This is a genomic window from Lentzea sp. CA-135723 (genome assembly GCF_050936595.1).
Lineage (GTDB): Bacteria > Actinomycetota > Actinomycetes > Mycobacteriales > Pseudonocardiaceae > Lentzea.
Genome location: NZ_JBNJMK010000001.1, coordinates 4,431,037 through 4,485,566, shown reverse-complemented (window position 1 = coordinate 4,485,566; position 54,530 = coordinate 4,431,037). Strand labels below are relative to the sequence as shown.

General features: G+C 68.7%; 64 protein-coding genes (2 of these 64 only partly in view). 34 read left to right on the top strand and 30 right to left on the bottom strand.

Translation table 11 applies throughout. The features are described 5' to 3' along the window. The 8 genes from ACQEU1_RS20105 to ACQEU1_RS20070 all read right to left on the bottom strand — a co-directional run. On the bottom strand, positions 1-235 hold the beginning of the coding sequence (locus ACQEU1_RS20105; protein ID WP_433203719.1) for a response regulator. The gene continues 410 nt to the left of window position 1, outside the view; the window shows 235 of its 645 coding nt (coding positions 1-235); its start codon is at positions 233-235; the stop codon falls past the left edge of the window. Further along, positions 232-2,043 carry a sensor histidine kinase gene (locus ACQEU1_RS20100; protein ID WP_433203716.1) on the bottom strand — a complete coding sequence of 604 codons (1,812 nt, stop codon included), beginning with the start codon at positions 2,041-2,043 and terminating at the stop codon, positions 232-234. The genes ACQEU1_RS20105 and ACQEU1_RS20100 overlap by 4 nt, the downstream gene beginning before the upstream one ends. A 41-nt stretch (positions 2,044-2,084) precedes the next feature. Next, complete coding sequence (locus tag ACQEU1_RS20095; protein ID WP_433203713.1) at positions 2,085-2,309, bottom strand: hypothetical protein; 225 nt, start codon at positions 2,307-2,309, stop codon at positions 2,085-2,087. A 121-nt stretch (positions 2,310-2,430) separates the two neighbouring features. Next, entirely contained in the window at positions 2,431-3,420 is a 990-nt protein-coding gene (locus ACQEU1_RS20090) for a zinc-dependent alcohol dehydrogenase family protein (protein ID WP_433203710.1), read from the bottom strand. Further along, complete coding sequence (locus tag ACQEU1_RS20085) at positions 3,417-4,217, bottom strand: carbohydrate ABC transporter permease (protein ID WP_433203707.1); 801 nt, start codon at positions 4,215-4,217, stop codon at positions 3,417-3,419. Before ACQEU1_RS20085 ends, ACQEU1_RS20090 begins: the two co-directional genes overlap by 4 nt. Beyond that, complete coding sequence (locus tag ACQEU1_RS20080; protein ID WP_433203704.1) at positions 4,214-5,146, bottom strand: carbohydrate ABC transporter permease; 933 nt, start codon at positions 5,144-5,146, stop codon at positions 4,214-4,216. Before ACQEU1_RS20080 ends, ACQEU1_RS20085 begins: the two co-directional genes overlap by 4 nt. 1 nt (position 5,147) lies before the next feature. Then, on the bottom strand, positions 5,148-6,482 hold the full coding sequence (locus ACQEU1_RS20075; RefSeq protein WP_433203701.1) for an ABC transporter substrate-binding protein: 1,335 nt from the start codon (positions 6,480-6,482) through the stop codon (positions 5,148-5,150). Between the two features lie 74 nt (positions 6,483-6,556). Then, a complete protein-coding gene (locus ACQEU1_RS20070) occupies positions 6,557-7,318 on the bottom strand; it encodes a DeoR/GlpR family DNA-binding transcription regulator (RefSeq protein WP_433203698.1) in 762 nt (253 codons plus the stop codon). A gap of 277 nt (positions 7,319-7,595) precedes the next feature. On the opposite strand from ACQEU1_RS20070, the gene ACQEU1_RS20065 reads away from it, so the two are divergent. From ACQEU1_RS20065 to ACQEU1_RS20050, 4 genes are read left to right on the top strand one after another with little or no spacing between them, the layout of a single operon-like run. Further along, positions 7,596-8,081, top strand: a complete 486-nt coding sequence (locus ACQEU1_RS20065) for a DUF6346 domain-containing protein (protein ID WP_433203695.1) — start codon at positions 7,596-7,598, stop codon at positions 8,079-8,081. Continuing rightward, positions 8,082-8,543, top strand: a complete 462-nt coding sequence (locus ACQEU1_RS20060; protein ID WP_433203692.1) for a YbaB/EbfC family nucleoid-associated protein — start codon at positions 8,082-8,084, stop codon at positions 8,541-8,543. Positions 8,544-8,548: 5 nt separating this feature from the next. Beyond that, positions 8,549-8,887: a type VII secretion target gene (locus ACQEU1_RS20055; protein WP_433203689.1), complete on the top strand. Its 339-nt coding sequence runs from the start codon at positions 8,549-8,551 to the stop codon at positions 8,885-8,887. After that, positions 8,884-9,759 carry a WXG100 family type VII secretion target gene (locus tag ACQEU1_RS20050; RefSeq protein WP_433203686.1) on the top strand — a complete coding sequence of 292 codons (876 nt, stop codon included), beginning with the start codon at positions 8,884-8,886 and terminating at the stop codon, positions 9,757-9,759. The genes ACQEU1_RS20055 and ACQEU1_RS20050 overlap by 4 nt, the downstream gene beginning before the upstream one ends. A gap of 74 nt (positions 9,760-9,833) precedes the next feature. On the opposite strand, the gene ACQEU1_RS20045 is transcribed toward ACQEU1_RS20050, so the two are convergent. The 5 genes from ACQEU1_RS20045 to ACQEU1_RS20025 form a co-directional block, all read right to left on the bottom strand. Beyond that, complete coding sequence (locus ACQEU1_RS20045; protein WP_433203683.1) at positions 9,834-11,315, bottom strand: glycoside hydrolase family 13 protein; 1,482 nt, start codon at positions 11,313-11,315, stop codon at positions 9,834-9,836. Between the two features lie 13 nt (positions 11,316-11,328). Next, on the bottom strand, positions 11,329-12,162 hold the full coding sequence (locus ACQEU1_RS20040) for a carbohydrate ABC transporter permease (RefSeq protein WP_433203680.1): 834 nt from the start codon (positions 12,160-12,162) through the stop codon (positions 11,329-11,331). Next, complete coding sequence (locus ACQEU1_RS20035; RefSeq protein ID WP_433203677.1) at positions 12,159-13,016, bottom strand: carbohydrate ABC transporter permease; 858 nt, start codon at positions 13,014-13,016, stop codon at positions 12,159-12,161. Before ACQEU1_RS20035 ends, ACQEU1_RS20040 begins: the two co-directional genes overlap by 4 nt. Further along, positions 13,017-14,354, bottom strand: a complete 1,338-nt coding sequence (locus tag ACQEU1_RS20030) for an ABC transporter substrate-binding protein (protein ID WP_433203674.1) — start codon at positions 14,352-14,354, stop codon at positions 13,017-13,019. A gap of 109 nt (positions 14,355-14,463) precedes the next feature. Further along, positions 14,464-15,447 (bottom strand): LacI family DNA-binding transcriptional regulator, encoded by a 984-nt coding sequence (locus ACQEU1_RS20025; RefSeq protein WP_433203671.1) that lies wholly within the window; start codon positions 15,445-15,447, stop codon positions 14,464-14,466. Between the two features lie 122 nt (positions 15,448-15,569). Between ACQEU1_RS20025 and ACQEU1_RS20020 the strand changes: the two genes are divergently transcribed. Then, complete coding sequence (locus tag ACQEU1_RS20020; RefSeq protein WP_433203668.1) at positions 15,570-15,719, top strand: hypothetical protein; 150 nt, start codon at positions 15,570-15,572, stop codon at positions 15,717-15,719. Here the strand turns inward: ACQEU1_RS20020 and ACQEU1_RS20015 are convergent, their stop codons facing one another. Beyond that, the gene (locus ACQEU1_RS20015; RefSeq protein WP_433203665.1) at positions 15,720-16,829 is read right to left on the bottom strand and encodes a hypothetical protein; all 1,110 of its coding nucleotides are present in this window, start codon (positions 16,827-16,829) and stop codon (positions 15,720-15,722) included. Positions 16,830-16,959: 130 nt separating this feature from the next. Next, positions 16,960-17,760, bottom strand: coding sequence for a FadR/GntR family transcriptional regulator (locus ACQEU1_RS20010; protein ID WP_433203662.1), 801 nt, complete (start codon positions 17,758-17,760; stop codon positions 16,960-16,962). Between the two features lie 160 nt (positions 17,761-17,920). Here ACQEU1_RS20010 and ACQEU1_RS20005 point away from each other — a divergent pair, with 160 nt between their 5' ends. The 4 genes from ACQEU1_RS20005 to ACQEU1_RS19990 all read left to right on the top strand — a co-directional run bounded on the left by ACQEU1_RS20005 (position 17,921) and on the right by ACQEU1_RS19990 (position 20,686). Beyond that, the gene (locus ACQEU1_RS20005) at positions 17,921-18,073 is read left to right on the top strand and encodes a hypothetical protein (protein ID WP_170166570.1); all 153 of its coding nucleotides are present in this window, start codon (positions 17,921-17,923) and stop codon (positions 18,071-18,073) included. Between the two features lie 230 nt (positions 18,074-18,303). After that, on the top strand, positions 18,304-19,566 hold the full coding sequence (locus tag ACQEU1_RS20000) for an aKG-HExxH-type peptide beta-hydroxylase (RefSeq protein ID WP_433203658.1): 1,263 nt from the start codon (positions 18,304-18,306) through the stop codon (positions 19,564-19,566). A gap of 35 nt (positions 19,567-19,601) precedes the next feature. Continuing rightward, positions 19,602-19,787, top strand: a complete 186-nt coding sequence (locus ACQEU1_RS19995) for a hypothetical protein (protein WP_433203655.1) — start codon at positions 19,602-19,604, stop codon at positions 19,785-19,787. 191 nt (positions 19,788-19,978) lie between these two features. Further along, positions 19,979-20,686: a hypothetical protein gene (locus tag ACQEU1_RS19990; protein WP_433203652.1), complete on the top strand. Its 708-nt coding sequence runs from the start codon at positions 19,979-19,981 to the stop codon at positions 20,684-20,686. On the opposite strand, the gene ACQEU1_RS19985 is transcribed toward ACQEU1_RS19990, so the two are convergent. After that, positions 20,683-21,468, bottom strand: coding sequence for a phosphotransferase family protein (locus tag ACQEU1_RS19985; RefSeq protein WP_433203649.1), 786 nt, complete (start codon positions 21,466-21,468; stop codon positions 20,683-20,685). The two genes, ACQEU1_RS19990 and ACQEU1_RS19985, sit on opposite strands and share 4 nt — an antisense overlap. Before the next feature lie 16 nt (positions 21,469-21,484). Then, entirely contained in the window at positions 21,485-21,991 is a 507-nt protein-coding gene (locus ACQEU1_RS19980) for a DUF305 domain-containing protein (protein WP_433211609.1), read from the bottom strand. Positions 21,992-22,134: 143 nt separating this feature from the next. Here ACQEU1_RS19980 and ctaD point away from each other — a divergent pair, with 143 nt between their 5' ends. The 8 genes from ctaD to ACQEU1_RS19940 all read left to right on the top strand — a co-directional run bounded on the left by ctaD (position 22,135) and on the right by ACQEU1_RS19940 (position 29,160). Then, complete coding sequence (gene ctaD / locus ACQEU1_RS19975; protein ID WP_433203646.1) at positions 22,135-23,925, top strand: aa3-type cytochrome oxidase subunit I; 1,791 nt, start codon at positions 22,135-22,137, stop codon at positions 23,923-23,925. A gap of 81 nt (positions 23,926-24,006) precedes the next feature. Next, positions 24,007-25,221 (top strand): phosphoserine phosphatase SerB, encoded by a 1,215-nt coding sequence (serB, locus tag ACQEU1_RS19970; protein WP_433203643.1) that lies wholly within the window; start codon positions 24,007-24,009, stop codon positions 25,219-25,221. Next, on the top strand, positions 25,221-25,898 hold the full coding sequence (locus ACQEU1_RS19965) for a peptidyl-tRNA hydrolase (RefSeq protein WP_433203640.1): 678 nt from the start codon (positions 25,221-25,223) through the stop codon (positions 25,896-25,898). The genes serB and ACQEU1_RS19965 overlap by 1 nt, the downstream gene beginning before the upstream one ends. A 30-nt stretch (positions 25,899-25,928) precedes the next feature. After that, a complete protein-coding gene (locus tag ACQEU1_RS19960) occupies positions 25,929-27,308 on the top strand; it encodes a phospholipase D-like domain-containing protein (RefSeq protein ID WP_433203637.1) in 1,380 nt (459 codons plus the stop codon). Between the two features lie 22 nt (positions 27,309-27,330). Then, positions 27,331-27,903 (top strand): hypothetical protein, encoded by a 573-nt coding sequence (locus ACQEU1_RS19955; RefSeq protein WP_433203634.1) that lies wholly within the window; start codon positions 27,331-27,333, stop codon positions 27,901-27,903. Positions 27,904-27,913: 10 nt separating this feature from the next. Continuing rightward, on the top strand, positions 27,914-28,219 hold the full coding sequence (locus tag ACQEU1_RS19950) for a PadR family transcriptional regulator (RefSeq protein ID WP_433203631.1): 306 nt from the start codon (positions 27,914-27,916) through the stop codon (positions 28,217-28,219). Continuing rightward, the gene (locus tag ACQEU1_RS19945; RefSeq protein WP_433203628.1) at positions 28,216-28,503 is read left to right on the top strand and encodes a hypothetical protein; all 288 of its coding nucleotides are present in this window, start codon (positions 28,216-28,218) and stop codon (positions 28,501-28,503) included. The genes ACQEU1_RS19950 and ACQEU1_RS19945 overlap by 4 nt, the downstream gene beginning before the upstream one ends. 84 nt (positions 28,504-28,587) lie before the next feature. Then, positions 28,588-29,160 carry a hypothetical protein gene (locus ACQEU1_RS19940; protein WP_433203625.1) on the top strand — a complete coding sequence of 191 codons (573 nt, stop codon included), beginning with the start codon at positions 28,588-28,590 and terminating at the stop codon, positions 29,158-29,160. Here ACQEU1_RS19940 and ACQEU1_RS19935 read toward each other — a convergent pair. From ACQEU1_RS19935 to xrtP, 6 genes are all read right to left on the bottom strand, one after another. Next, on the bottom strand, positions 29,114-31,048 hold the full coding sequence (locus tag ACQEU1_RS19935; protein WP_433211606.1) for an ATP-dependent DNA helicase: 1,935 nt from the start codon (positions 31,046-31,048) through the stop codon (positions 29,114-29,116). The genes ACQEU1_RS19940 and ACQEU1_RS19935 overlap by 47 nt on opposite strands. Positions 31,049-31,292: 244 nt before the next feature. Then, positions 31,293-32,102, bottom strand: a complete 810-nt coding sequence (locus tag ACQEU1_RS19930; protein ID WP_433203622.1) for a TIGR04222 domain-containing membrane protein — start codon at positions 32,100-32,102, stop codon at positions 31,293-31,295. A 22-nt stretch (positions 32,103-32,124) separates the two neighbouring features. Continuing rightward, entirely contained in the window at positions 32,125-32,787 is a 663-nt protein-coding gene (locus ACQEU1_RS19925) for a nucleotidyltransferase domain-containing protein (RefSeq protein ID WP_433203619.1), read from the bottom strand. Between the two features lie 10 nt (positions 32,788-32,797). Then, on the bottom strand, positions 32,798-33,370 hold the full coding sequence (locus ACQEU1_RS19920) for a biotin transporter BioY (RefSeq protein ID WP_433203616.1): 573 nt from the start codon (positions 33,368-33,370) through the stop codon (positions 32,798-32,800). An 85-nt stretch (positions 33,371-33,455) separates the two neighbouring features. After that, entirely contained in the window at positions 33,456-34,778 is a 1,323-nt protein-coding gene (locus ACQEU1_RS19915) for a glycosyltransferase (RefSeq protein WP_433211603.1), read from the bottom strand. 44 nt (positions 34,779-34,822) lie between these two features. Then, a complete protein-coding gene (gene xrtP / locus ACQEU1_RS19910) occupies positions 34,823-35,341 on the bottom strand; it encodes an exosortase P (protein WP_433203613.1) in 519 nt (172 codons plus the stop codon). A gap of 298 nt (positions 35,342-35,639) precedes the next feature. Here xrtP and ACQEU1_RS19905 point away from each other — a divergent pair, with 298 nt between their 5' ends. From ACQEU1_RS19905 to ACQEU1_RS19890, 4 genes are all read left to right on the top strand, one after another. After that, positions 35,640-36,404 (top strand): choice-of-anchor P family protein, encoded by a 765-nt coding sequence (locus ACQEU1_RS19905; RefSeq protein WP_433203610.1) that lies wholly within the window; start codon positions 35,640-35,642, stop codon positions 36,402-36,404. 12 nt (positions 36,405-36,416) lie between these two features. Further along, complete coding sequence (locus ACQEU1_RS19900) at positions 36,417-36,608, top strand: LPXTG cell wall anchor domain-containing protein (RefSeq protein ID WP_433203607.1); 192 nt, start codon at positions 36,417-36,419, stop codon at positions 36,606-36,608. Positions 36,609-36,684: 76 nt separating this feature from the next. Beyond that, entirely contained in the window at positions 36,685-37,857 is a 1,173-nt protein-coding gene (gene wecB / locus ACQEU1_RS19895; RefSeq protein WP_433203604.1) for a non-hydrolyzing UDP-N-acetylglucosamine 2-epimerase, read from the top strand. A gap of 118 nt (positions 37,858-37,975) precedes the next feature. Then, a complete protein-coding gene (locus tag ACQEU1_RS19890) occupies positions 37,976-38,644 on the top strand; it encodes a hypothetical protein (protein WP_433203601.1) in 669 nt (222 codons plus the stop codon). Here the strand turns inward: ACQEU1_RS19890 and ACQEU1_RS19885 are convergent. Together ACQEU1_RS19885 and ACQEU1_RS19880 are read right to left on the bottom strand one after the other, a co-directional pair. Next, the gene (locus ACQEU1_RS19885) at positions 38,641-39,180 is read right to left on the bottom strand and encodes an isochorismatase family protein (RefSeq protein WP_433203598.1); all 540 of its coding nucleotides are present in this window, start codon (positions 39,178-39,180) and stop codon (positions 38,641-38,643) included. The genes ACQEU1_RS19890 and ACQEU1_RS19885 overlap by 4 nt on opposite strands. Position 39,181: 1 nt before the next feature. Then, entirely contained in the window at positions 39,182-40,465 is a 1,284-nt protein-coding gene (locus tag ACQEU1_RS19880; RefSeq protein WP_433211600.1) for a nicotinate phosphoribosyltransferase, read from the bottom strand. A gap of 79 nt (positions 40,466-40,544) precedes the next feature. Here ACQEU1_RS19880 and clpS point away from each other — a divergent pair, with 79 nt between their 5' ends. The 7 genes from clpS to ACQEU1_RS19845 all read left to right on the top strand — a co-directional run bounded on the left by clpS (position 40,545) and on the right by ACQEU1_RS19845 (position 44,388). Continuing rightward, positions 40,545-40,844 carry an ATP-dependent Clp protease adapter ClpS gene (gene clpS, locus ACQEU1_RS19875; RefSeq protein WP_030479230.1) on the top strand — a complete coding sequence of 100 codons (300 nt, stop codon included), beginning with the start codon at positions 40,545-40,547 and terminating at the stop codon, positions 40,842-40,844. Beyond that, positions 40,841-41,398 carry a DUF2017 domain-containing protein gene (locus ACQEU1_RS19870; protein WP_382443733.1) on the top strand — a complete coding sequence of 186 codons (558 nt, stop codon included), beginning with the start codon at positions 40,841-40,843 and terminating at the stop codon, positions 41,396-41,398. Before clpS ends, ACQEU1_RS19870 begins: the two co-directional genes overlap by 4 nt. Next, the gene (locus tag ACQEU1_RS19865) at positions 41,395-42,306 is read left to right on the top strand and encodes a P1 family peptidase (RefSeq protein ID WP_433203593.1); all 912 of its coding nucleotides are present in this window, start codon (positions 41,395-41,397) and stop codon (positions 42,304-42,306) included. The genes ACQEU1_RS19870 and ACQEU1_RS19865 overlap by 4 nt, the downstream gene beginning before the upstream one ends. Before the next feature lie 19 nt (positions 42,307-42,325). Beyond that, a complete protein-coding gene (locus ACQEU1_RS19860) occupies positions 42,326-42,622 on the top strand; it encodes a hypothetical protein (protein ID WP_433203590.1) in 297 nt (98 codons plus the stop codon). 92 nt (positions 42,623-42,714) lie between these two features. Beyond that, complete coding sequence (locus ACQEU1_RS19855) at positions 42,715-43,125, top strand: M67 family metallopeptidase (protein WP_352235771.1); 411 nt, start codon at positions 42,715-42,717, stop codon at positions 43,123-43,125. A 31-nt stretch (positions 43,126-43,156) separates the two neighbouring features. Continuing rightward, entirely contained in the window at positions 43,157-43,429 is a 273-nt protein-coding gene (locus ACQEU1_RS19850; protein ID WP_382443730.1) for a MoaD/ThiS family protein, read from the top strand. 8 nt (positions 43,430-43,437) lie between these two features. Beyond that, complete coding sequence (locus ACQEU1_RS19845; RefSeq protein ID WP_382443729.1) at positions 43,438-44,388, top strand: PLP-dependent cysteine synthase family protein; 951 nt, start codon at positions 43,438-43,440, stop codon at positions 44,386-44,388. A gap of 159 nt (positions 44,389-44,547) precedes the next feature. On the opposite strand, the gene ACQEU1_RS19840 is transcribed toward ACQEU1_RS19845, so the two are convergent. Then, positions 44,548-46,620, bottom strand: a complete 2,073-nt coding sequence (locus ACQEU1_RS19840; protein ID WP_433203585.1) for a helix-turn-helix transcriptional regulator — start codon at positions 46,618-46,620, stop codon at positions 44,548-44,550. Further along, on the bottom strand, positions 46,621-47,481 hold the full coding sequence (locus ACQEU1_RS19835) for an SMP-30/gluconolactonase/LRE family protein (protein WP_433203582.1): 861 nt from the start codon (positions 47,479-47,481) through the stop codon (positions 46,621-46,623). It abuts the gene before it with no gap. A 33-nt stretch (positions 47,482-47,514) separates the two neighbouring features. Here ACQEU1_RS19835 and ACQEU1_RS19830 point away from each other — a divergent pair, with 33 nt between their 5' ends. Genes ACQEU1_RS19830 through ACQEU1_RS19815 form a run of 4 tightly spaced genes read left to right on the top strand, consistent with a single transcriptional unit; the run spans position 47,515 to position 50,069 of the window. Further along, positions 47,515-48,126 carry a rhomboid family intramembrane serine protease gene (locus tag ACQEU1_RS19830; RefSeq protein ID WP_433203579.1) on the top strand — a complete coding sequence of 204 codons (612 nt, stop codon included), beginning with the start codon at positions 47,515-47,517 and terminating at the stop codon, positions 48,124-48,126. 11 nt (positions 48,127-48,137) lie between these two features. Further along, positions 48,138-48,887, top strand: a complete 750-nt coding sequence (gene murI / locus ACQEU1_RS19825) for a glutamate racemase (protein ID WP_285638695.1) — start codon at positions 48,138-48,140, stop codon at positions 48,885-48,887. Between the two features lies 1 nt (position 48,888). Beyond that, on the top strand, positions 48,889-49,656 hold the full coding sequence (locus ACQEU1_RS19820; protein WP_433203576.1) for an MBL fold metallo-hydrolase: 768 nt from the start codon (positions 48,889-48,891) through the stop codon (positions 49,654-49,656). Beyond that, a complete protein-coding gene (locus tag ACQEU1_RS19815; RefSeq protein WP_433203573.1) occupies positions 49,653-50,069 on the top strand; it encodes an OsmC family protein in 417 nt (138 codons plus the stop codon). Before ACQEU1_RS19820 ends, ACQEU1_RS19815 begins: the two co-directional genes overlap by 4 nt. Here the strand turns inward: ACQEU1_RS19815 and ACQEU1_RS19810 are convergent. Further along, complete coding sequence (locus ACQEU1_RS19810; RefSeq protein WP_433203570.1) at positions 50,027-50,521, bottom strand: DUF2231 domain-containing protein; 495 nt, start codon at positions 50,519-50,521, stop codon at positions 50,027-50,029. The two genes, ACQEU1_RS19815 and ACQEU1_RS19810, sit on opposite strands and share 43 nt — an antisense overlap. Positions 50,522-50,570: 49 nt before the next feature. Between ACQEU1_RS19810 and rph the strand changes: the two genes are divergently transcribed. Both rph and rdgB read left to right on the top strand, forming a co-directional pair. Continuing rightward, positions 50,571-51,338, top strand: a complete 768-nt coding sequence (gene rph / locus ACQEU1_RS19805; RefSeq protein ID WP_433203567.1) for a ribonuclease PH — start codon at positions 50,571-50,573, stop codon at positions 51,336-51,338. Further along, positions 51,335-51,934 carry an RdgB/HAM1 family non-canonical purine NTP pyrophosphatase gene (rdgB, locus tag ACQEU1_RS19800; RefSeq protein WP_433203564.1) on the top strand — a complete coding sequence of 200 codons (600 nt, stop codon included), beginning with the start codon at positions 51,335-51,337 and terminating at the stop codon, positions 51,932-51,934. Before rph ends, rdgB begins: the two co-directional genes overlap by 4 nt. Here rdgB and ACQEU1_RS19795 read toward each other — a convergent pair. Continuing rightward, complete coding sequence (locus ACQEU1_RS19795) at positions 51,931-53,265, bottom strand: hypothetical protein (protein ID WP_433203561.1); 1,335 nt, start codon at positions 53,263-53,265, stop codon at positions 51,931-51,933. The genes rdgB and ACQEU1_RS19795 overlap by 4 nt on opposite strands. Beyond that, on the bottom strand, positions 53,240-54,530 hold the 3' portion of the coding sequence (locus ACQEU1_RS19790) for an NACHT domain-containing protein (RefSeq protein ID WP_433203558.1). 341 nt of this gene lie beyond the right edge of the window; the window shows 1,291 of its 1,632 coding nt (coding positions 342-1,632); its start codon lies beyond the right edge, outside the window; its stop codon occupies positions 53,240-53,242. The genes ACQEU1_RS19795 and ACQEU1_RS19790 overlap by 26 nt, the downstream gene beginning before the upstream one ends.

Below are 54,530 nucleotides of genomic sequence, written 5' to 3'. Positions count from 1 at the left end.
GGACGCCCACGGAGGGCAGCACCTCCAGGATCTGCTTGGCCGCCTCGACCCCGCCGAGCACCGGCATGTGCAGGTCCATCACGACGACGTCCGGTTCGCGATCGAGCACGACGCGCACGGCCTCGGCGCCGTCGGCCGCTTCGCCGACCACGTCGAGGCCGTCCTCGCCGTCCAGCAACGCCTTCAGCCCGCGGCGGAACACCGGGTGGTCGTCCGCGATCACCACTCGCGTCACTGGGCCTCCAACGGGATCCGCGCCACCACCCGAGTGCCGTGTGGTCGAGCAGGTCCCACTGTGCACGATCCACCCAGTTCGGCGCAGCGTTCACGCATGGAATCCAGCCCCACACCCGGCTTGGAATCCGCCGCGACGCCCGTGCCGTCGTCCACGATCTCCACGACCAGGTCGCCGTCGGCCCGCACGGTGATCACGCACTTCGAAGCACCGGAATGCCTGGCGGTGTTGGTCAAAGCCTCGGCGACGATCCGGTAGGCGGCGACCTCGACGGCGGCGGACAGGCCCTCGATCGGCTCGGCCTCCACCTCGACGCGCAGGTCGCCGTTGAACCGCGCCGCCTCGTCCCGCACGGCCAGGGCCAGGCCCTGGTCGAGGATCGGCGGCCGCAGCCCGTCCACGAGCCTGCGCACCTCGACGGCCGTCGCGTCGACGTCGCCGAGCACCGGGTCCAGCACGTCGCCCAACGACCGGCGCAACGCCTTGAGCTGCAACCGGATGCCGACCAACGCCGGTCCGACGCCGTCGTGCAGGTCACGCCGCAACCGCAGCCGTTCTTCTTCGCGCGCACGCACGAGCCGTTCGCGCGCCAACTGCAGATCAGCCGTCAGCTTGATCGACTGCGCCGCCGGAGCGGTCGAGCGCGCCAGGTCCACCAGCAGGCTCAGCTCGCGGTCGCTCAGCCGTTCGTCCGGCGCCCGCGGCTCCACCACGAGATCACCAACAGACGAACCTCGATACGTCATGGGGAACCGGAGCTGCGGCCACCCGCGACTGCGTCCGTGCTCGGCCAGCACCGACCCGCCGCGAATCGCCACGTACGGCAGCTTCAACGACTCGGCCACGGTCTGCGCCACGGTCGGCAGCACGTCGTGCGAGCTCTCCAGCTTCTCGCTCAGCAACGACAGCGCGGCGTGCGGATCAGAGCGTTGCCCGAACAGCCACAGGTCCAGCCTGCGCTGCACCCACGACCGAATAGGAGCGAACGCGAGCCCCGCCGCCACGACCCCGATGACCTCGGCGTCGTTGGTGAACAACTGGCCGGCCCCGACCATCACGCCGAGGTAGACCAACAGCAGCACGACCGTCAACGAGCCGTAGAGCAACGACCGGTGGATGAGCAGGCTGATGTCGTACAGGCCATAACGGACGATGGCGATCACCGCCGCCGCAGGAAACGCCAGCACGCCAACGATCCATGCGACGTGTCCGTCCGTGGTCTCCACCACGGTCGCCACGCCGGCCAACGTCAGCAACGCGAACGCCCACACGAGCAGCCGGCGTTCGTCCCCTTCAGCCCTCCGCCACCGCAGAGCCAAGGACACCACCGCCGCGATCACCGCGACGCCGGCCGCCAGCACGGACACCAGCGTGATCGTCTTCGCGAGCCCGCCACCGCTCGACTGCCAGAACGACGCGGGATCGCCCCACGACGCCCAGGCGATCCCGATCGTCCCGAAGAGAGCGCTGAACAGCGACGCCCCGATGGCGATCCACCACCGGTTGCTCAACGGCCGGCCGTTCGGGAACACCAACGCCACCGCGGGCAGCAACGCGTACGTGGGCCACCAGACCCACGCCTCGACCCACCGGGCGGGGTGGTCGGCCGGCTGGCCGGCGACCGCGACGGCGATCCCGCCGAACACGCCCATGACCAGCAGCAGCCACCCGACGGGCGACCTGCGGACGTGGCCGATCACGCGCACCCCGAGCAGGGTGCAGGCGAACGCGACCAGCCAGTTCCGCGGATGTGAGACGGTGCCGGTGACCACCGTGTGCACGACGGCGTAGAGCACGCAGATGGCCACCAAAGCACCGATGACGCGGGCGAGGGATACCTCGCGCCGCGTCAGTCGCTGAGCCAGTGCCACAGGTTGTGGAACGGAGAACCGGCGTCCTGCGTGGTGAGACCTCCAGGCCAGCCCTGGAAGGTCATGATCCGCTGGCGGAGCTCCTCCACCGTCATCGGCTTGGACTCCTTGTGGACGTGGTTGAAATCGACGTCCCCAGGCGGCGCGTTCATAGCGCGCGCCTGGAGCTCCGCGTACCAGGCGAGGAGCTCTTCGTCGGACATGTGCGAAAAGTACGGCGGTACTTCTACGTTCTGCCGGGACTTCGACATGCCAGGAAGGAGTCACGGGCACTCGCCCAGATACACGAGTGCCCGCAACTTCCGAGAACTTTCTCGGATCAGCTCACGGCAGGACCTGGATCTTGCGGCCCACACCCGCCTTGAACTGGTCCAACGCCGCCGCGTAGCCGTCCAGCGGCACCCTGTCACTGATGAAGATCTCGGGGTCCAGTACTCCGGTCGCGAACAGGTCCGCCGCCCGTTCGAACGAGTGCAGCACCGCCATCGAGCCGGTGATGGTGATCTCCTGGTTGTAGATCTTGTACGGCTCGATGGTGACCCGCGCGGAGTAGTCCGAGACGCCGAACTGGAGGAACGTGCCTCCCTTCGCGACCCGGTTGATGCCGTCCTGGATGGCCTTCTCGTTGCCCGTGGCGTCGATGACGACGTCCCAGCCCTGCGGCCGGTCCAGTTCGTCCGCCGAGGTGGCCACCGAGGTGACGCCCAGCTGGACGGCGGTCTTCAGGCGTTCCTCGTTGAGGTCCACGACCTCGATCGACGACGCGCCGGTCAGCTTGCCGAGCTGCAGCATCATCAGGCCCATCGTGCCCGAGCCGTAGATCAGCACCCGCTGCGCCATCTTGGACCGCAGCACGTCGTAGCCGCGGACCGCGCACGACAGCGGTTCGATGAGCGCCGCGTCCTCCAGTCGCACGTGGTCGGGCAGCTTCACGCAGTTCGCGACGGGCGCGACCGCGAACTCCGCCGCGCCGCCGGCCGTCGTGACACCGATGGCGGCCCAGCGCTCGCAGAGGTTGTTCATGCCGTTGCGGCACATCCGGCACTCGAAGCAGTAGAGCGACGGGTCGACGGCCACGCGGTCACCGACCTGCAGCTCGTTCACCTGCGAGCCGATCTCGACGATCGTGCCCGCGAACTCGTGACCCGGCACGACCGGCAGGGTGGGAGCGAACTCGCCCTGGAGGATGTGCAGATCGGTACCGCAGAGCCCACAGGCAGCCACGTCCACGACGACTTCGCGCGGACCGCACTTGGGATCGTCCACAGTGGTCACCTCGACGGACCCGACGCCCGTGATCACTGCTGCTTTCACTTGACCGCTCCCAACGAAAGGCCCTGGACGAGCTTGTCCTGGGCGGCGAACCCGGCGATGAGCACCGGCAGAGACACCACGACCGCGGCCGCGCACACCTTGGCCAGGAACAGGCCCTGGGAGGTGACGAACCCGGTGAGGTACACGGGGGCGGTACCGGCGACGACACCGGTCAGCACCCGTGCGAAGAGCAGTTCGTTCCAGCTGAAGATGAAGCAGATCAACGCCGTCGCGGCGATGCCGGGCATGGCGATCGGCGCGACCACCCGGCGCAGGATCGTGATCAGCCCGGCGCCGTCGATCGAGGCCGCTTCCAGGATCTCCTTGGGCACCTCGGACAGGAACGAGCGCATGAGCCACACCGCGATCGGCAGGTTCATCGAGCAGTACAGCAGCGTGAGGAACGAGATGTTGTCGAGCATCCCGGAGAACTGCGCGATCAGGTAGATCGGCAGCAGCGCCGCGACGACCGGCATCATCTTGGTGGAGAGGAAGAAGAACAGGACGTCCGTCCACTTCTCCACCGGCTTGATCGACAACGCGTACGCGGCCGGGATCGCCAGCAGCAGCACGATGATCGTCGACCCGATCGAGGCGCTGAACGAGTTGATCAGCGGCGGCCACGCGCCGGAGTCGAAGAACTCCGCGTAGCCGTCGAACGTGATCGGCGCCAGCACCGACGGCGGGTTCGTGGCCGCGTCCGTCTCGCTGTGCAGCGAGGTCAGGAACATCCACGCCACGGGTGCGAAGAAGACGATGCCGGCGAACCAGGCGAGCACACCCCAAATTCGACTCATCGCTTCTCCTCCTTGAACAACGAGGACACCGTGCGCAGCGCGAACGTCGCGATGATGATCGACCCCGCCACCACGATGACGCCGGCCGCGGAGGCCTCGCCGTACTCGTGGGCCTGGTAGAAGGTCTGGTAGATCATGTACGGCAGGTTCGCCGTGCCCAGACCGCCGGACGTGATGGTGAAGACCGCGTCGAAGTTCTGCACGATGTAGATCGACCCGAGCAGCCCGCCGAGCTCCAGGTACTGGCGCAGGTGCGGGAACGTCAGGTAGCGGAAGATCTGGAACGACGACGCGCCGTCGATCGTCGCCGCCTCGACGGGTTCGATCGGCTTGGACTGCAGGCCCGCCAGCAGGATCAGCATCATGAACGGCGTCCACTGCCACACCAGCGACAGCACCACGGCGCTCATCGGCATGGTCGAGATCCAGTCCGGCTGGGCGTCGAAGCCCAGCCAGTTCAGGATTCCGTTGAACAGGCCGTACTCCGGGTTGTAGAGCACGTGCTTCCAGATCAGCGCCGCCGCCACCGGGACGACCAGGAACGGCGCGATGAGCATGGTGCGCACGAACCCGCGGCCCCGGAACTTCTTGTCCAGCAACAACGCGAGCCCGAGCCCGAGGACCAGGCTGATCAGCACGACCGACGCGGTCAGCACGATCGTGTTGACGACCGACGACCTCAGGTCGGGGTCGGTGAACACGTTGACGTAGTTGTCGAACCCGGCGAACCCGCGGTTGGTGGGATCGAGCGAGTTCCACTTCATGAACGAGATGACGAGCGTCGCGACGAACGGCAGCTGCGTCACGATGATCAGGAAGATGAGCGCGGGCAGCAGGGGAGCCCGCCGCGCCCACTTCGAGTAGCCCTTGCGGGGGACCGGGGGCGGCCGGTTGTCCACCGGCCGCTCCTCACGAGTCAGGACTGCCATGTCACTGTCCCTTGTACTTCGCCGCGACCTTCTCCGCGAGACCCTGACCGTTGTTCAGCGCGTCGTCCACGGACGTCGCCCCCGCGATGGCGGAGCTGATCTGCTGCGACACCTGGGTTCCGAGGTCGGTGAACTCGGGGATGCCGACGAACTGGATGCCGGGCGCCGGACGCGGCTGCACACCGGGGTCGTTCGGCTTCGCACCCTTGATGGCGGCTTCGGCGGCCGCGGCGAACGAACCGGAGGACTGCTTGTACTCGGCGCGCTGGTAGGTCGAGGAACGCTTGCCGTCCGGGACCTTCGACCAGCCCAGCGTCTTGCCCGCGAGCTCCTCGTAGCCCTTGCCGGACGCCCAGGAGATGAACTTCCAGGCGTTCTCCTGCTTCTTCGACGCCTTCTGGATGCCGAACGCCCAGGTGTAGAGCCAGCTCGACGTGTCGGTCTTCACGACCGGCGCCTGGGTGAAGCCCAGCTTGCCCTTGATCGGCGAGTCGTCGGCCTCGAGCAGGCCGGCGGCGACCGTGGCGTCGTACCACATCGCGACCTTGCCCTGCGTCATGTTGTTGAGGCACTCGGCGAAACCGGCCTGCGGGGCGCCCGCCTCACCGTGGTTGCGGACGAGGTCGACGTAGAACTTGGTGGCCTCCTTGAACTCCGGCGCGTTGACCTGCGCCTGCCAGTCCTTGGTGAACCACGTGCCGCCGAAGGTGTTCACGACCGTCGTGAGCGGCGCCATGACCTGACCCCAGCCCGGCTGGCCGCGCAGGCAGATGCCGCGCACCTCGGGCGTCGCGACCTTCGCCGCCGCGTCCGCGACCTGCTGCCAGGTCGGCTTGTCGGGCAGCGTGACGCCCTTCTCGGCGAAGATGTCCTTGCGGTACATGAGGAATGACGACTCGCCGTAGAACGGCTGCGCGTAGACCTTGCCGTCCGCGGCGGTCAGCGACTGCCGGATCGGCTCCAGGATGTCGGCCTGGTCGAACCCGCTGTCCTTGGACACGAAGTCGTCCATCGGCGCGAGCCAGCCGTTCTTGGCGTACATCGGCGTCTCGTAGTTGGAGATCGTGGCGACGTCGTACTGCCCGGCCTGGCTGGAGAAGTCCTGGCTGATCTTGTCTCGGACGTCGTTCTCCGGCAGCACGGTGAAGTTCACCTTGATGCCCGTGTCCTTGGTGAAGTTGTCCGCGGTGAGCTTCTGCAGGTCCTGCATCTGCGGGTTGTTCACCATCAGGACGTTCACCGAGTTCTCACCACCGCCTCCGCCTCCCGCGCCCGAGCAGGCGGATGCGAGCAGCAACACCGCGGTGGCGGCTCCGAGTGTGCGAATCGACGACATCGTCGGTTCCTTTCAAGGGTTTTCGGGCGCGTTGAAGACGGGGGATGTCGCGCCCGAGAGGGGAGGGCAGCAGATCAGGCTCTGACGACCTTGGGGCCAAGCAGCGTGTACCGGTGGGCCTCGTGCGCGGTGAGGCCGCTGTCGGTGACGATCGCCTCCAGATCGGAGACCTCGGCGAACCGGTGGAAGCTGGAGACGCCGAACTTCGTGTGCGTCCCGACGAAGATCTTTCTGCGGGACGCGCCGAGCGCCTTGGCCTTCACCGCGCCGACCGCCGGGTCGGGCGTGGTCAGACCGTGCTCGCGGGAGATGCCGTTCGCGCCGATGTAGGCGAGGTCGATGACCATCTCGCCGAGCATCCTCGTGGTCCAGTGGTCCACAGTGGCCAGTGTGTGGCCCCTGACGCGACCGCCCAGCAGCAGGACGGTGCACGACGGGTGCTCGGACATCGCCGCCGCGGTCGGCAGCGACGCCGTGATGATCGTGAGCGGGTTGGTGGTGGGCAACGCCTCCGCGACGAGCTGCGGCGTGTAGCCCTCGTCGATGAAGACCGTCTCGGCGTCGTCGAGCCGTTCGGCGGCCGCCTTCGCGATCCGCCGCTTCTCCGGGACGTGCGACCCGGCGCGGAACCGGAGTCCTGTCTCGAAGCCGGCGCTCTCGACCGGGACACCACCACCGTGCGTGCGTCGCACCAGACCGTGCTCGTCGAGCACGCGCAGGTCGCGTCTGACCGTTTCGGGCGCGACGCGCAGTTCCTGCGCCATCTCCACCACGTCGACGCGGCCGTCGGCGCGGGCCCTGGCCAGGATGCGGCGCTTGCGTTCCTCGGCTCGCATGTCACCTGCCCATTCGGCTCTCGGGTTGCCCGTTCGGGCCGTGCATAGATGAAACACCCTCGAAACATTGTGGTGGGCACCACAACTGGGTGAGATCCTGCCCGATTTCCGCCCGTCTCGCCGTGTGTGACGGATCGTTCACGCAGGTCGACCAGAATGGGCGCGCCCGAATCACCCGGTTCGCGTGCCCGGATGGCCCCCAGGTCGTTGCTCGAACCGGGGGAACCGGGCGCATCGGATTCCAGTCGAACACCTAGTGGACGAGGGGACAAGGCGCATGAAATGGGTCGCTGGCCTGTTCGCCCTGCTGATCTTGGTCGCGGGTGTCCTCCTGGGACTGACGGGCTTCACGAAGTTCGATCCGGCGGCGGGCACCAACTCCAGGCCACTGGTTGACCGGGGCGTCGCACGTGTGACCGAGTGCACGAGCGAGGGGCCGGTCAGCATCCGCGGCTTCGGCACCTGGTGGAGCTGCCAGGCCGACATCGTCTGGGAGAGCGGGCGGCAGGAACGGATGAGGGCCGAACCCGACCAGCTCACGCCGTCCGACAAGGGTTCCGAGGTGCCAGTGGTGCAGCGGGGCGAGGGAGCCGTCCGCAACGGTTCGGGCAACTCGCCGGTCTACCGGGCCGACTTCGAGCCGAGCGTGTTTCTGGGCATCGGGTCCATGTTCGGCGGCCTGGGGATCGGGGTGATCGGGGCGCTCGCTGTTGTGGGAACGGTGGGCTCCCGTCGTAAGAAGGCACAGGAGAGGGACTTCTAGATGAATCCGGCAGCAGCTGACCCCGACGCGATGATGCGTCAGTGGAACGAGCAGATCCAGGCCAAGCTCAAGCAGGCAGACGAGATGAAGCAGGTCGCGAACGCGGTGTCGGTGACACAGCGCTCTTCTGACGGCTCGGTTTCCGTCACGGTCGACCAGAACGGCATCGTCTCGACCATGGACCTGACCGACGCGGCGTTGCGCAAGCAGCCCGCGCAGCTGTCAGCCGAGATCCTCAACGTCATGCGGACCGCTCAGGCGCAGATCGCGGCCAAGATGCAGGAGGCCATGGCGCCGATCATCGGCGAGGACTCCGCGACCATGGACGCGCTGATGGGCGGTTACCACGAGCGCTTCCCGGAGCCGCCGCCCGTGGACCCGACGCCGCCACGTCCGACCGGTCCTTCCGATGATGACGACTTCGGCGGGCACAACTTCGCCCGCGACAACAAGGGCTGGTGAGGGGCATGACCGCAGGGGGTTTCAACGTCCAGACGCAGGCGATGCGTGACCACGCTCGCCGGCTGGAAGGCATCGTCAAGCAGATCGAGGTGGCGCAGCAGGCCATCGGGCAGGCGCGGATCAACGGTGCCAACGCGTACGGGATTCTTTGCAGCCCGTTGCTGGAGCCGCTCATGGGCACCATCGAGGCGGCCGGCACCGGCGCGGTGAACACCGCGCACGGCGTCGTCGACGCCACTGTGGACGGTGTCAACGGCATGGCGGATGTGTACGACAACGTCGACCAGGCGCTCGGCGGCAACTTCAAGAAGATCGTCGAGAAGCTGGGGGAGCTGACCTCATGACCGCACCGAACCCGTTGGTGGCCAAGGCTCCCGACCCTCCCGGCGCACTCGCCGGCCTCAACCTGGTCGAGCCCGCGGCGGACGCGGTCTCGGCGATCCAGCGCGGTGACTGGGCGGAGGCGGGCATCAACGTCCTCGGCGCGGGCATCGACGCGCTGGGGTTCCTGACCGACCCGTTCGGCACGCTGCTGTCCTCGGCGTTCGCGTGGTTCATCGAGCACGTCGAACCGTTGAAGTCGATGCTCGACTCGCTCGCGGGCAACCCCGGCGTGATCAACCAGAACGCGGCTACCTGGGGCAACGTCGGTGATCACCTCAAGCGGGCAGGCGAGGACATGTCCCGCCTGGTCGATACCGACACCAGCGCGTGGCGGGGTGCGGCGATCGACGCCTACACCGCGGTGGCGAAGGCCGAGGCGACCGGGGTGAAGGCCGCCGGGCTCGCTGCCGAGGGCGTTGGCGCGGCGCTGACCGGCGCGGGTGTGGCCGTCGCGACCGTCCGGACGATCGTGCGTGACCTGATCTCGATGGCGATGAGCGAGCTCGTGCAGGCGCTGATCCGGTGGGCGGCGGCCGCGTTGCTCACGGTCGGGCTCGCGACGCCGGGCATCGTCGCCGACGGCATCCGGCTGGTCATGAAGTGGGCCAAGAAGGTCTCGGACTGGCTCGACAAGGTGATCAAGACGATCCGGAACCTGTCGAAGGTCGTGAACAAGATCTTCGAGGTGCTGGAGAAGTGCAAGACGGGTCTTGCGGCGATCATGCCGAAGGGCGCGGCGGACGCAATCGTGGACACCACGGCGATCGGCATCGCCAAGAACCTGCCGACCGAGGCGGCGAAGGTCGACGACACGCCGTACGCGACGCGCTGAAGCTGGACGATTCTTCGCACGCGGTGAGGGCGGGGGTGGTTTCACGCCACCCCCGCCCACCCCCGGAACTGCCGCTACTTCAGCCAGGCCGCCGCGTCACCGGGCAGCTTGCCGTCCACCAGCGGGATGCTTGACAACGTTGGCACGCCCGGCAGTTCGATGGGCGCGTCCGACAGGTTGACCACGCACGTGGTGTCACCGCGCTTGAACGCCAGCACGTTCTCGCCGAGGTCGAGCCACTCCAGGTCGCCGTCGACGCCGCGGCGGTGCGCGAACACCTGGCGGTACAGGGCGAGCATCGAGTCCGGGTCGTCCTGCTGGGCCGACACCGAGAAGTCCTGCCAGTTCGCCGGTTGCGGCAGCCAGCTCGGACCGTCCTGAGTGGACCAGGGGAGCGGCACGCGGCAGCCGTCCCGGCCCCGGTCGGTGAAGCCGGAGCGGTGCCACACCGGGTCCTCGCGCAGCTCGTCCGGCAGGTCCTCGACCTCCCAGAGGCCCAGCTCCTCGCCCTGGTAGACGTAGACGCCGCCGGGGAGCGCGGCCGTGAGCATGATCGCCGCCCGCGCCCGCCGCGTGCCCAGGTCGAAGTCGGTCGGCGCGCCGTGCTGCCGGTCCGCGAACGAGAACCCCGTCTTCTCGCGGCCGTAGCGGGTCACGTGCCGGGTGACGTCGTGGTTGGAGAGCACCCAGGTCGGTGGCGCGCCGACGGGTTCGTGCGCGGCGAGCGTGCTGTCGACGACCTTGCGCAGCTCGTCGGCGTTCCACGGGCAGCACAGGAAGTCGAAGTTGAACGCGCTGTGCATCTCGTCCTGGCGCAGGTACCTGGCGAACCTCTCCGGGTCAGGCAGCCACATCTCGCCGACGAGGATGCGGTCGCCGTCGTACTCGTCCACGACCTGGCGCCACCGCCGGTAGATCTCGTGCACGCCGTCCTGGTCGGAGTACGGCAGATCGGCGTTCGGCTTGGAGAAGTCCTTGACCAGGCCGTCGGCCACGTCGATGCGGAAGCCGTCGACGCCGCGGTCGAGCCAGAACCGCAGGATGTCCTCGAACTCGTCGTGGACGACCTGGTTCTCCCAGTTGAAGTCCGGCTGCTCGGCGGCGTAGAGGTGCAGGTACCAGCGGCCGTCCTCGAGCCTGCTCCACGCGGGACCGCCGAAGCGCGACTGCCAGTCGTTCGGGAGCTCCTCGGTGTCGCGGATGTGGAAGCGGTCCCACAGACCGTCCTTGAACCACGGGTGCTGGTCGCTGCTGTGGTTCGGGACGAGGTCGATGATGATCCGGATGCCCAGGCCGTGCGCGTCCGCGATGAGCTTCTCGGCGTCGGCGAGCGACCCGAAGACCGGTTCGATGTCGCGGTAGTCGGCCACGTCGTAGCCGCCGTCGGCGAGCGGGCTCGGGTACCACGGGTTGAGCCAGATCGCGTCGAAGCCGAGGCTCGCGATGTGCTGGAGCTTGGCGCGGAGGCCGGCGATGTCGCCGATGCCGTCCCCGTTGCCGTCCGCGAAGCTGCGCAGATAGACCTGGTAGATGGATGCGTTCCGCCACCAACTCATCTGGTGTTTCCTTTCAGCCTTTTACGCCGCCCGCGGTGAGCCCCGCGAGGATGTGCCGCTGGAACGCCAGGAACAGCGCCACCATCGGCAGGCTCGCCAGCACGAGGCCCGCGAGCAGGAGGTTGATCGGTGTGTCCGGCGCGAAGCGTTGGAGCGCCACGCTGAGCGTCTGCTTCGCCGGATCGGGGAACACGAGCAGCGGCCAGATGAAGTCCTTCCACGCCGCCACGACCGCGAAGATCGAGACGACGGCGAGGATGGGGCGCGAGATCGGCAGCACGATGCGGACGAGGGTCGTCCACGTGTTGGCGCCGTCGATCCTGGCCGCTTCGAGGAGCTCTTCCGGGATCTGGTCGAAGAAGCGCTTGAGCAGGTAGACGTTCAGCGCGTTCGCCGCGGCCGGCAACCAGATGCCCGCCGGGTTGTTCAGCAGGTCGAGGTCGGTGAGCGTGAGGTAGACGGGGACCAGCACGGCCGTCGACGGCAGCATCAGCGTCGCGAGCATCAGGCCCATGATCGCGTTGCCGAAGATCGGCCGGAGCTTGCTCAGCGCGTAGGCCGCCGGGACGATCACGGCCATCTGCACGGCCCACGCGCCGAGCGCCACGACGAGCGTGTTGAGGAAGAACTTGCCGAGCTCCATGTAGTTCCAGGCCTCGGCGTACGCGCCCGGTTCCCACGTCTGCGGCAGGATCGTCGGCGGCTGCTGGGCCAGTTCGGCCGGCGGCTTGAACGCGCCGAGCAGCACCCAGACCAGTGGCAGCAGGAACGCGGCCGTGAACAGGACGAGCGTGCCGACCAGGACGATCCAGTACGCAGGGCCGGTGCCCCTGGTGAGAGTCCTCATGCGTCGGCCTTCTTCGTGATCTTGAGGTAGAGGAAGGAGAAGACGCCCAGCACCGCGAAGAGGATGAGGCTCAGCGCGCTCGCGGTGCCGAAGTCGTTGTAGTAGAAGGCGTAGCGGTACAGCAGGAGCAGCACGGTGACCGTGGACTCCTCCGGGCCGCCGCCGGTCATGATGAACGGCTCGGTGAAGATCTGCATGGTCGCGACGACCTGGAGCAGCAACAGCATCAGGATCACGAACTTGGTCTGGGGGATCGTGATGTGCCAGACCTTCTTGATGATGCCCGCGCCGTCCAGGTCCGCCGCCTCGTACAGCTCGCCGGGGATGGTCTGCAGCGCGGCCAGGTAGATCAGGGTCGCTGACCCCATGTTCGCCCAGGTGATCACCAGGACGAGGCTGATCATGCTGGTGCTCGCCGAGTCGAGCCACTGCAGCGTCGGCAGGTTCAGTCCTCTGAGGACGGAGTTGAACAGGCCGGGACCCGGGTCGTAGAACCACTTCCACAGCAGGGCCGTGACGACCGGCGGGAGCATGACCGGCAGGTAGACCAGCAGGCGGAAGTAACCCTTGGCGTGCCGCAGTTCGTTGAGCACGACGGCCGTGAGGAACGGGACGCCGAAGCCGAGCAGCAGAGCCAGAAGCGTGAAGTACAAGGTGTTGCGCCACGCCACCCCGAACAGCGGGTCGGCGAAGAGTCGTTCGAAGTTCTCCCAGCCGACCCAGTCGGGACTCGTGACGAAGTTGACCTGCTGGAAGCTCAGGACCACCCCGCGCACGATCGGCCACCAGGAGAAGATCGCGAAGACGACCAGCGCGAGGCTCAGGAAGCCGTACGCGGTGACGTGGCGCCGCACTTACTTCACCTGCGCAAGAACAGCGTTGACCTTGGTCTCGGCGTCCTTCAGCAGTGCCGCGTGGTCAGCGTCCTTGTTCGTGAGGACCGCCTGCACGACGGTGTCGAGGATCGCGTAGACCTGCTGCGCCTGCGGCGGTTCCAGCGAGCCCTTGGTCTTCTCGGAACCGTCCACGTAGGCCTGGAAGTTCTTCACCGGCATGGTGGCGTACTTGGCCTTGAGGTCTTCCTGCTTGCTGCGCGGCTCACCGGTCCAGATGTCGGCGATCGGCGGGATCGGCAGGCCGACGGGCTGACCGCGGTCCTTGTACTTCTGCAGGTTGCCCTCGAGGCGGTCCGGGTTCAGGTACTTCCACTGGATCCACTTCAGGCCGGCCTTGATCTTGTCGGGCGTGGCCTTCGGGTTGATCATGTAGCCCTCGCCGCCGAGCAGGGTGCCCTTCTGCTCCGGGATCGCGGCCAGGCCGTAGTCGTCGTACTTGCCCTTGAACTGGTTGACGATCGCGGCGACGTTGTCCGGCGCGGCCAGGTACATGCCGAGCTGCCCGGCGCCCATCATGTTCTGCACGTCGCCGATCTCCAGGAGCTGCTTCTCGCCCATGGAGTTGTCGTCCCAGCGCATCTCCTTGAGCCTGCGCAGGACTTCCTTGCCCTTGTCGTTGTTGAAGTCGGCCTTGTACGTGTCGCCGTCCTTCTTGGCGATGTCACCGCCGACGGACTTCATCCACGTCGTGAAGTGCCAGCCGCCCTGGTTGCTCTTGCTGTACTCGGCGAACCCGGTGACACCGGCGTCCTTGAGCTTCTTGGCCGCCGCCCGCACCTCGTCCCACGTCTTCGGCGGGTTGTCGGGGTCGAGGCCAGCCTTGGTGAAGTTGGCGCGGCTGTAGAGCAGGCCCATCGTGTAGTTCGCCGTCGGCAGGCCGTAGACCTTGCCGTCGACCGTGAAGACGTCCTTGAGCTCCTGCTTGAGATCGCCGTAGTGCGGCACGTCCTTGACGTAGTCCGTCAGGTCCGCCGCCTGCTTGCGGGCGATGAGAGCCGCAGGATCGGTGAAGTAGACGTAGAAGACGTCCTCCAGCTGCCCACCGGCGAGCTTGGCGCTGAACGTCTTCGGGTCCATGAACCCCTCGTGCGGCACGAGGTCGATGTCCGGGTTCGCCTTCTCGAACTCGGCGACGTCCTCGTCGAACACCTTGCGGTCGAACGCCTGCGTCTGCGGCGGCTGGCCGTTGATGTTGATCTGGACCTTGCCGCCCGGCTCGGTCGTGGAACCGCTCCCACAGCCGACGGTGCTTAGCGCCAGGACACCGCCAATCAGCACGGCAGCGGACTTCTTCATGGTGGGGCCGCCCTTCTCGCGAGCGCGTCGATGTGACGGCGACCATAAGTCCCCGTTACATCTGAACGCAATATCCAGACGAAAACTCGCAAGAAGCTGACTTCGTTCGTTACCTCACCGGCGCACTGGACGCCCGCACCACCAACTCCGGCTCGAACAGCAACTCGTCCGGCGCCACCGCGTTGCCGGAGATCTGGTTGGCCAGCAGCTCAACGGCCGCCCGCCCCATCGCCTCGATCGGCTGCCGGACCGTGGTGAGGGGCGGATCAGTGCAGGTCATGAAGGCCGAATCGTCGTACCCGATGATCGACACGTCCTTGGGCACGTCCAACCCGGCCCTGCGCACAGCCCTGATCGCGCCCAGCGCCAGGGGGTCGCTGGCACAGATGATCGCCGTAACCCCACGCTGCACGAGCTTCGTAGCAGCGGCCTGCCCGCCCTCCAGGCTGAACATGGCGTGCTCGACATCAGCCCCACCACATTTCTCGATGGCCTGGAACTTTCGCTGGCTCGGCACGTGGTCCGGCGGCCCGAGCACAGCCCCGATCCGCTTGTGCCCCAACGACGTCAGATGCCCGTACGCCTGCTCCACCGCCACCGAGTCATCACACGAGACCCGCGGGAACGCCAGATCGTCTATAGCGGCGTTGACCAGCACAGCAGGCAACTTCCGGCTCATCATCTGCTGGTAGTGCCCATGACTCGCGTCCTTCTGCGCGTACAGCCCGCCAGCGAACACGATCCCGCTGACGTGCTGCTCCAACAGCAGCTCCAGGTACTCGGCCTCAGTGACCCCGCCGGCCGTCCTGGTGCACAGCACGGGCGTGAAACCCCTTTGCGCGAGCGCGTTGCCCACGACATCCGCGAACGCGGGAAAGATCGGGTTCTGCAGCTCGGGGAGCACCAGCCCCACGAGCCTCGCCCGCTCACCCCGCAGCTGCGTGGGCCTCTCGTATCCCAGCACGTCAAGTGCCGTGAGCACGGCACTCCTGGTGGCGTCCGACACGCCTGGCTTGCCGTTCAGCACCCGGCTGACGGTGGCCTCGCTGACCCCGACCTTGGCCGCGACCTCGGCCAGCCTCCGTTGCGTCATGGCGCAAGTGTACGCAATTTCTTGCGTCCGTTTGCAAGCGAGGCTCACCCGCTCGGCAGGCGCTCGTGCGGGGTGGGTGTCGCTAGGCTCGACGGCCATCCGGCAGGTGAGGGGAGACCGCGATGGCGACCGATCCGCTCAAGCCCGTACCCGTTCCCGTTCCTCAGGAGCCCACGCGCGACTGCTGGCCGATCAGGCCCGTGCGCGGTGTCGACTGGTTCGTGCGGATGCCGAACGGCGGCGGCACGGTGTACGTGAGGCCGGCCGGCTGATCAGCGGTTGCGCGCTTCCCGCCACAGCAGCGCCACCCCGTGCCCCGGCAGCATCCACGACCGCACGTCCAGGTCCCCGAGCTGGTCGGCGCGCAGCCACTGCGCCGCCTCCGTCCCCGACCGGAACGTGAACGGCATGATGCGGAACTCGTGGCCGGGGGAGTGGTCGACCGCGAGCTCGGTGGCGTCGAAGCTGATCGTGTCCACGTAGGACGGATAGGGCGACTGCCAGTACGCGAAGCCGTCGTTGGTGCGCTGCAACGACCGTGACGACACGGTCAGGCCGAGGATCGCGCGCACCACGTGGTCGTCGGCGATGCCGCTGAGATCGCACTCCAGGATGCGCAGGTCGCTCATGTGGTCGAGCGGGCTCAGCTTCGGCAGCGGGGCCATGGCCTCGCGGAAGAACGTCAGGTAGTTCGCCCACTGGTCGAACCTCACCTCGACCGGCGGGATCTGGCTCGGTTCGGCCGAGCGGCTCTGGCCGTCGTGGTCGAGGTACTCGATGGAGATCTTGGTCGAGTCGCGGATGTCGTCGACCGAGTCGAGGAACAGCGAGGCGTCCGGCATGAAGTAGAGCTCGAACAGCGGGTAGCGGCAGGCGGCGCTGATCGTGTCGCGCAGGGTGGCGTTGCTGGTGGCGAAGATGACGAACCTGTCGACCGGGACGCTGTGCCGGAACTCGTGCGACTGGGTCGTCGTGAGGTGGTAGGTCAGGGTGTCGACGCCCTGCAGTTCCAGGCGCACGGTGGTGCGGGTGCTGATCGTCAGGTCGTCGCCCTTGGGGCGCATGCCGCTGCCGCCGAGCACGCCGGACACCACGTCGTCGTTCTGCTGGCCGCTGCCGTAGATCCGCGAGAGGAACGTCCTGAGCACCTCGCTCGGCAGCAGGTGCTCGACGATGCCGGGGCCGGAGATGCGGCCGAGTTCGCTGACGAGCCGTTGGTGCAGGAACAGCTCGTAGGTGCCGAGCAGGAAGCCGGCCAGTGCGGGCAACGGCCACAGCACCACCAGCACGTCGTGCAGCAGGCTGCGGGTCGTCGGTTGCCAGAGGAGCACCGCGGTCAGATCGGCGGCCGCGACGAGCAGCAGAACGATCGCGACGGCCACGGCTTGTCGTTGCCTGCGCGCCGCCACCACCTGGTCGCCGCCCCCTCACTCCACCCGGTTGTCCATACATGGTGGGAGTGAAGAGGGATCGGCGCCAGACCCTTTCGATCCTCGTCGTATCAGCGACCCGTCACCGGGGCCGGCCCCAGATGGGGTTGTCTGACACCCCGACGTAGGTGTTCAGCGTCGCGCGCGGCTGCTGCGGATCGTCGGACGCCACGTCGTTGTACAGCCCCAGCAGGTGAGTGGTCATCGCGCTCTTCGCACCGACCTCGTCGTGCCGGCGGAGGAACCAGATCACCTGCTCGTGCTCGTTCGCGGAGCGGTTGTGGATCTCGCGGGTCGGCTGCGCCTGCCGCTTGCAGTCCTGCAGGCCCGGCACGAGCGCGTGGTACATCTGCTCCAGCAGCTCGTTGTGCGACGCGCGCATCAACGCCGAGTGGAACTCCTCGTCCGCCTCGATCATCTCCTGCGTGTCCTCGACGGCGGCGCGCTGGTAGCGGTGGTTCAGCTTGGCGAGCTCGTCCAGTTCGCCGTCACCCGCGCGCACCGCGGCGAGCGACGCGGCCGTGGTCTCCAGGGCGATCCGCACCTCGAGCAGGTCCGTCTGGGAGAACTGCCGCGCGGCGAGCCGTCCTTCGAGGTGCTCCTCGACGGCGGCGAGATCGGTGCGGCGGACGTACCAGCCGAGCCCCCGGCGCACCTCGACGATGCCCTGGAGCTGGAGTCGCTGCAGGGCCGTGCGCAGCGACGACCGCGCGACGTCGAGCTTGCGCGCGAGCTCCGGCTCGGTGGGGAGGCGGTCGCCCGCTTTGAGGGTGCCGCCGATGATCTGCTCGCGGAGCTTCTGCTCGATGAGTTCCGGGAGGGGCCGTCGCGAATCAGGCGAGAGCGACCAGCTCTCGCCGGGATGGACGTCGTCGGCGGGCATTGGTCCAGCGTAGGCGTGTTGCCTCCCAGTTGCAACTTGTCTGGCAACCTGGCGACCGTTGACAGACAACCTACAACGCGGGACTCTTAAGACCATGGCGAGACGCCCAGGACCGCCCACACCTGGGAGCCCGCGCTCGCCTAGTCGGGAGGTAAACGAGATGTCAGCAGGGAGTGCACTCGGAATCGCCGCCGCCGTCGCAGTCGCCGTCACCGCCATCGGCTGGCGGACGGTGCTCACGATGATCGCCGTCTCGGTCGTCGCGCTGGCCGTCGTCGGCTTCGTGAACGTCACGAGCATCATGTTCGGCTGATGAGACCAACCTGAACCGTGCCCCGGACGCGTCGACCACAGGACGCGACCGGGGCACCTGCTTTTGTAGGGAAACCCAATGTGTTGCTTGGGTCACCATGTGCTCTAAAGTTGCGCGCCATCAGGGCGCCGCCGCTGTGGCGGGGCCATGACTCCATGGCGTCGGGGGACGTGAGTACGGGGTCTGCTGTGACGGGTTCGCCCACCTTGAGCACGTCTGCGGTGCACTCGTTGCACGCGGCGATCGTTCCCGTGCCCGCGTTGGTCGACGAGAGACGCACCCTGTACCGCCTGGCGGCCGAGATCGCGGCCCCGGGAACCAAGTTGTCGGACAACCTCGCGGATCACCCGATCGTCCGATTCGAGATCGGCAGGGTGCTCGCGGGCAAGGGCGAGCTGGACCCCGCGCTCCTCGCTGAGGTCGCCGCGATGAAGGTCCGCGACGTCGGCGTGCTCGTGGCAGCCGACCCGGCCGCGGCCGAGGTGCTCGAACGTCCGCTGGCCATCACCGCCCCGCAGGGAGTGCGACCGGAGCCGCTGACCGAAGCCGACGGCGACCGGTTCGAGGCAGCGCTCGCGGTCGTCGCCGAGGGCGTCCGGTTGCTGCGCTCGCTCGCGCCCGAGATGGCGGCCGACTTCCTGCCGCACGTCTCGATGCTGGCGGTGCTCAAGCGCGAGACGTCCGGTGGTCTGGTCTCGGCGTCGTCCCGCTACGTCCCCGGAATCGTGCTGATCGACGAGCCCGCCCTCCCGATGGAGGTCGCCGAGGCGCTCGTGCACGAAGGGGCGCACGAAAAGTTCTTCGACCTGGCGATCACGAGAGAATTTCTTGACGTGGGCGCCGAGGACGCGGATTATTTCGAGACTTCGTGGTCGCATGCCAGATGGCCACTGGAACAGACCTTCGCGGCTTGGCACGCCTACAACTGCCTGGCGCAGTTCAACGCGTCAATCGGACCCGAACAACGGCTCGGGCCGGATTCATTGCTGACGAAAGCAAATGAGCGCGCCGCCGAGATCGGCGCCTGGTTGCTCGTCCACGAGAACGATTTGTGCGCGGACGCGCGCTGGCTCCTCCACGCCCTGAGCGGTACGGCCCTGCCCGGCGCATTCGCCGAGGTGGGTGACGTGGCCGGGCCCAACGGCCAGGCGGACGCGCGTGCGCGGGGGGTGGATGTCACACTGTCCACTGAGGATTCAGAAGATCTCCACTTCCACCTTCTTCCGGGCGTTCGTCACCAGCGAGCCGCTTCCGGACGGGTGGTCGTGGGCAAGGCATCACAACCGCCTCAGTTGTCGTGGCTCAACGAAGACGCGAGCTGGACTCTGGACCTCTGGCGTATCGATGAAACGACCAAGAAGAGTTTCAGGTGGATGCTCTCCCGGGCTGCCGAGGAATGGCAGGTCGACTCCGCGGTGGCGGAGTCCCGGTTGAGATCGGCCCTCGCTTCCTTGGTCTCTGAATCGATCGTCGGGTCGCCCGGAACATCCTGAACAAGCCTCCCGAGAAGGAACTAGGCCCGAGAACAATGACCTCCCCGAACCAGCCCCAACGCCTGCCGCAGTTCCCGCAGAACGCGGGCGTGCCTGTCGTCCACCCGAACACCGTGGTGGGCCCCGCGATCGGTCAGCCGGTCGCCCCTGTTCAGTGGTTCAGGCGCATGCCTACCGGGGGAACGGTCTACGTGAAGCCCGTCGAGGGCCAGCAGAGCTGAACAACGCTTGACGCACCTTCGCCGGACGGGGCCTCTTCGCAGGCCCCGTCCGGCGTTTGGTCGTTTGGGACGCCACTTCACAGAGCAGTAACAAGTCGGCCAACGGGATCACTTTGATCGTGATTTAACCCGTTCGGGGGACGTCGATCGTCTTAGATCGCGGCATCCGCCGACCCCCACGGAGTGACCCGATGCGTTTGACGCCGCTGAGACGTGCCGGCCTGCTTGCCTCTGTCGCGCTGGCCGGTGTTGCCTCGCTCGTGCTGACCGGCAGTGCGTTCGCCGATGAGGCGACCACTGACGACTCGCGTGCGCAGGCCTTTCTCAAGTTCGTCGACGTCAACCATCCCGAGGCCTGCACCGTGGGTGGGCTCAAGGGGTCTGTGGTGTTGCCTGCCGCGTTCGCGTACAGCGGTGGTGACAACGCGAAGTACCTGAACATCACCGAGTTGCCCAAGGACTTCAAGGTCACGGGCATGGTGGTGCGGGCTGGGGACCTGTTGAACGTGTACCTGGCCGACAAGCTCGGTGATGCGCCGTGGAACGAGTTGCGCGCGCCGGTGCTCAACGGCGGTGAGGTGCAGGAGATCGGGCAGTGGTTCGGGTGTGGGGTCAAGGTGGAGCAGCCGCCTACCAGCGCCGCCACTACGACGACCACGACGACCTCTGAATCGACTGTTACGCATTCGTCGTCGGCTTCGGCTACCAGCGAGACGACGTCTTCGGAAGAAGAGGCTGCGCCCACCACTACTACGACGACTGTTGCGCCGGTGGTGGTGGCTGAGGTGGACGGACTCGCGGCCACCGGGTTCGGGGGCGCGTGGCTGGTCGGGCTTGGGGCGGCGCTGGTCGCGGCCGGTGTTGCGGTGGTTTTGGTGCTGCGGAGGCGGCGGGTCTAGCTGTGTTCTTTGAACACGGACCAGAGCGTGGCGAAGAACGAACGCAGCTCCAGGTGGTACTGCACGTCTGAAGGAGTCGTTCCGCCGCCGTAGGTTTCTACGGCGCGTTGGGCGGCTTCTTCTTCGTTCGTGCCGATGGCGCAGGCCAGGTCCCAGGCGATCGGGCCTCGCCAGGTGTCCTCGAAGTCGTTCCAGACCGGGCCTGAGGGCGTCATCAGGACGTTGCCGTGGTGCGCGTCGCCGTGCAGCGGTTGGACGTCGGTGGGGTTCCACCTGGTTCGTAGCGAGGCGAAATGCTCGTGGAGCGGTTCCAAGGGCACGTGCAGGTTGTCCAGGTAGGCGAGTGTGTTGGCCAGGTCGTCCAGAGGGCCGCGCACGGGCAGGTCGCCGTCGTAGTGCCGTAGTTCGGCGTGCAGGTCGGGCAGCAGTTTGAGCAGGTCGTTCGAGGAGAGCCGTGTGTCGGGGTCGTGGGGCACGAACTCGGTGAAGACCATCACGTGGCCGTCGTGGGTGTGCGGGCCGGCGGGGAGCAACGGAGAAGCCGTCACGACCGGGACGCCTCGCTCGGCCAGGAAGGCCGAGATCGAGAGGTCTCGGGCGAAATGAGAGGCCACGGACGGGCGCATCAGGGCCGTGCGGCCGGCGACGCGGGCGACCACCGGGGCCGGGCGCAGGTGCACCAGGACGTTGCTGGCGGCCTTCAGCACGACGGGGTCGTTGGAGACGACGCCGTGCGAGGCCGCTAGAGAGACGGCGGCGCGTACGGACCCATGGACGTTCACGGTCCGAAGGCTGGCATCAGCCCTGGGGGAGGAGCGACTCCATTTCCGCGATCTCCTTCTCCTGGTGGCTGACGACGTCCTGGGCGAGCTTGCGGGTCTCGGGGTCGGTGCCGGCCGACAGGTGCTTGCGCGCCATGTCCACGGCGCCGCGGTGGTGCTGGATCATCAGGGAGAGCCACTGGCGGTCGAACTCGGTGCCGTCGAGGTCGGCCAGGTTGCCGAGCTCCACCATGCCGTGCGACTCCGTGTGGCCGTGCGAGGTGTGCGTGGACGCCTGCACGGGCGCGTTCCACGTGGCCAGCCAGCCGTTCATGCGCTCGATCTCGGGACGCTGCACGTCCGCGATGCGCTTGGCCAGGTCGATCACGTGCGGGTTCTCCGTGCGGGTCGTGACCATGCCCGACATCTGCAACGCCTGTTCGTGGTGCGGGACCATCCCCCTGGCGAACTCGACGTCCGCGGAGTTGTGCGTGGCCGGAGAGCCACAGGCGGCCAGCAACAGGACAGAAGCGACAGCGAGCATTCGGAGCACGGCGGCAGGATACGTGTGACCTGCGCTACGCCGCTGGCCACCGGCCGTGGCCCACCCGAATGGAGCTGATCGGCTCCGTCTAATATCCCGGGGAGTTTCCCGAACGACTGGTCCCACCAAGGCCTGGAGGCACCGTGACGGCCGTAGCCCCGCAGCCGATCGCAACGCGTCCTTATCCGACGCGCACTGCGGTCAAGGGGTCCTTCCTGCTGCGGATGTTCCGCACCACGGACCACAAGCAAATCGGCATCATGTACCTGGTCACCTCGTTCGCCTTCTTCATGGTCGGCGGCGCGATGGCCATGCTGATGCGGACCGAGCTGGCCCGGCCCGGCATGCAGTTCCTCTCGCAGGAGCAGTTCAACCAGCTCTTCACGATGCACGGCACCGTGATGCTGCTGCTGTACGCGACGCCGATCGTCTTCGGCTTCGCCAACTTCGTCCTGCCGCTGCAGATCGGCTCGCCCGACGTGGCGTTCCCGCGGCTCAACGCCTTCTCGTACTGGCTCTACCTCTTCGGTGGCCTGATCGTGATGGCGGGCTTCGTCACCCCCGGTGGCGCGGCCGACTTCGGCTGGTTCGCGTACACGCCGCTGTCGAGTGCCATCCACTCGCCCGGCGCGGGTGCCGACCTGTGGATCTCCGGCCTGGTGGTCGGTGGTCTCGGCACCATCCTCGGCGCGGTGAACATGATCACCACGGTGGTCTGCCTGCGCGCGCCCGGCATGACGATGTTCCGCATGCCGATCTTCACCTGGAACATCCTGGTGACGTCGGTGCTCGTGCTGCTCGCGTTCCCGATCCTGACCGCGGCCCTGCTGGGCCTGCTGGCGGACCGGCATCTCGGCGCCCACGTGTTCGACCCCGCCAACGGCGGCGTGATCCTGTGGCAGCACCTCTTCTGGTTCTTCGGGCATCCGGAGGTCTACATCGTCGCCTTGCCGTTCTTCGGCATCGTGTCGGAGATCTTCCCGGTGTTCAGCCGCAAGCCGATCTTCGGTTACAACGGCCTGGTCTACGCGACGCTCGGCATCGCGGCCCTCTCCGTCGCCGTGTGGGCGCACCACATGTACGCGACCGGCGCGGTCCTGCTGCCGTTCTTCGCCTTCATGACGTTCCTCATCGCGGTCCCGACCGGTGTGAAGTTCTTCAACTGGATCGGCACGATGTGGAAGGGCCAGCTGACGTTCGAGACGCCCATGCTGTTCAGCATCGGCTTCATCGTCACGTTCCTCTTCGGTGGTCTGTCCGGCATCCTGCTGGCCGCGCCCGCGATCGACTTCCACGTGTCCGACACGTACTTCGTCGTGGCGCACTTCCACTACGTGCTCTACGGCACGATCGTGTTCGCGACCTTCGCGGGTATCTACTTCTGGTTCCCGAAGATCACGGGCCGGTTCATGGACGAGCCGCTCGGCAAGCTGCACTTCTGGACGACGTTCCTCGGCTTCCACGCGACCTTCCTCGTCCAGCACTGGCTGGGCAACGAGGGCATGCCGCGCCGGTACGCCGACTACCTCGCGTCCGACGGCTTCACGACGCTCAACATGATCTCCACGATCGGCGCCTACATCCTGGGCGCGTCGACGCTGCCGTTCATCTGGAACGTCTTCCGGAGCTACCGCTTCGGTGAGGTCGTGACGGCGGACGACCCGTGGGGTTACGGCAACTCGCTGGAGTGGGCGACCTCGTCCCCGCCGCCGCGGCACAACTTCACCGAGCTGCCCCGGATCCGTTCGGAGCGCCCGGCGTTCGAGCTGCACTACCCGCACATGATCGAACGCATCCGGAACGAGGGCCACGTGACCTTCACCGGCAAGACGATCGCGCACAAGGACGCCAAGCCCGCTCCGTCGGAGCTGGCGGCCGCGGCCATGAAGTCGGGTACGGCGTCCGAGAAGGACGACCCGAACCACGACAAGTAACCTGCACTTCACAGGTTCAACGACGAGCCCCGGCTGCCTCGCGCGGCCGGGGCTCGTCGCGTCTGACGAGGAGACGACGACGTGAAAACGCCCGTGCTGATCACCGTGACCGGTCCCGACAAGCCCGGTGTCTCCTCGGTGCTGTTCGCCGTGCTGACACGCCACGGCGTCGAGGTGCTGGACGTCGAGCAGGTCGTGATCAGGGGCCGCCTGGTGCTCGGCGCCCTCGTCTCGACCGACCACGACCCCGAGGGGCTGCAGGAGTCGGTCGAGCAGGCCATGGCCACCGTCTCGATGCACGTGGAGATCGAGATCGGCGCCGACTCGAAGCGCACCGCGCGCCTGGAGTCGTCGCACGTGCTGATCGTGCTCGGCCGCCCGGTCACCGCGAAGGCGTTCACCGAGGTCGCGCGCAGGCTCGCGTCGCTCGGCGTCAACATCGACGCGATCCGCGGCGTCGCCGACTACCCCGTCACGGGCCTTGAGCTGCGCGTTTCCGTCGCGGACGACACCATGGAGCACGACGCGGCGCTGCGGTCCGCGTTGGCAGAGGTGTCGGTGCGGGTCGGGCTCGACATCGCCGTCGAACGGGCCGGGCTGACCCGCCGGGCCAAGCGGCTCGTGGTGTTCGACGTCGACTCCACGCTGATCCAGGGCGAGGTGATCGAGATGCTGGCCGCGCACGTCGGGTGCGAGGAGCAGGTGCGCGAGATCACCGAGGCCGCCATGCGCGGCGAGCTCGACTTCGCCGAGTCGCTGAAGCGCCGGGTGGCGTTGCTGGAGGGCCTCGACGAGAAGGTGCTGGAGGAGGTCGGGTCGTCGCTGGAGCTCACGGCCGGCGCCCGCACGACGATCCGCACGCTGAAGCGCCTCGGCTTCTACTGCGGTGTGGTGTCCGGCGGCTTCACAGCGGTGATCACGGGCCTCGCCGACGAGCTGCAGCTCGACTTCTGCGCGGCGAACACGCTGGAGGTCGTGGACGGCAAGCTGACCGGCCAGGTGGTCGGCGAGATCGTCGACCGGCCGGGCAAGGCCGTGGCGCTGCGCCGGTTCGCGGACGAGGTGGGCGTGTCGCTGGCGCAGTGCGTGGCGGTCGGCGACGGCGCGAACGACATCGACATGCTCAACGCCGCAGGTCTCGGCATCGCGTTCAACGCCAAGCCCGCGCTGCGCGAGGTGGCCGACACGGCGTTGTCGCACCCGTTCCTCGACGCCGTGCTGTTCATCCTCGGCGTGACGCGGGCCGAGGTGGAGGCCGCCGACGCCGCTGACGGCCTGGAGCTGACCCGGCTGTGATGATCCTCGACCTGATCGCCTCCCGGAACTACGCCGAGGAGACCGAAGTCCGCGCGATGCCGATGGTGTTGCGCATCGAACGCGTCGACCCGCCTTCTCGGACCGCATTGCTGGAGGCCGCGGCGGCTTCGGCCGTCGCGGTGTGCCTCGACCCGCGCGCCGACGAGGGCGGGGAGTGGCACGAGGCGGTGCGTTCCTGGGTGGCTGGGCGGATCCGCAAGGTGTCGCGCCGGGCACGTGGCGTGCAGTGGGAGGCCGTTCAGGACCTGCCAGGGGTGACGATCACCGTGGACGGCGCTTCGGTGCGCTCGTTGCTGCCCGTGCTGGTGTCCGAGACGCCTCGGGAGGTCGCGAAGCTCCAGATCTCGGGGTCCGACCTGCCGTTCGACGAGCCGGGCGCGGTGCAGGAGGGTGCGCGGCTGCTGTACGTGAACCCGCGGGTCGAGATGTCCGCCGGCAAGCTCGCCGCGCAGGTCGGGCACGCGTCGATGCTGCTGGCGCCGACGTTGTCCGAGGACGAGCTGAAGGCGTGGACCGCGCTCGACTTCCGGTGTGCCGTGCGGACGCCGTCGGTGGCGGAGTGGGACGCGCTGCTGGGGCGGGGCGACGTCGTGGCCGTGCGCGACGCGGGTTTCACCGAGGTCGAGCCCGGAACGACAACGGTCATCGCGGTTTAGCTCCGAGCGAATCGGGTAAATCCGCGTTTCGTGGGCTTACTCGACGTTCTTGACGCCCGGCTCGGCGACGGGTTGGAGAACATGCTGTGCTCGCACCACACCCGGCGGCTGCGGCGGCTCGGGTGGGGTGACGTGCTCGCCGGTGAGGGCGCGGGGTGGTTCACGCCGCGCCGGCCGGTGCAGCACGGCAACTCCATCGAGGTCCTGGTCGACGGCGCCACGGCGTTTCCCGTTGTGGCGCAGGCGATCGAGAACGCGCGGAAGTACGTGCACATCGCGAACTGGCACGCGTCGCCGGACTTCCGGCTGACCCGCGAGCCGGGCGCGCCGCAGTTGCGCGAGCTGCTTTCCGCTGCGGCGGAACGGGTTCCGGTGCGCGTGCTGCTGTGGGCGGGCCCGCCCGTGCCGATGTTCGAACCGACGCGCAAGCGCGCTTTGGCCGCGCAGAAGGCTTTCTGGGAGTGCGGAGCCGTCCGGTGCGAGCTGGACGCGCGCGAGCGGACGTTGCACTGCCACCACGAGAAGGTCGTGATCGTCGACGACGTGGCGTTCGTCGGCGGCCTCGACATGACGGCCTTGGAGGGCGACCGGCACGACTCGCCCGAGCACCCGCCGCGCGACCTGGGCTGGCACGACCACGTGGCGAAGCTGGAAGGCCCGGTCGTCGCCGAGGTGGCCGCGCACTTCTCGGCGCGGTGGCTGGAGATCGCGGGGGAGACGCTGCCCCCGCCCGAGGTGCCGCCGGAGGCCGGGTCGTCGTCGGTGCAGCTGGTGCGCACGATCCCGGAGAAGACCTACTCGTTCGCCCCGCACGGCGACTTCAGCCTGCTGGACTCCTATCTGCGCGCGCTGCGGGCGGCGGAGTCGTTGATCTACGTGGAGAACCAGTTCCTGTGGTCGCCGGAGATCACCGAGGTACTGCTGGAGAAGCTGAGGAAGCCGCCGTCGGACGAGTTCCGGATGGTGTTGCTGCTGCCGCAGAAGCCGAGCAACGGCGCCGACACCACGCGCGGTCAGCTCGGCCGACTGCTGGACGCCGACTCTGGCGACCGGCTCGTCGCGGCAACCCTTGTCGCACATGGCGATGCGCCGGTGTACGTGCACGCGAAGCTGTCCATTGTGGACGACCGGTGGATGTCGGTCGGGTCGGCGAACCTGAACGAGCACTCGTTGTTCAACGACACCGAGGTGAACGTCGTGACCGACGACGCCGAGGTCGTGCGGGCCACCCGGCTGCGGCTGTGGTCGGAACACCTGGAGGCGGACGTCTCCGGCCCGGTGCACGAGGTGGTCGACCAGGTCTGGCGGCGGGAGGTGGAGGGTTCCGGGCGTGTGACGTCGTTGCCCGGTGTGTCTCGTCGTGCCGGAAGATTGCAAGGACCGTTACGTGGATTGCTGGTCGACGGCTGACCTGCGGCGCTAGTTTGGCGACGTGGCCAACGAGGTGACGATCCCGCTGCTGCCGTGCGCCTCCATCGACGAGGTGGCCGAGTTCTACGTGATGCTCGGGTTCACGGTCACGTACCGGCAGTACCGCCCGAACGCGTACCTGTCGGTGCGGCGGGAGGAGATCAACCTCCACTTCTTCGGCATCCCGGGGTTCGACGTGACCTCGTCGTACAGCTCGTGCCTGATCCAGGTCGAGGAACCGCGTGAGCTGTACGAGGCGTTCGCGGCGGGGATGCGGGCCGTCTACGGGCAGGTGCTGCTGAGCGGGATTCCGCGGATGACGCGACCTCGCCGCGACGGGTTCCTGCTGGTAGACCCCGGTGGGAACTGGGTTCGGGTCGTGCCGGCGGTGCGGGAGCGCGAGGGGCGCCGGAACGGGTTGACGCGGGCGTTGACGAACGCGGTGACGCTGGCCGGGTCGCACGGGGCCGAGCGGCAGGCGTTGAAGATCCTCGAAGGTGCGCTGGTGCGGGAGGTGCACGCTTCGGAGGAGGAGCGGGCGTCGGCGCTGGAGTTCCGCGAAGAGCTGCTTGAACGGCTTAATCTACATAGGTAGTCTTAGTGGCGTGGAGCCACTGCAACGCATCGGCAAAGCCACCGTGGACGTGCTCGAGGTGCTGTTGGGTGCCGACGAGCCGCGATGGGGGCTGGAGATCATCAAGCTCACCGGCCGTCCGTCCGGCAGCGTCTATCCGTTGCTGGACCGGTTGGAGCGGGCCGGGTGGGTGACCTCGGTCTGGGACGACGACGCGGAACGGCGTGGGCCTCGCCGGCGGATGTACCGGTTGACCGCCGAGGGGGCGGCCGAGGCGCGCAAGGTCGTGGCCCGGGCCGCGCCTCAGCCTCGGTTCGTGCCTCGGGCGGCGCAATGAGATTCGCGTTGTTGTTGGTGCGGCTGGTCGCTCGTGACGCGCGGTGGCGTGAGCAGTGGGAAGCGGATGTGGTCGGGGCTCGTGAGCTCGGGATGTCGCCGGTGGCGGTGGCGTTCGGGGTCGTGCGGGCCGCTGTCGTGATGCCGTCTGGGAGAGGGGCTGTCGTGGTCGGTCCGTTGGGGATTGCGTTGAAGCACGCGGGGACGCCTCGGAAGCGGGTGCTCGTGCTGGCCGTGGTGTCGGCGTTGGTGTTGGTCGGCGGAGTCGTCCTGCTGTTCGCTTGAGCAAATTGCTCCGTGTCGTTTTGGCCGGTTCGGGCTTAGCTTCGGGCGGTGGCTAACGAACTGACTATTCCGCTCTTGCCGTGTGTGGACATTGATGAAATGGCGTCGTTCTACGAGATGCTCGGCTTCTCGGTCACCTATCGGCAGACGCGGCCGAATCCGTATGTGTGTGTTCGGCGGGAAGACCTCAACCTGCACTTCTACGGGATGCCGGGGCACGTGCCGGAGGAGTCGCACAGCACGTGTGTGGTGATCGTGGAAGACACCGGGGTGTTGTTCGAGGCATTTGCCGCCGGGATGCGCGAACGGCACGGGAAGCTCTTGGTGGCCGGTATCCCGCGGATGACCCGGCCACGGTTGCGCAACGACCGGTACACGGGGTTCGTCGTCGTGGATCCGGCCGGCAACTGGATCCGGATCAGCAAGGGGACCACCGAGCCCGAGGCGACGACTCCGCTCGCGAAGGCCGTGGAGAACGCGGCACGGCAGGCCGACGCGCGCGGGGACGAGCGGCAGGCGTTGAAGATCCTCGAAGGCGCGCTGAAGAAGGCGGACGCCTCCGAGGACCGGGCGGAGGCCGAGGCCTACCGCGACGAGCTGATCGAGCGGATCACTTCGTCTTCGCCTGGGGAGTCTGGGCAGCGTCCAGGCGCTTGAGCGCGGCGCGGACGACCTCGGGGTCGTAGGTCGTCCAGAACGGCGGCAGTGAGGCCCTGATGAAGCCGCCGTAGCGGGCCGTGGCGATGCGCGGGTCGAGGACGGCGACGACGCCCTTGTCCGACATCGACCGCAGCAGGCGGCCGGCGCCCTGGGCCATCAGCAGGGCGGCGTGCGTGGCGGCGACGGTCAGGAAGCCGTTGCCGCCGCGTGAGCTCACCGCCTTCTGCCTGGCCGACGCCAGCGGGTCGTCCGGCCTGGGGAACGGGATGCGGTCCATGATCACGAGCTGGAGGCTGGGGCCGGGCACGTCGACGCCCTGCCACAGCGACAGCGTGCCGAACAGGCAGGTGCGCTCGTCCTCGGAGAACTTCTTGACCAGCAGGCCGGTCGCGTCGTCTCCCTGGCAGAGGATCGGGTAGTCGATCTTGTCCCGGAGCGCCTCCGTGGCCGCCTTGGCCGCGCGGGTGGAGGAGAACAGGCCGAGCGCGCGGCCGCCCGCCGCGTTCACCAGGCCCTCGATCTCGTCGAGGTACTCCGGCGGCAGACCGTCCCTGCCCGGCTGCGGCAGATGCCTTGCCACGTAGAGGATGCCGCTCGTGCCGTGCTGGAACGGCGAGCCGACGTCGAGGCCAGTCCACTTCGGACCGTCGATGTCCTTGTCGGTCGCCGCGCCCTCGATCTTGCGGACCTTCTCCGACGGCGGCAGGCCCCACTGGCGCGCCATCGTGTCGAACGCGCCGCCGAGCGTCAGCGTCGCGGACGTCAGCACCGTGGTGCGCTTGGCGAACAGCCGTTCTCTGAGGAGCCCGCCGACGCCGAGCGGCGCGACCCTGATGGACGGCGCCTTCTGGTTGAAGTCACCCGACACCCACACGACGTCGCGTTCCTCGTCGAACGCCTCCAGCACCCTGACCGCGCAGTCGTGGACCTCCTCCAAGAGCGCCAGCGCGAGCTTGCGCGCCGTCGCCCCGTCCGGGTCCTCCTTGCGCTCCGAACCGAGGGCCGTCACGCAGTTGTGCGCCGCGTCCCTGGTGGCGGCGAGGGCACCCGAGAGGGCGCGCGGCAGTGCGTCGAGCCGGCCGGACGGCATGTCCTCGAGGATCATCGCGAGCCCGTCACTGGCCTCGGCCAGCCGGTCCGCGATGTCCTGGTCGATGAGCCTGCCGCACCGGCGCGCGGCCATGCCGACGCTCGCGCCGCTCAGCTCCTCCGTCGCCACCGACGTGATGCGGTCGACCAGGTCGTGCGCCTCGTCGATCACCACCACGTCGTGGTCGGGCAGCACCTGGTAGCCCTCCAGCGCGTCGATGGCGAGCATCGCGTGGTTCGTGACCACCACGTCCGCCTTGCCCGCCTCCGCCCGCGCCCGTTCCGCGAAGCAGTCGGCCCCGATCGGGCACTTGCTGACCCCCAGGCACTCCCGGGCCGTGACGCTGACCTGCCGCCACGCCTGCTCGCTCACACCGGGCACCAGCTCGTCGCGATCACCGGTCTCGGTGTCCGACGACCACTCGTGCAGCCGCTTCACCTCGCGCCCGAGCTTCGACACCGCGAACGGGTCGAACAGCGCGTCCTCCTCCGGCTCGTCCGGCGCCCCGTTGTGCACGCGGTGCATGCACAGGTAGTTGCGGCGGCCCTTGAGGATCGCGAACGTGGGCTCCCGCCCCAGGTCCTTCTTGAGCGCCTTCGACAGCCGAGGCAGGTCCCGGTCCACCAGCTGCCGCTGCAGGGCGATGGTGGCCGTGGAGACGACGACCGTCTCGTCCTCGGCCACCGCGTGCCGGATGGACGGCACCAGGTAGGCGAGCGACTTGCCGGTACCCGTGCCCGCCTGCACGGCGAGGTGCTCGCCCGTGCGGATCGAGTGGTCGACGGCCTCGGCCATCTCCACCTGACCAGGACGCTCCGCACCGCCGACGGCGTGGACGGCGGTTTCGAGAAGGCTCAGGGTGGGGGGAACTTCAGGCACGAGACAGACCGTACCCGGCAGGTCCGACAGTCTCGTCAGACCCGCTGGGTCGGAGGGGAAGCCCGGCAGGCGGGCGGGGTCGGCGGGAGTGGTGGAGCACAGGGACGGAGGAGTGGCAGGGCGGTGTAGGGAGCGGCAGGCGTGAAGTTCGAGGCCGGGCTCAGTCGCCGCCGCCTCCACCGCACCCGCCGCCACATCCGCCACCGCCACAGCTGCTGCCCCCGCTGTCGCCCGACGAGCAGCTGCTGTCCGACGAGCACCCGCCACCGCAGCTGCTGCTGGACGTCGTCTCGCGGCCCGGCAGCATCCCGATCGCCAGCGCCGACAGCCCGAACATCCCCGCGATCGCCATCCCGCCTGCCCGTCCGCGCAACCCCCGCGCGGCGACCGCGCCGATCGGGTCGCGGGAGCTCGCCTGCCGTTGTGCCCGCTTCACCAGGACGTAGCCGGCGCGGGTGCGCAGGCGGCCGGGGTCGCGGGCGCGCAGGATCGACGCCCAGATGACGGCCACCGCGGCGGCCGCGAAGAAGTACCAGAACGGGAACTCGGTCAGTTGGGGCGCGAAGTCCAGGAAGTCCACCAGGAGGTGCGGTGCTACGGCGCTCAGCACGCCGGCGATCGCGAGTATCGGTGCCGCGAAGAACAGCCACGGGTAGAGGCGGGGGCGCCACGAGCGGCGGCGGCGCAGGAGTTTGCGGTTCACCAGGTGGGTGCGCAGGCCCTCGGCTTCGGGGGAGGCGAAGGCGCCGTAGACGACGTCGTTCAGCAGGCGGCCGTGCCGCAGGCCGCGCAGGATCTGGGCTTCGAGCGGGGTGGCCGGGCCCTGGCCTGGTACGTGGACGGCGCTCAGCACGCCCTCGCGCGAGACCCGGACCAGGCCTGCCTGGATCAGGCGGGCCAGGGCGACCTCGGCCGCGCGGGCCGGGCCGCCCGCGAGGCAGCCCAGCTCTTCGGGGGTATGCGTCGTCACGCGGATTTCTCGGCCGCGGAGGTCAGGTCGTTACGTCGGCCAGGATCCGGTCGAACAGTTCCAGGGACGCGGCGGCGTGCGCGACCGTCAGCGGCAGGTCTGCGCCCCTGCGGACGGCCACCAGGTCCAGGACCGGCAGGTCCGGCCAGCGGGCTGCGGCCAGTTCGCCCGCGCGGGACTTGCTGACGATCTCGCCGGTGCGGATGGTGTGCCACAGCCGGGCAGGGCCGAGGCCGACCCACAGCAGCGCGGCGTTGGGGATCACCGTCTCGGGGCGCAGGGTCGGGAGCACGTCGCGGAAGCGGTCGAAGTCGACCTTCCAGTAGCTCACCAGGTTGTCACGGCAGTACGCCTCGACCTCAGCAGCAGTGCCGGGACATGACGGCCGTGCGCCGCGCACGGTCTGTCCGACGGTTCGCAGCTGCTGCCACAACACGGGCGTGACCTCGCCCGACAACGGAGTCACCTCGAAGACGGACTTCTCCAGCGAACCGGCGAGCACCACGGCCACGTCGGCGCCCTCCAGCGGAGGCACCTCGGCGGCGGCCGAAAGCTCGATCACGATGTCGAGGTCGGAGTCGGGAACGACGTCGTCCAAGACGCGCGACCCATAAACATGCGCGCCTGCCACAAGGCCCGGCAGGCGCGCATCCAAGAACGACAAGTACTCCCCAGGTGTCAGCACCTGGTCCAAGCTACCGACGCCGGACGAGTGCCCAGGTGGCCGGCAGCAGGCCCGCGGCGAGGGCGATCTTCAGGGCGTCACCGACCAGGAACGGCAGCACGCCCACGGCGAGCGCCTTGCCGAACGACAGGCCCGCGGCGGCCATCAGCCACGGCACGCCCACCGAGTAGATCGCCAGGTTTCCCAGCGCCATCAGGCCCACCACGCGCAACGGTGTGCGGTCGCCGCCCCGGCCCGCCAGGTAGCCCACCAGGGCACCGGCGAAGACGAAGCCGACGACGTAGCCGAGGGACACCGGGACGCCGGACGAGCCGCCCTGGAACCACGGCACGCCCGCGACGCCCGCGATCAGGTAGAGCAGCATCGAGGTCGCGCCTCGTTGCCAGCCAAGCGAAGCGCCGACGAGCAGTGCGGCGAACGTCTGGCCCGTCAGCGGCACCGGGCTGCCCGGAATCGGCAGCGCCACCTGGGCGGCCAGACCGGTGAAGGCGGCACCGGCGACGATCAACGTCAGGTCGCGGGCCAGGGCTCCCGGCACGAAGTCGGCGAGCACGGTGCGACGGGGCGCGAGTGCGAGTGTCACGTTCCCTCCCAGGCGGAATCGAGAGAACCTGAGGTTAACCAGGGAAACTGGAGAACGTCTTTGTTCAAACTCTACAAGTGACCGGTCACACATCCAGTGCGACCTTGCCCGCAACGCGGTCCTCGTTGCGGCGCGTCTTGGTCCAGCCGTTGTTGCCGCGCACCAAACGGATCAGCGCGCGCCACGACGTGATGTAGAACGTGTAGATGTACAGCGCGTAGCCGAACCCGTACGCGATGGACTTCCAGAAGCTGACAGGTTCACAGCGCGCGCGGTAGACCGGTCCCCACAGGACGAACGGCAACAGACCGAACGCGCCGTACACGGTGAAGAGGATCCACGCGCCGTCGAAGAACCACGACACGACTTCGGTGGGCGACACCGCGAACCTGTACGCCATCATCGCCATCGGAATCGGGTAGATCAGCGTGCCGAGCAACTGCATCCACGGCTGGGCGAGGTAGTACATCATCTCCGCCGCGCCCAACGTCGTCAGGTGGTCGGAGTCCCAGATGCGCCGCAGGTAACGCATGCACTGCATGGTCCCTTGACCCCAACGGGTGCGTTGCGCCAAGAAGCGGCGCAACGAGTACAACGCCTCCTGGTTCACGTGTGTGTCCAAGGAAAAGCCTGTGTGCCAACCGGCGGTCAACAGGTGCACGCCTAGTTCGAAGTCCTCCAGCAACGACCCGCGCCACGGCGACCCGGTCGGTCCGGCGATGGAGTCCAAAGCGGACAGACGGGTGAACTGTCCGTTGCCGCCCATGGAGATCGTGCCGGTCGCACCGCGCGACATCTGGATCGCCGCGATGGCCGTGCGGAACTCCAGGTCCTGCATCCGCACCAGCCCGGCCCCGAACGCCCGCCGCCACCGCGTCACGCCCGGCTGCCTCTGCCCGGCGTTGATCATCCGCACGTCCACCTGCACGGCGCCGATGCGCGGATTGCCGAAGAGATGAGTGGCGGCACAGACTTCGAGGCAGTTCGGAGCCGGGCGGCCATCGGCGTCCACCACCACGACGATCGCACGGTCCGCGTCCGCCCGACGGCCCATCCACATCTTCAACGTGCGGTAGGCGTCGTTCAGCGCGTTTCCCTTGCCGGTACGCGCATAGGGCCGTTGGCGTTGCACGAGGTGGATCTGCGGATCGCGCACACCGCCGTTGCGCTTCAACGTCCGTACGACGCCGGCGGTGCGATCGTCCGAGTCGTCGTCGATGACCCACACGTGCGCGATGGGGAACGTCTCGCGCAAGTACCTGATGGTGCCGCCGATGACGGCCTCCTCGTCGCGGCACGGCACGAAGAAGTGCCACTCCAACGACGACGGCTCACCCACGGGCGCGGGTTTGCGCCGCAGGTACGGCACCACGATCACGAACACGTACGTCACGAAGGCGACGCTCATCGTCAGAGCGAGCGCCTGCGTGAACCCGAGGACGAGGTCGAGGCTCACTTCCGCGTGGCCAGCCAGACGAACGCGACCAACGCGGCCGCGCCACCGAACACGCTCACCATCGACCCCAGCAGCGTGTGACCCCAGTAGTAGCCGGTGTCGATGCCGAGCCACTGGACCAGCCCCACCAGCGTGAGCACGCGGAACTGGTTCACGACCACCACCGCCAGCGCCGCGACGCCCAGCGCGAACAGCACGCGCGACTGGATCCGCGGCCGCAGCGCGATCATCACCGCACCGACCACGATCAGCGGCAGCACCAGGAACGCGGACGTGCACTCCGGCGTCATCCGCAGGCCCAGGGGAGTGTCCGAGCCCAGTCCGAAGTAGACGGTCTGCCGCTCGGGCACCACGTGCACGCCGTACGAGCTGATGACGCTCAGGATCGCGCCGGACAACGAGATCTCCGCCGTCCGGTAGAGCCGGTGTGCGAACACGAGTCCTGCCGCGACGGCGACGAGGACCACCACGGTCACCCGGCTCGGGAACGAGGTGCGGCGCAGGGCAAGCGTCACCCGAAGATCCTTTCCACCGATGAGGGAGCGCCCAGACGGGCTACTTGACCCTCCATCGGTAGACGGAACGTCATCCCTCACCCCCGGATCGGGTGACGCCGTAACCGGAAATTGATCAAAAAACCCACGATGAGTGGCCCCGACTGGGCGAGACGAGTGGTCGTGTCCCTCGATACGGGGAGTAACCCTCAGTTCCCTCGAAAGAAAGCCGATGCCGGTAATTGCCCCCGGAAAGCGTGAAACCACAGTGGTATCAGCACGCCTTCCGAGGGCCGGAGGAATCAAGGGAAGGAGTTTCATGCGTGTCCGAATGACGGGACTGGCTGGAGTCATCGCGATTGCCGCACTCCTGGTCGGTGCCGCACCCGCTTCTGCCGCTCCGGGGGACGCCTCGGCCTACGGTGCGAAGCTCAACGTGACGCTGCTCGGCAACCCCGCGGTCAACGCGGAACCGTTCGCCGCAGCCAATGCGAACGGTCCCACGCAGAACACGTTCGCAGGCGTCGACCTCACCGGGATTCTGAAGACCGGTGTCATCAACGCCTCGGCGTCGCGTGACGAGAACTCGGGCGGTGTGCAGTCGCGGGCGAGCACCGCGGACGTCAAGGTCGACCTGCTCTCCAAGGTCACCGGCAAGATCTCCGCCGAGCTGGTGGAGGCGGAGTGCGCGGCGACCCAGAAGGGTCTGTCCGGCAAGGCGAAGCTCGCGGGCGTCAACCTCGGCAAGCTCGGCCAGGTGAACGCCGACCCCGCCGCCAACACCAAGCTGGACGTGCAGCTGGCGGGCATCAAGATCGCTGAAGTGATCTTCAACGAGCAGATCAAGAACGACGACGGCAGCCTCACCGTGAACGCGATTCACATCAAGCTGCTGCAGGGCGTGCTCGGCGGCATCGGCACCGGCGACGTGATCATCTCGTCGGCCACCTGCGGCCCCGCCGGCCTGCCCATCCCGATGGCGTCGGGGGCGGGCCTGTGGATCGGCCTCGGCCTGCTCGGTGTCGTCGCCGCTCCGGTCGGTTTCGTGGCGCTGCGCCGGCGCGCGTCGCTGAACGCGGCCTGAGGAGAGCGGCAGATGTACAAGGTCCCCGGTACCGGCGTGGGTGTCGGCACGAGCGTGGGTGCCCTCGCGGTCACCGGCGCCGACGTGACGTGGTGGATCGTCGCGGGCATCGTCTTTCTCGCCGTGGGTGCGTTCCTGATGCACGCCACGCGGAAGAGGCGCCGTGCCGTCCCCGTCCAGGCCAGACCGAACCGAGCTGGCTGACATGGGTCCGTCCAGGGGTTGCCCCCGGCCCCTGGACGGACCTCCCCGGTCTTTCCGCGAGAAAGAGGACGCAACGGTGAGCAAAGAGGTTCTGCTGGTGGCCGGTACCCGGCCAGAAGCTTTGAAGATCGCCCCGGTCGCCATCGCCCTGCGCGGGCACCCCGGCCTGAGCCCCACGATCGTCCACAGCGGACAGCACTCCGGCATGGTCGAGCAGGCGCTCGGCGCGTTCGACCTGGTGCCGGACATCCGGCTGGACGTCCCCCGCGCCACCGGCACGCAGGCGGAGCTGGTCTCCCGACTGCTGCCCGAGTTCGACGCCGTGCTGGAGGAACGCGACCCCGCCGTCACCCTCGTGCAGGGCGACACCACGACGACGCTGGCCGCCGCGCTCGCCTCGTTCTGGCGCGGCATCCCCGTGGCACACCTGGAAGCCGGGCTGCGCACCGGTGACCTCTACGGCCCGTTCCCCGAGGAGGGGAACCGGCAGATGATCTCCCGGATCACGTCGCTGCACCTCGCGCCGACCGACGACGCCGCGAACGCGCTGGGCGGCGAGTCCCTGCCGGACAGCCACATCGTCGTCACCGGCAACACCGTCGTGGACGCCGTGCAACGCGTCGCGGCGCTCGACCTGCCCGCGCGCAGCCCCGATCTCGTCGCCCTGGAACGCACCCTCGACGCCACCGGCGGCCGGCTCATGCTGCTGACCGTGCACCGCCGCGAGTCGTGGGGCCGCCCGCTCATGCGCGTGCTCAACGCCGTGCGCGCCATCGCCGACCGCCACCCCGACCTGCACGTGCTGATCCCCGCGCACCCGAACCCCGGTGTGCGCGAACAGGTCGTGTCGCTGCTCGGCGGGCACGAGCGGGTCGTCATCACCGATCCGCTCGACTACCCGGACCTCGTGCGCGTGCTCAAGCGCGCGTCCCTCGTGCTGACGGACTCCGGCGGCATCCAGGAGGAGGCGCCGTCGTTCGGCGTGCCCGTGCTGGTGCTGCGCGAGACCACCGAACGCATGCTCGCCGTCGACGCCGGGTGCGCCTGGCTCGTCGGCACCGACACCACCCGCATCCTCGCCGAGGCGGGCTGGGTGCTCGGCTCCCGGTTGCGGCTTCCGCTGGGGCGCAACCCGTTCGGCGACGGGCGTGCCGCCGTGCGGGTGTGCTCCGCCCTGGAGAGGCTGGCGGGGCTCCCGACGGCCCTGCCGCGCCGGGAGCCGTTCGCCACCCTGGCCGGAGTCCGCTGAAAGGTGTCACTCGGTCAGGCAATTGCCTACACGAACGGGTGACATGGGGTGCCGAGGCGTTATCAGCGCCCCGCATCACAACCATTATCGGGCCGTGGGAAACGAGGCAATGCGAAAAATGCGCAAGAGTTCGATCGCAGGCGCGGTGGTCGCGTTGACGCTGGCGACCGCGGCCCCCGCGTTCGCCGGCAATCCGCCGGGCACCGCGTCGGCGGGGTCGGCCGACTTCGCGAAGTCGGGCCAGACGTTCAAGGTCGCGCCGCTCGCGGTGTGCGACGTGAACCCGGACGCGGCGGGCACCGTCAGCGGTTCCAGCGCGGCCGTGAGCAGGACCGGCCTCGCGATCGGCGAGACCAGCTCCACCTGCACGACCGAGATGGTGGACCCGGCGAAGTTCCTGACCAGGACCACGTCCGTGGCCAAGGGCGCGGGCTTCGACCTGTCCGCGCTCGCCGGACTGTCCGGCGGGCTGAAAGGCCCGCGGCTCAAGATCGGCGAGTGGAGCATCACCTGCACCGCCGACGAGAAGAGCACGTCGGCGGGCTGGGAGCTCAAGGCGATGTCCGGCTGGACCGGCCTGCCCAAGGAGATCAAGCCCGGTTACGTGCACGACATCGTCGGCAAGAACGGCACCGTGCTCGCCAAGGCCAAGTTCACCGACACGGTGCTCCCGCAGCCGAACGACGGCAGCATCAGCATGACCCTGCTGAAGATCACCTTCGAACCGTCGTCCGGCTACACCGGCAGCATCACCGTCGGCACGGTGGCCTGCTCACCGACGCCTTAGGACACTCGGACGCCCGCGGCGAGCAGTTCCTCAACTGCGGCGTCGCGGGTGGTCTGGGCGACCGCCGCCGTCAGGTCGACGAGGACCGTCGTGCGGAAACCGTTGCGCTGCGCGTCCAACGCGGTGGCGCGCACGCAGTGGTCGGTCGCGATGCCCACGACGTCCACCTCGGTCACGCCCTTGTCCGTCAGCCAGCCCGCGAGGTCGTTCTCCGCCTCGAAACCCGAGTAGGCGGCGGCGAACCGGCCCTTCGAGAAGACCTGCTCGATGCCGGACACGTCGAGCTCGGGGTGGAACGACGCGCCGGGCGAGCCCGCCACGCAGTGCACCGGCCACGAGTCGATGAAGTCCGGCGTCAGCGAGAAGTGCGGGCCGGGGTCGACGTGGTAGTCCCGCGTCGCCACGACGTGGTCGTACGCCGAGGTGGCGATGTGCTGCGAGATGGCCGCCGCCACGGCCGCACCACCGGCCACGGCCAATGAGCCGCCCTCGCAGAAGTCGTTCTGCACGTCCACGACGATCAGCGCCTTGGTCATGTCAGCCCTCCAGGTAGATCGTCGGGATCGCGGGCTCGCCGCGCGAGAGCTTGAGGCCCTCCCACGGCACGCTCACGAGTGCCGCGCGCAGGCGTTCGCGGTTCTGCTCCAGCGACGGGACCTCGTCGGTCTGCTGCCCGCCGCGCATCAGGGGGAGCTGCACCAGCCTGTCGTACTCGCCGAGTGCGGGCGGCGCCGAGGCCTGGAAAACGACCTCCTCCAGCGCCGTCCCGGTGTCCTTGTGCCGGCGCAGCGCCTGCTTCCAGCCGCCGCGCGACTGCTTCGACGTGCTGCGCTTCTCGACGTGGCGGCCGTCGACCTCGACCAGCTTGTAGACCATGCCCGCGGTCGGCGCGCCCGACCCGGTGACGACCGAGGTGCCGACGCCGTACGCGTCCACGGGCTCGGCGCGCAGGGCGGCGATCGCGTACTCGTCGAGGTCGCTCGACACGACGATCCGGGTGTTGCGCGCGCCGAGCGAGTCGAGCTGGTCGCGAGCCTGCCGCGCCATCACGCCGAGGTCGCCGGAGTCGATCCGGATCGCGCCGAGCTCGGGACCCGCGACCGCGATGGCCTTCTTGATGCCTTCGGAGATGTCGTAGGTGTCGACCAGCAACGTCGTGCCGACGCCGAGCGCCTCGACCTGGCTCGCGAACGCCTCTTCTTCGGTGTCGTGCAGCAACGTGAACGCGTGCGCGCACGTGCCCGCCGTGGGAATGCCGTGCCGGCGCCCGGCTTCGAGGTTCGAGGTGGCGTGGAAGCCCGCCAGGTAGGCCGCGCGGGCACACGCCACGGCAGCCTCCTCGTGCGTGCGGCGCGAGCCCATCTCGATCATGTGACGGCCGTTGGCGGCGGTCACCATGCGGGCGGCGGCGGACGCGATGGCGCTGTCGTGGTTGAGGATCGACAGCGCGAGCGTCTCCAGCACGACCCCCTCCGCGAACGACGCCCGGACCGTGAGGATCGGCGAACCGGGGAAGTACAGCTCGCCCTCGGGGTAGCCGTCGACCTCCCCGGTGAAGCGGTAGTTCGCGAGCCATTCCAAAGTGGAATCGTCGACCACGGCGTTGCGGCGCAGCTGGTCGATCTCCTCCTCGCCGAACCGGAAGTCCGCGATCGCGTCCAGCAGCCTGTTCACCCCGGCGACCACGCCGTAGCGGCGGCCGTCCGGGAGCCTGCGGGCGAAGACCTCGAACACGCACGGACGGTCACCAGTGCCGTCACGCAGCGCGGCCGCGAGCATGGTGAGCTCGTAGTGGTCGGTCAGCAACGCCGTCGAGTTCATGGTCACCAACCCTAAGGTCGCAGGTGGTTTACCCGCACGCGGTCTCCGTCACTGCGGCGAACATGACACCATTGGCGGTATGACCACGCCCGTCGAACAGGAACGGACGCAGCCGGAGGCCGTCGGTGAGGAAGTCGCCGCCGAGGACCGACCCTGGCAGACCGTGGTCTGGAACGACCCGGTAAACCTCATGTCCTACGTGACGTACGTGTTCCAGAAGCTGTTCGGCTTCAGCAGGGACCATGCGACCAAGCTGATGCTCGACGTGCACCACAAGGGCAAGGCGATCGTGACATCGGGGACCAAGGACAAGGTGGAGGCCGACGTGGCGAAGCTCCACGCGGCAGGGCTCTGGGCGACCATGCAGCGGGCCTCGTGAAGAGGTGGATCCGCGACGGTGACGTGGTCATCGGCAGGCTGGACCGGCAGGAGGCCGCGGTCGTGCGCGGTCTGGTCAGCCAGATCCAGGACATGCTGATCGCCCGTGCCGAGGAAGCGCCGCAGGACGAGCTGGCCGAGCTGACCGGCATCAGGACGGGCCCGTCGGAAGCACCCGACGACCCGATCCTCGGCAGGCTGCTGCCGGACTTCCACCGGCTCGACGACGACGCGCCCGACCCGGACGAGGTCAACTCGGCCTCGGCGCTGCGGTCGCTGCACGAGCCGGAGCTGCTCGACCACAAGACCAACGCGGCCGAGGTCGTGCTGGAGACCTGCTCGCCCGACGGCGGGGAGATCCGGCTGTCGATCGCGCAGGCCGAGGCGTGGATGGCGTCGCTGAACGACGTGCGGCTCGCGCTGGGCACCGCGCTGGACGTCACCGAGGACATGCCGGACGAGCTGCCGCCCGAGGACCCGCGCTCGCCGCACCTCGGCGTGTACCACTGGCTGACCTGGGTGCAGGACACGCTGGTCGAAGCGATGATGCCGTGATTCCCGGCGTGCTCGTCGGGCACCACCACCGCGTCGAGGCCGGCTGGGCGACGGGCACGACCGTCGTGCTCGTGCCGGCGGGGGCCGTCGGCGCGGTCGACGGCCGGGGTGGCGCGCCCGGCACCCGCGAGACCGACCTGCTCGACCCGTCGAACCTGGTCCAGCAGGTGCACGCGGTGTGCCTGTCCGGCGGGTCCGCGTACGGGCTCGCGGCGGCGGACGGCGTCATGCGCTGGCTCTCGGAACGCTCGATCGGCTTCCAGGTCGGCGCTCAGCCGCACCACGTCGTGCCGATCGTGCCCGGCGCGGTGATCTTCGACCTGCCCATGTCGGACTGGGGCAACCGGCCAGACTCGTCGTTCGGCTACGCGGCCTGCGAGGCGGCCGCCGAGACGTTCGACCTCGGCTGCGTCGGCGCTGGTGCCGGGGCACGCGTCGGGGCGTTGAAGGGTGGCGTCGGCACCGCGGTGAGCACGGTCGGCGCGCACCGGATCGGTGCGCTGGCCGTCGTGAACGCGGCCGGCGAGGTCGTCGACCGGGCGTCCGGACTGCCGTGGCAGCCGTCGCTGGGCACGACCGCCGTGACGTTGCCCGAACGCAAGCCGGACGGCCTCAACACCACGATCGGCGTGGTGGCGGTGGACGCCGACCTGACCAAGGCGGAGTGCCGCAGGATCGCCATGGCCGCGCAGGACGGACTGGCCCGCGCCGTGCGGCCCGCGCACTCGATGTTCGACGGCGACACGGTGTTCGCGCTGGCCACGGGGGCCGTGCCGCTCGCGGAGCCGAGGGTGTTCGCGCTGGACGCGTTGTGCGCCGCCGCGGCCGAGGTGTTCGCGGAGGCCGTGGTGTCCGGCGCGCGCGAGGCGACGTCGCTCAACGGTGTGACGGCGTTCCGCGACCTCTGAACCGGGGTAGCCGTCGGGCATGACCGATGCCGTTGACCAGGCCGCCGCCGTCGTGACCGAGTTCGCCCCGCCCGGTGCGGCGCGCGAGATCCCCGGCAGGGAACTGGTGGTGGTCGCGCCCGCCGGGCTGTTCGCCGCCGCGTTCCTGGTGCCACCGGCCGCGGGCAAGGTGCTGATGAAGCTCGGCGTGGCCGTCACCCCGCTCGCCGCGTGGGCCGAGATCGCCGCGTGGCGCGGTCTCGACCAGGCCCAACGACGGCGGGGCGTGGCGCTGCTGGCCCTCTACCTCGTGGTGGTGCTCAGCCGGCGCCGCTGAACGCCGCGACCTCCCGGCGCAGGTCAAAGCAGGTGCACGCGCCGGTATCTCGCATACCGAGACAACTCCCGCCAGCCCGTAGGATTGCAGGCGTGCTGGTGATTCGCCGTGACCTGGTGGACGCGATGGTGGCCCACGCGCGCCGCGACCATCCCGACGAGGCGTGCGGGGTGATCGCCGGGCCGTACGGGTCCGACCGCCCTGAGCGCTTCATCGAGATGGAGAACGCGGAGCGGTCGCCGACGTTCTACCGGTTCGACGCGGCCGAGCAGCTCAAGGTGTGGCGCGAGATGGACGCGAACGACGAGGTGCCCGTGGTGATCTACCACTCGCACACCGCGACGGAGGCGTACCCGTCCCGCACCGACATCTCGTTCGCGGGGGAGCCGGAGGCGCACTACGTGCTCGTCTCCACGCGTGACCCCGACGAGCACGAGCTGCGGTCGTACCGCATCGTCGACGGTGTCGTGACCGAGGAACCGGTCAAGATCATCGAATCCTGAGTTGCACCCGTTTCCCGGAGGTAGAACCACCATGGCAGTCACCGTGTCGATCCCGACGATCCTGCGCACCCACACCGGGGGCGAGAAGTCGGTGTCCGCCAGCGGTACGACGCTCGCCGAGGTCATCGACGACCTGGAGAACAACCACGGCGGCCTCAAGGCCCGCCTGGTCAAGGAGGGCGTGCTGCACCGCTTCGTCAACGTCTACGTCAACGACGAGGACGTGCGCTTCTCCGGTGGGCTCGAGTCCGCGGTGAAGGACGGCGACAACGTCACCATCCTCCCGGCCGTCGCAGGCGGCTGATCTCCGACATGGCCCGCTACGAATCGCTCCTCGACGCGCTCGGCGGAACGCCACTGGTGGGCCTGCCGCGCCTGTCGCCGTCCGAGAACGTGCGCATCTGGGCGAAGCTCGAGGACCGCAACCCGACCGGCTCGATCAAGGACCGGCCCGCGCTGGCCATGATCGAGGCGGCGGAGCGGGACGGGATTCTGCGTCCCGGCGCCACGATCCTGGAGCCGACGTCCGGCAACACCGGCATCTCGCTCGCCATGGCCGCGAAGCTCAAGGGCTACGGCCTGGTGTGCGTCATGCCGGAGAACACCTCGACCGAACGCAAGCAGCTGCTGCAGGCGTACGGCGCGCGCATCGTGTTCTCGCCCGCCGCCGGCGGGTCGAACCAGGCGGTCGCCACGGCGAAGGAGCTCGCGAAGCAGAACCCGGACTGGATCATGCTCTACCAGTACGGGAACCCGGCCAACGCGGAGGCGCACTTCCGCGGTACGGGTCCGGAGATCCTGAAGGACCTGCCGGAGATCACGCACTTCGTCGCCGGTCTCGGCACGACGGGCACGCTGGTGGGCGTCGGGAGGTTCCTCCGCGAGGCCAAGCCGGACGTGCAGGTCATCGCCGCCGAACCGCGCTACGGCGAGCTGGTCTACGGGCTGCGCAACCTCGACGAGGGCTTCGTGCCGGAGCTGTACGACGAGTCGGTGCTGACCGGGCGGTACTCGGTCGGTTCCTACGACGCGTTGCGCCGCACCCGGCAGCTGCTGGAGACCGAGGGCATCTTCGCCGGCATCTCGACGGGCGCGATCCTGCACGCGGCACTGGCCGTGGCGCAGAAGGCCGAGGTGGCGGGGAAGTCCGCGGACATCGTGTTCATCGTGGCGGACGCGGGGTGGAAGTACCTGTCCACCGGCGCCTACGCCGGAACGCTGGACGAGGCGGCCGCCAAGCTCGACGGCCACCTCTGGGCGTGACGGGAGCCTGCTGACTCAGGCGCCCTTCCAGGCCAGATCTTCACTCATGATGCATCCCCCCAGATGCTCGTGCGGACCGGTGAACTGCGTCTTTTGTAGTTCACCGGCGTACGGGCGCACATCCGTGTAAACCGCAAGACGACATACGTATGGCGCTCATCAACTCAGGTTGAGCCGTGCTGCGATCATAACGCGCTTCTGCACGCCCAGAGCTGCGAATATCTGCTGCACTTGGGTCTCGACAGTGCGCTGCGACTTGTGCAGTCGCGCCGCGATCTCCCGGTTGGTGAGCCCCTCGGCGACGAGCTTCGCCACCTCCAGCTGGGCCGGCGTCAGCGGACCGGTGTCCTCGCCGAGAGCCAGCGCGAAGATCTCGTCGAACGACCGCAGCCCCAGGCCCGCCGCGTGGTCCCGGCGGTACTCGGGGCCGCGCGCCCTGGTCACGGCCTTCTCGCGCATCTGCCGGAACGTCTCGTGCTCGGCCAGCGGACGGCCGGTCAGCCGTTGCGCGGCCTCCGCGGCACCGAGCAACCGGGCCGCCTTGCGCGCCTGCCCGCTCGCCGCCGTCACCCAGGCGAGTGCCTCGACGGCCCACACCGGACCCCACTGGTCCCCGCTGTCGCGTTGCCGGCCGAGCGCGGCCCGCAGCAGCTCGGCGGCCTCGCCGGGGGAACCGAACCGCAGCTCCGCGACGCCTCGCGCCATCAGCAGCCCGCCGACGGCGATCTCGTTGCTGTCGGCGGTCGCGGCGAGGTCCGCGATGTCCTTGCGGGCCTCTTCTTCTTCGGCGAGCAACGCGGACGCCATCGCGATGTGCACGGAGAAGATCACCTGGCGCTCGGGCTCGAACCGGGCGCGTGCCTCGCGCATGGTGGCCAACGCCGTGTAGTCGCCGTGCAGCAGCCACTGGCGTTCGCCGCGTGCGTAGAACACGCCCGCGAACTCGCTGTCGAGCTCTTCGGCCTCGGCGAGGAGCTCGGCCGCCTCGTCGGGACGGCCGAGGGTGAGGGCGAGCGACGCGGAGAACGTGAGCGCTTCGAGGTGCCAGTGGTCGTGGGCGCCGCCTTCGAGCGCGCGCCGGAGCCTGCGGTACTGCTCGGGCCAGCCGCTCGCGAAGAACGCGCCGTGCATGCGGGCGAGCTGGAACTCGAGCTCCAGCGCACGGCCGGGTTCGCGCAGGCTCGTCTCCAGCGCGGCCTCGACGTTCGCCATCTCCACCCGCAGCACGCTGACGAGCGCGGTGTCGGTGATCCAGCCGGCGGAGACGTGCCGGACGAGCTCGCCGTAGTGGTCGAGGTGGCGCTTGCGCACGGTCTCGCGGTCGTCGCCGAGGCGTTCGGCACCGTACTGCCGCAACGGTTCCAGCAGGTGGTAGCGGTCGTGCTCGAAGCTCACGATCGACTTGGCGACGAGGCCGCCGAGGTCGTCCAACGTCGTGTCGGAGTCGCTGACGGCTTCTGCGGCGGCGAGGTCCCAGCCGCCCGCGAACACCGAGACCTGCGCCCAGAGCCGTTGCTCGGACGGCGTGCACAGGTCGTGGCTCCAGTCCACGACCGCACGCAGCGTCCTGTGGTGCGGCAAGGCCACCCGGTCGTTGCGGGTGAGCAGCTTCATCTCGTCGTCGAGCCGTGCGACCACCTCGGTGAGCGGCATCGCCCGCAACCGCACGGCCGCCAGTTCGATGGCGAGCGGCAGGCCCGCGACCCGGTTGAGCAGCTTCACCACGTCCGGCCAGTTCTGCCGGGTGAGCCGCCAGTCCGGCGCGCGGTCGGCCAGCAGCGCGACCGACTCGACGTCCGCGCTCATCGGGGCGTCGGCGGGCGGCACGTCGAGCGGCGGCACGACGAGGACGCGTTCGCCGGGCACACCGAGCCGTTCGCGGCTGGTGGCGAGGATCGTGAGACCGGGAGCGCTCGCCAGGAGTCGTTCGGCCAGGTCGGCGACCGCGTCCTTGAGGTGCTCGCAGTTGTCCAGCAGCAGCACGGTCCTGCGGTCCGCGAGGTGGTCGGGCACCGCGCTGTCCTCGACCTCCAGCACCTCGGCGACCCCGCGCAGCAGCATGTCCGGGCGGCTGATCGTCGCCAGCTCCACGAACACGACGCCCGCAACCTCCCGCGCGAGCCTGGTCTTGCCCGCGCCGCCGGCACCGGTCAGCGTGACGAGGCGGTGCTCGGCGAGCAGGCCGTGCAGATCGGCGAGCAGCTTCGTGCGGCCGATGAAGCGCGAGAGCATCTAGCCGTTGAACGCCACGCTCGGCACTCCCTGGCCGACCCCTGTCAGCACCAGCACGGAACCGTTCAGCTGGCGGTCCATCAGCGCCTGGTCGGACAGCCCGGAGCGGGCCGACGTGACGTAGAGGTCGGTGAAGTCCTGGCCGCCGAAGCAGCACGCCGTGGGGTTGTCGACGGGTACGGGGATCTCGCGGTCGAGTTCGCCCTCCGGCGTGTACCGGCGCACGGCGCCCCCGCCCCAGAGCGCGACCCACACGCACCCGTCGGCGTCCACGGTGAGCCCGTCCGGTGAGCCGTCGGTGTTGCCGACGTGCGCGAGCGGGCGGCGGTTCGCGACGGTGCCGGTGGCGTTGTCGAAGTCGAGGACGTCGATGCGGCGGGTCGGCGTGTCCACGTAGTACATGAGCGTGGCGTCCGGGCTCCAGCCGACGCCGTTGCTCGTGTTCACCTTGTCCACCATGACCTTCGCGGCGCCCTCGCCGGTGATCCTGGCGAGCCAGCCCTCGTTCGCGGCCTGGTCGTAGCGCATCGTGCCGGCCCAGAGCCTGCCCGACGGGTCGACGCCGGCGTCGTTGCCGCGGACCCCTTCGCGCGCCCAGTAGACGAGCCAGCTCTTGGTGCCGTCGCGGTCGACCAGCGCGATGCCGTCGCGCAGGTTGCACACGATGCCGCCGTGCGATCGCGGCTTGGCTGCGCCGACGTGCTGCGGCATGACCAGCACCGCGTCGTCGTCGCGCGCGGGCGCGTACCGGTGCACCTCGGAGGCGAGGATGTCCACCCACAGCAACGTGGAGCTGCTGTGGTCCCAGGTCGGGCCCTCGCCGAGCTGAGCAGACGCGCGTACCGCTACTTCGATCGACACCCAACCACCTTAAATGCCACGTACGCTGGACGTGTGGACCGCACCGCGCTCGCGAAACGGGTCATCCCGCCGCACCCAGTGCTGTCGTTGCTCGTCGTGGCCGGGTTCGTCGGCTTCCTCTACGTCGTCGAGGCCTTCGACGTGGCCACCGGCGGCTCGCTGGAGGACGACGGCGTGCGGCCGCGCGACTTCAGCCAGTGGGACAACCTGATCTGGATGCCGTTGATCCACGGCGACTGGAGCCACCTCACCGGCAACGCCGTTCCGTTGCTGCTGCTCGGGTTCCTCGCGACCTCGGGCGGCCTGAAGCAGTTCTTCCAGGTCACCGCCGTCATCTGGCTGTCGTCGGCGCTGGGCGTGTGGGTGTTCGGCAGCCCCGGCAGCCACATCGGCGCGTCCGGGCTGGTGTTCGGGTTCCTCGCGTTCCTGCTGGTGCGCGGGATCTTCGCGCGCTCGTGGCTCCAGCTGGTGATCGCGGTCGGCGTGTTCGCGTTGTACGGCGCGGCGCTGTGGGGCGTGCTGCCCGGCCAGCCGGGGGTGTCCTGGGAAGGCCACCTGTTCGGCGCAATCGGTGGCGTTCTGGCTGCGTGGGGTGTGTCTCGTGACAACCGCCGCACCGAGGCACCGGCTACATTCACGGCGTGACGATCGGGATCATGGACTCGGGCGTCGGCGGCCTCACGGTCGCCCGCGCGATCATGGACCAGTTGCCGGGCGAGTCGATCCACTACATCGGCGACACGGCGCACGGTCCCTACGGGCCGCTGCCGATCGCGCAGGCCCGCAAGCACGCGCTGGAGGTCTGCGACCGGCTCGTGGACGAAGGCGCGAAGATGCTGGTCATCGCGTGCAACACGGCGTCCGCCGCGTGCTTCCGCGACGCCCGTGAGCGCTACGACGTGCCGGTGGTCGAGGTGATCCTGCCCGCCGTGCGCCGCGCGGTGATGACGACGCGGTCCGGCCGGGTCGGCGTGATCGCGACGGTCGGCACGATCAACTCGCACGCGTACCAGGACTCGTTCCAGGCGGCCCGCGACGTGACGGTCACCGCCGCTCCGTGCCCGCGGTTCGTCGACTTCGTGGAGCGCGGGATCACCTCCGGGCGGCAGGTCCTCGGACTCGCGCAGGCGTACCTGGAACCGTTGCAGCGCGCCGACGTCGACACCGTGGTGCTCGGCTGCACGCACTACCCGTTGCTGACCGGCGTGATCCAGATCGTCATGGGCGAGCACGTGACGCTGGTGTCGAGCGCCGAGGAGACGGTGAAGGACGTCGTCCGGCTGCTGACCGAGCGCGACGAGTTCGCCGTCGAACCCGCCGTGCACCGCGTGACGTGCACCGGCCCGCCCGAGCGGTTCGCGAAGCTCGCCGCCCGGTTCCTGCCGACCTTCGAACAGTGGGGCTGATGTGCTGCTGACCGTGCTCGGCTGCTCCGGCAGCATTCCCGGACCCGGCGCGGCCGCCTCGGGGTACCTGCTGGAGGCCGACGGGTTCACGTTGGTGCTGGAGTTCGGCAACGGCGTGCTGTCGCGGTTCCAGGAGGAACGGCCGCTGTTCTCGATGGACGCGCTGGTGCTCTCGCACCTGCACCCCGACCACTGCGTCGACGTTTCTTCTCTATATGTGGCAAGGAAGTACCACCCGACACCGCCTTCCTCCGCCTTGCCCGTGTACGCGCCCGCGGAGGCTCCTTCGCGGTTCGTCGCCGCCTACGCGCCCAACGCCGCCGAGCGGTCGTCGCTGGACTTCAGCGACGTGTTCGCGTTCCACGGCCTGGGGTCGCGGGTCGAGATCGGACCGTTCACCGTGGACTCCGCGGTGGTCGCACACCCTTGCGAGGCCTACGGGTTCCGGATCTCGTGCGGCGGCGTGTCCCTGGCCTACACCGGTGACAGCGGTCCGTGCGCCGCGCTGGACACGTTGGCCGACGGCGTGGACGTGCTGCTGAGCGAGGCGAGCTGGACGCACGCGCCGGACCGGCAGCCGGACCTGCACCTGTCCGGGCGCGAGGCAGGCGAGCTGGCGACCCGCGCGGGGGCCGGCCGGTTGCTGATCACGCACGTGCCGCCGTGGACGTCGCGCGAGGACGTGCTGGAGGAGGCCCGGTCGGCGTTCGGCGGGCCGAGTGAGCTGGTCGTGCAGGGCGGCCGGTACGAGGTGGGGGAGCGGACATGATCGAGATCGAGCGCGTGGGCGAGCACGAGTTCGTCGCTTCGAACGGGCGCGGCGCGTCGGTGCGGATCGGGCGCAAGGGCCAGGAGGGCTCGTTCAGCCCGGTGGAACTGCTGGTCGCGGCCGCCGCCGGGTGCGCGATGGTCACGTCGGAGACGTTGATCCTGCGCAGAACAGGCGGCGACCGGCTGACAGCCGAGGCGGACGCGGTCCAGTCCGAGAGCGGCAACGAGGTGGTCTCCATCCCCGTGACGCTCTCGTACGACCTGTCCGCCGTCGAGGACCCGGAAGCCCTGGAGGTCGTCGTCCGCCGTGCCGTGGAGCAGTTCTGCACGGTCACGCGCACGCTGAAGCAGTCGGCGACCTCGCCGCTTCAGCTCCCGACGCCACTCCAGACGGCCTCCGAACCGCTGTGACCGGCGCGCACGGTCTGCACCGTCGTGCCGACCGCGAGCAGCACCACCAGCACCGACACCACGACTGAGACCACCCGCCACGTCTTCGTGGTGGGTGCCTCGGCCTCCCGTTCGCGGTCCGCCAGCCGTCCGGCGACCAGCAACGCGATCACCGCGACACCGAAGCCGAGCGCGATCGGCAACAACGTCGTGCCGAGGTCCGCGTGCGTCTGGATGAGGGGGTTCTGCACGCCGTTGCGCTCGAGGGCGGCCTGGAAGTCCTCGCCGGCCTGCTTGGCCAGCGGAACAGCGGCGACACCGGCCAGCGTGACCCCGAGAACGGGCCACGCGTACCTGCGCCGCCACTTCGGGACCACGGCGATCGCGATCGAGCTGAGCGCCGCCAGAGGCAGCAGCACGACCACCGCGTGCACCAGCAGCGGGTGAAGCGGAATACCGTCGATCGTCAGCATGTCTCTCCCTACGCCATGGCGCTCCGCAGGGTTCATTAGGGTAGGGCCCGTGGTGCGAAGCGACGGCCGATACGACGACGTGTTGCGTGACATCCGGATCACGCGTGGATATCAGACCTGGCCCGCGGGCTCGGTCCTGATCGAGTTCGGGAACACCCGCGTGCTGTGCGCCGCGAGTGTCACCGAAGGAGTGCCGCGCTGGCGGCAGGGCTCCGGCCTCGGCTGGGTGACCGCCGAGTACGCGATGCTCCCCTCAGCCACGCACAGCCGCAGCGACCGCGAGTCCGTGAAGGGCCGCATCGGCGGCCGCACGCACGAGATCTCGCGCCTGATCGGCCGTTCTCTGCGCGCCTGCATCGACCTGGCGGCCCTGGGCGAGAACACCATCGTCATCGACTGCGACGTCATCCAGGCCGACGGCGGCACCCGCACGGCGGCCATCACCGGCGCCTACGTGGCCCTGGCCGACGCCGTCACCTACCTGGGTGCAGCCGGCCGCCTGGCCGACCCGTCGCCTCTCTCGTGCGCCGTGTCCGCCGTTTCGGTGGGCGTGGTGGACGGCCGCGTCCGGCTGGACCTGCCGTACGAGGAGGACTCGCGCGCCGAGGTCGACATGAACGTCGTCGCCACCGACGCGGGCACGTTGATCGAGGTCCAGGGCACCGGCGAGGGCGCGACCTTCGCGCGCTCCACTTTGGACCGCATGCTCGACATCGCGCTGCAGGGCTGCGCGGAGCTGAACCGCATCCAGGCCGAAGCCCTCGCCCTGCCTTACCCCGGCGTGCTGCCCGAGCCGAAGTCCGGTGGCAAGCGATGAAGCTTTTGTTGGCTTCCCGCAACGCGAAGAAGCTTCGCGAACTGCAGCGCATCGTGGTGGCGGAGTCATTGGCCGGCATCGACGTGCTGTCCCTTTCGGACGTGCCATCGTTCCCCGAGGCGCCGGAGACCGCGCCGGACTTCGAGGGCAACGCCCTGGCAAAGGCCCGCGACGCTGCCGCTGCGACCGGGTTGGTGTCGGTCGCCGACGATTCTGGGCTTGCGGTGGATGAGCTGAACGGCATGCCTGGCGTGTTGTCCGCTCGGTGGTCTGGGCGTCACGGCGATGACGATGCCAACCTGGACCTTTTGCTGGGGCAGATGGGCGACGTGCCGGACGAACGCCGCGGCGCCGCCTTCGTGTCTGTGGTCGCGATGGTCGTGCCTGGTGGCGAAGAGGTCATCGTCCGCGGCGAGTGGCGGGGCACATTGCTGCGTGCTCGTCGTGGCACCAACGGGTTCGGCTACGACCCGATCTTCGTGCCCGAGGGGTACGCCGTCACCTCAGCCGAGATGACGGCGGAGGAGAAGGACGCGGAGTCCCACCGAGGCCGCGCCCTCAAGCTCCTCGTGCCTCACCTGCGCAAGCTGGTCTAACCAACCCAGTTGATCGTCACGCCGGGCCCGAGCTCATCGAGCCCGACGTGACGCTGCCTCCGGATCAGCTCGAGGTGCAGCGACTTCCCCGCGAGCGCCCGCAGATCGATCTGAAAGCGACTTCGTACGTGGAGAACGTCGATCTCCGGGAGTTCCGGCAGTTCACCGAGATCCACGGGGGCATCCATGTTGACGATCTTGAGCACGCTCACGCGCGGCAGACTGGCGAGCGCTCGGTAGTCGGTCCAGTTGCGGCATCCGAACAGCCGGATCCCCGACAGATTGCTGAGATCGCAGGCCGCGGCAACCTGACTGAGATCGGCTATTAAGAGAACGTGGCCTCTCAGGAAGTTGAGATCGTCCCAAGGCTCGTGTTGAGAGAGCCACAGGCTCGCCAGATGGCGCGGCAACTGTTCCATGTCGACGTATCGATCAGCGCCGGATAGCTGGAGTTCCCTGAGCCGCTCGCAGTTGGCGAGCGGGCTGAGGGACACCTCACCGGCGACGGATGCACCCAGAGACTGCAGCTTGGGGATGGCCGGTGCGAACAAGAGATCGTGCTGGACCTCGTGGTCGGGCAGGGAGAAGCGCACCTTGTTGAGGTGCTGGAGCGCCGTGAGATGGGGCAGCAACCGCATGGCCGTGATGTCGATCGTGCCGGCAAGCAGCGGTGCACAAGCCAAGACCTCCTCAGCGAAGCGCTTTGGATCGAAGTGGATCCACGCCTTCTGGAGTTCGAATTGCACGCCAGAGCGCGGATCTCGCGCGTAAAGCGCCAGCTGGTTCATTGCTTCCGGAGAACCGACAAGCCTTGTGGCGTGAACTGTTGCTTCAGCGACTTCCTTGGGTAAATCCGTTAGGTCCTGAGGAAGATAACGCAGGATTCGGTGCCCCGCCGTGGCGAGCGACGCTGCTTCTTTCTCGTCGCGCGGTGGGACCAGTTGTTCTTCGATCATCCGGTTGACCCGATCTAGGACGGCAGGGTCGAGGTCGCGTGCCGTTTCCAGACAGGTGGCGGCGAGCAGGCGCAATTTGCGGGAGTTCAGCTGTTCGCGGTCGGCTCGGTCGAGGATCTCCGTCAGCAACTCGTTGACCTGGGTGCGCTGGCCGTGCCCGCAGGCAAGCACGATCGTTTCCGCCCATGAGTCCTGATCTGCGTGCGCGGCAAGGGTTTCGACTTGGCCGTCGTTCATCGCCTCCGCGCCGGCCAGGTATTCCTGGAAGGTGCGGTGCACGAAATTCACCTGCCCCGGCACGGGTTCGCGGATGACGCCGCTGCGTTCGAGGAGGTGCGTGACGATCGTGTCAGGGTCGTCGTGCACGTTGGGCATCGAGCGGACCTTGCGAGTGATGTGTTCGCGGACCCGTGCCGTCGGCAGCTGGCTGCGGTCGCCGAGGGTCAGCCGCCACGCCAGATCGCCCAGCAGGACGGTCTTGTCCGAGGTGGTCAGCATGCGGGCGAGGCCTCGCTCGGCATCGCGGAGGTCGAGCAGCATCGTGAGGGCTGCGGCGTAGAGCTCCATGCGGGTGTGCGGGAGTTCTGAAACCCGGCTCAGGTTGAGGGCACACAGCATTGCGCAAAGCAGCGGGGGAGGAGGCGAGGGCGCGCAGGTGCTGCCGGGCCGCCAGTTGGCTGGAGAGGCGGCGGTGCACCTCGTCGGGTGCTCCGGCTGCTTCGTGCCAGCGTTGGAGGAAGACCTTCACGTCGGCCGGTCGCATCTGCTCCAGTTCGACGGCGCGGAAGTCCAGTTCGGACAGCCATTCCCGGTCCGCTGCGGCGGGTCGCGCGGTCACCACGACCTGCGTGTCGGGGAAGGTGTTGAGGAAGTCGCGCAGCCACCGGTGGACCTTGTGGCGTTTCTCTGGTGGCACCTCGTCGACGCCGTCCACCAGCAGCAGACCGTTGCCTGCGCGCAACACCCGATGAGCCCAGCCTGCGGGCATGATTCCGGTGAGCCATCCGGTGATCAGTTCTTCCGGTCGCTCCGGCAGCGGGCCGTCGGCGTAGGCCCGCAGCCTCACTGGGAGAGGGACCAGGCCGTTCCACCGCTGGAGTTCGCCCACGAACCCGCTCCTGGCGGCGGTGACCGCTAACCAGTCCAGCAACGTGGTCTTGCCCGAGCCCGCTTCGCCGAGCACGAGGGTGCGGTCGACTAGCGCCGACTCGACTCTCACGCTGGCGACCGCGCGGTGTTCGGCGTCGGCGAACCAGTTGCGCCGTTGCTCCTCCTGCCGGGTGTGGCTGGAGACGGTGAGGCTCAGGTAGGCGACGCTCAGGGGCAGCCGGGACTTCTCCTTGCCGGACAGGCCGAGCAGTTCCAGGAAGTCGAGGTTCGCCGCCAGGTGACGGAGGTACTCGTCGCGGAACTCGTCGTCCGTGTCGGTGCCCTGCGGTGCGTAGAGCGAGGTGCGGGGCAGGCGGGCCAGGACCTCGTCGAGCAGTGCGGCCTGGGCGGTGGCGCGGGACAGGACCTCGGCCAGGGCTCGTGGTTGGAACGACGGCAGCTGTCTGATGATCTGCACGAGGTAGCGGCAGGACTGGTCGAGTGCGACCTCGTAGCAGCGGCCGGAGTCGTTGCGCGGCAGCGAGCGGCGG

Coding starts and splice junctions, on each gene's coding strand:
- ACQEU1_RS19900 (WP_433203607.1), top strand. CDS start 36,417: ATGTACAAGGTCCCCGGTACCGGCGTGGGTGTCGGCACGAGCGTGGGT.
- ACQEU1_RS19995 (WP_433203655.1), top strand. CDS start 19,602: ATGACCTCCCCGAACCAGCCCCAACGCCTGCCGCAGTTCCCGCAGAAC.
- ACQEU1_RS19850 (WP_382443730.1), top strand. CDS start 43,157: ATGGCAGTCACCGTGTCGATCCCGACGATCCTGCGCACCCACACCGGG.
- ACQEU1_RS19980 (WP_433211609.1), bottom strand. CDS start 21,991: ATGCTCGCTGTCGCTTCTGTCCTGTTGCTGGCCGCCTGTGGCTCTCCG.
- ACQEU1_RS19935 (WP_433211606.1), bottom strand. CDS start 31,048: ATGGCCGAGGCCGTCGACCACTCGATCCGCACGGGCGAGCACCTCGCC.
- ACQEU1_RS20025 (WP_433203671.1), bottom strand. CDS start 15,447: ATGACGCAACGGAGGCTGGCCGAGGTCGCGGCCAAGGTCGGGGTCAGC.
- clpS (WP_030479230.1), top strand. CDS start 40,545: ATGACCACGCCCGTCGAACAGGAACGGACGCAGCCGGAGGCCGTCGGT.
- ACQEU1_RS20070 (WP_433203698.1), bottom strand. CDS start 7,318: ATGCGAGCCGAGGAACGCAAGCGCCGCATCCTGGCCAGGGCCCGCGCC.
- ACQEU1_RS20080 (WP_433203704.1), bottom strand. CDS start 5,146: ATGGCAGTCCTGACTCGTGAGGAGCGGCCGGTGGACAACCGGCCGCCC.
- ACQEU1_RS20085 (WP_433203707.1), bottom strand. CDS start 4,217: ATGAGTCGAATTTGGGGTGTGCTCGCCTGGTTCGCCGGCATCGTCTTC.
- ACQEU1_RS19965 (WP_433203640.1), top strand. CDS start 25,221: ATGATCCTCGACCTGATCGCCTCCCGGAACTACGCCGAGGAGACCGAA.
- murI (WP_285638695.1), top strand. CDS start 48,138: ATGGACTCGGGCGTCGGCGGCCTCACGGTCGCCCGCGCGATCATGGAC.
- ACQEU1_RS20055 (WP_433203689.1), top strand. CDS start 8,549: ATGACCGCAGGGGGTTTCAACGTCCAGACGCAGGCGATGCGTGACCAC.
- ACQEU1_RS19915 (WP_433211603.1), bottom strand. CDS start 34,778: ATGAGCGTCGCCTTCGTGACGTACGTGTTCGTGATCGTGGTGCCGTAC.
- ACQEU1_RS20075 (WP_433203701.1), bottom strand. CDS start 6,482: ATGTCGTCGATTCGCACACTCGGAGCCGCCACCGCGGTGTTGCTGCTC.
- rdgB (WP_433203564.1), top strand. CDS start 51,335: ATGAAGCTTTTGTTGGCTTCCCGCAACGCGAAGAAGCTTCGCGAACTG.
- ACQEU1_RS19905 (WP_433203610.1), top strand. CDS start 35,640: ATGCGTGTCCGAATGACGGGACTGGCTGGAGTCATCGCGATTGCCGCA.
- ACQEU1_RS19890 (WP_433203601.1), top strand. CDS start 37,976: ATGCGCAAGAGTTCGATCGCAGGCGCGGTGGTCGCGTTGACGCTGGCG.
- ACQEU1_RS20030 (WP_433203674.1), bottom strand. CDS start 14,354: ATGAAGAAGTCCGCTGCCGTGCTGATTGGCGGTGTCCTGGCGCTAAGC.
- ACQEU1_RS20040 (WP_433203680.1), bottom strand. CDS start 12,162: ATGAGGACTCTCACCAGGGGCACCGGCCCTGCGTACTGGATCGTCCTG.
- ACQEU1_RS19880 (WP_433211600.1), bottom strand. CDS start 40,465: ATGAACTCGACGGCGTTGCTGACCGACCACTACGAGCTCACCATGCTC.
- ACQEU1_RS19945 (WP_433203628.1), top strand. CDS start 28,216: ATGAGATTCGCGTTGTTGTTGGTGCGGCTGGTCGCTCGTGACGCGCGG.
- ACQEU1_RS20045 (WP_433203683.1), bottom strand. CDS start 11,315: ATGAGTTGGTGGCGGAACGCATCCATCTACCAGGTCTATCTGCGCAGC.
- ACQEU1_RS19795 (WP_433203561.1), bottom strand. CDS start 53,265: ATGCCCAACGTGCACGACGACCCTGACACGATCGTCACGCACCTCCTC.
- ACQEU1_RS20010 (WP_433203662.1), bottom strand. CDS start 17,760: ATGCCCGCCGACGACGTCCATCCCGGCGAGAGCTGGTCGCTCTCGCCT.
- ACQEU1_RS20050 (WP_433203686.1), top strand. CDS start 8,884: ATGACCGCACCGAACCCGTTGGTGGCCAAGGCTCCCGACCCTCCCGGC.
- ACQEU1_RS20005 (WP_170166570.1), top strand. CDS start 17,921: ATGTCAGCAGGGAGTGCACTCGGAATCGCCGCCGCCGTCGCAGTCGCC.
- ACQEU1_RS20020 (WP_433203668.1), top strand. CDS start 15,570: ATGGCGACCGATCCGCTCAAGCCCGTACCCGTTCCCGTTCCTCAGGAG.
- ACQEU1_RS19990 (WP_433203652.1), top strand. CDS start 19,979: ATGCGTTTGACGCCGCTGAGACGTGCCGGCCTGCTTGCCTCTGTCGCG.
- ACQEU1_RS20060 (WP_433203692.1), top strand. CDS start 8,082: ATGAATCCGGCAGCAGCTGACCCCGACGCGATGATGCGTCAGTGGAAC.
- ACQEU1_RS19885 (WP_433203598.1), bottom strand. CDS start 39,180: ATGACCAAGGCGCTGATCGTCGTGGACGTGCAGAACGACTTCTGCGAG.
- ACQEU1_RS20065 (WP_433203695.1), top strand. CDS start 7,596: ATGAAATGGGTCGCTGGCCTGTTCGCCCTGCTGATCTTGGTCGCGGGT.
- ACQEU1_RS19840 (WP_433203585.1), bottom strand. CDS start 46,620: ATGCTCTCGCGCTTCATCGGCCGCACGAAGCTGCTCGCCGATCTGCAC.
- ACQEU1_RS19815 (WP_433203573.1), top strand. CDS start 49,653: ATGATCGAGATCGAGCGCGTGGGCGAGCACGAGTTCGTCGCTTCGAAC.
- ACQEU1_RS19810 (WP_433203570.1), bottom strand. CDS start 50,521: ATGCTGACGATCGACGGTATTCCGCTTCACCCGCTGCTGGTGCACGCG.
- ACQEU1_RS19860 (WP_433203590.1), top strand. CDS start 42,326: ATGACCGATGCCGTTGACCAGGCCGCCGCCGTCGTGACCGAGTTCGCC.
- ACQEU1_RS19845 (WP_382443729.1), top strand. CDS start 43,438: ATGGCCCGCTACGAATCGCTCCTCGACGCGCTCGGCGGAACGCCACTG.
- ACQEU1_RS20095 (WP_433203713.1), bottom strand. CDS start 2,309: ATGTCCGACGAAGAGCTCCTCGCCTGGTACGCGGAGCTCCAGGCGCGC.